The following is a 56664-nucleotide window of genomic DNA, read 5'->3' as shown; positions in this document are numbered from 1 at the left end:
CGCAGTTGCCCTTTCAGCACCAGCACGCCGTCATAGAAATCCTTGGCGTGGGCTTTGTCGACCTTGATCAATTCATTGAGGTCGCCGCCGGCAAAAAATGTCTTCTTGGCCGAGGTGATCACCACGCCCGCAAGGTCATCCTTTTCCGCTTCCAGACGCTGCACCGTGGCCGCCATGGCCTCGCGGTAAGCGCCGTTCATGGTGTTGGCGCTCTGGCCGGGCATGTCGAGGGTCAGCACCACGATGCCGTCCTGGCCTTTTTCGTAACGAATGGCTTGGGTCATGACTGATTCCTTGGGCTCAGAGGCGTTCGATAATGGTGGCGATGCCCATGCCACCGCCGACACACAGGGTGGCCAGGCCGTAGCGCTGCTGGCGCACTTCCAGTTCGTCGAGCAAGGTGCCGAGGATGGCGCAACCGGTGGCGCCCAGCGGATGGCCCATGGCGATGGAGCCGCCATTCACGTTGACTCGCGCCGCGTCGATGCCCATGTCCTTGATGAACTTGAGCACCACCGAGGCAAAGGCTTCGTTGACTTCGAACAGGTCGATGTCTTCAACGCGCAACCCGGCCTTGGCCAGGGCCTTGCGCGTCGCGGGCGCGGGGCCGGTGAGCATGATGGTCGGGTCAGTACTGGTGACCGCCGTGGCGACGATACGCGCACGGGGTTGCAGGCCCAGCTCGCGGCCCTTGGCCTCAGAGCCGATCAACATCAACGCCGCACCATCGACGATGCCGGAGCTGTTGCCCGGTGTGTGCACATGCTGAATGCGCTCCACATGGCTGTAGACCCGCAGCGCGGTGGCATCAAAACCCATCTGCCCCATCATTTCGAAGCTGGGCTTGAGCTTGCCCAAGCCTTCCAAGGTCGAGTCGCCGCGAATGAATTCGTCATGGTCCAGCAGCACGATGCCGTTCTGGTCCTGCACCGCGATCAGCGATTTATTGAAGGTACCGTCTGCCCGCGCCCTGGCCGCTTTCTGTTGGGAATGTAGGGCGAAAGTGTCGACGTCTTCACGGGTGAACCCTTCCAGAGTGGCGATCAGGTCCGCGCCGATGCCCTGGGGAGTGAAGTGGCTGTGCATATTGGTCTGCGGATCGAGCACCCACGCGCCACCGTCACTGCCCATGGGCACGCGGGACATGGACTCAACGCCACCGACTACCACCAGGTCTTCGAAGCCGGAACGCACTTTCATCGCACCCAAATTGACGGCTTCCAGGCCCGACGCGCAGAAGCGGTTGATCTGCACACCGGCGACGCTGATGTCCCAGTCCGCCACCAGGGCAGCGGTCTTGGCGATGTCGGCGCCCTGGTCGCCTATCGGCGTTACGCAACCGAGCACGATGTCGTCTACTTGGTGGGTGTCGAGGTCGCTGCGCCGGGCCAGCGCCGTGAGCAGGCCAGCCACCAGGTTCACCGACTTGACGCTGTGCAAGGCACCGTCGGCCTTGCCTTTGCCACGGGGCGTGCGTATCGCATCAAAGATCAAAGCTTGGGTCATGACGTCCTCGAACCGCTGTGCATGTGTGCCTCTACCTTAGGCCCGATTGACACGGTTTCAATGACGGATGCGCTCATTGCTTTTGACCCCCTCGCTCGGACGAACGGTAGTCTCCTAAGCTAAACGCCGGGTTAATCGTTTTAGCTGTCTAGCCAAGGCATTGGCGCCAAGATGGCGATATGCCTCATGCCTTTTTTGGCTGAAATGCTTATTAGCTGATATGAAATGAGTCTAAGCCACGAAGAACGAGGGCTCTAAGGTTGAATCAGTAGGAAGCCACTGCCGGGTTTTGCTGGAGCGGCTGTAAGAAAAGCGACACGTCATCTCGCCATACTGAAATAAAACCGGCACGCATTTGACGCTCAGGAATAACAACAAAAGGCAGTCAGCCATGTTCAAACATTCGAAAGTACGTCAGGCGGGACTCATTCTGTTCGCCACCACACTGATTCTGATCTTGCCCAACTTGACCAAGGTCATTGGGTGACCCCTCAACGCCCACATTCCGTGCCTTCACAGCACCGGGTTTGCAGCTTTTGGCAGCACCTGCCGGGACATTGCGCATAGCGGTCCTGCAGGGGCTGTCTTTTTGCGCGCCGATTTCCGGTATCGTGAGCGCCATCGCCACCTTACACCGGGCCTGCCTCTTGAAATCGATCTTCGCCCTCTTCGCCTTGCTGATCGCGCTTCCCGCTTCGGCAGCACAATTGACCATCGAACTCGACCATACCCACAAGACGTGGCAGACCGCTGATCTGCTCAAGCACCCGCAGGCGCAAACGGTGCAGATTGTCGATGACGTTTCCTACAAGCGCACCATGAGTTATCGCGCAGTGCCCTTGGCCGCGCTCCTACCGGGACTGAAACCTGAAAGCCACTTGCAGGCCGTTGCCCTGGATGGTTTCGCTGCCGAACTCACTGCTGCGCCGCTGCTGGAAACCCACGGATCACGCGCCTGGCTGGCGGTGGAAGATCCTGCCCAGCCATGGCCTGCGCTGGCGGAAGGCAAACCGAGTGCAGGGCCCTTCTACCTGGTGTGGACCGACCCGCAAGCCGGGCACATCAGCCCTGAGCAGTGGCCGTTCCAGATCTCCGGGATCAAACAGTTGAAGACGGTTGCCGAGCGCTTTCCCGCACTGTTGCCGGATCCAAAGCTGGCAGCCAATGACCCGATCAACCAAGGCTTTGCGCTGTTCCAGAAAAATTGCCTGGCTTGCCATCGGCTGAACGGGGCCGGCGATGCGCAGGTAGGGCCGGACTTGAACATTCCGTATAACCCCACCGAGTATTTCGGTGGTGATTTCCTCAAGCGCTATATCCGTGACCCGCAAAGCTTGCGGCATTGGCCGCAGGCGAAGATGCCGGCGTTTGCTGCCAGTGTGTTGCCGGACGGCGAGCTGGATTTGTTGGTGGGGTATTTGAAGCATATGGCGGGGCGTAAGCAGCAGCCTTAATCATCGGGTGAGGAACCCTTGTGGCTGGCGGGCTAGCCACATCAAGCCCGCTCGCCACAAGATCAGGTTATTGCTGCTGGACGGAGATCACCGGCGTCGGCGCCACGAACACCTTGGCATGCATCTGCTCATGCCCACCGCCCCGCCGCATCCCACGCACCGGGCAGGCATCCAGGTAATCCAACCCCACCGCCAGCTTCAAATGCCGCTCCGGCCGTGCGAGCTGGTTGGTCACATCAAAGCTGTACCAGGCGTCATCCAGCCATGCCTCGGCCCAGGCATGGCTGGCCAGGTGCGTGCTGTCCTCCGAGTACAAATACCCCGACACATACCGCGCCGGAATCCCCAGGCTGCGCGCGCACGCCAGGAACGCGTGGGTGTGGTCCTGGCACACGCCCGCACGACCGGCGAAAGCCTGGGCAGCGCAGGTGTCGACTTCGGTGGCGCCTGGCGTGTAGACCATCGCCTGGTTGAGCGCGTGCATCAGGTCGATCAACGCGGTGCGGTCACGGCGTTGGTGGCACTGCTGGTCGGCAAAGCCGCGCAGGGCTTCGTCGGGTTCGGTCAGACGGGTGCACCGCAGGAATGGGAACGCCGATTGGCTCTCATGTTCGGCCTCGCGTAACTCGTCGATGTCCACCTGGCCACGGGCGCCAATGATGATGGCGTCGTGGGGTTCATCCAGGGTCAGCACATGCAGGATGTTGCCGAACGGGTCCACTTGGGCGCGAACCGGACGCGGCAGGTCGAGTTGCCAACTGAGTACGTGCTGGCGTTCGCTGTCGTGGGGCGTCAGGCGCAGGTACTGGATGCTGGCACGTACCTGGTCTTCGTAGTGGTAGGTGGTTTCGTGGCTGATGGAGAGTCTCATGCCGCCTCCAGGTAGGAACTGTAGATGGCGTCGCCCAACTGGCGGACCAAGGGGATAAAGTCGGTCAGCCAGGCGTGCAGGCCTTCCTCGAGGATTTCATCGATGGCGGTGAAGCGCAGGCGCGCGTCCATCTCGGCGGCCAGGCGCTGGGCCGGTCGACCGTTGAGGCCCGGCAGGCTGGCGAGGATCTGGTCGATCTCTTCGCTGCAGGCACGCAGTGAGCGCGGTACATCAGCGCGCAACAGCAGCAACTCCGCCACTTGCCGCGCGCCGGGGGCATCGCGATAGATCTCGGTGTAGGCCTCGAACGACGACAGCGCACGCAACAAGGCGCTCCACTGATAGTAGGCGTGGGCGGTGCCATCGGTGACCGCTTCGGCGCGATCGCCGGCCATCTCATAGCGGGCGTCCAGCAGGCGCAGTGTGTTATCGGCACGCTCGATAAACGTGCCCAGGCGAATGAAGCGGAATGCATCGTTACGCATGATGGTGCCGTAGGTGGCGCCGCGAAACAGATGGGAACGCTCTTTGACCCACTCGCAGAACCGGCTCATGCCATAGCGGCTCAAGCCCTGTTGGGCGATATCGCGAATATCCAGCCAGGTCGCGTTGATGTTTTCCCACATGTCGGCGGTAATTCGCCCACGCACCGCATGGGCGCTGGCCCGCGCAGCGCCGAGACAACTGTAGATGCTGGCGGGGTTGGCAGCATCCAGCGCAAAGAAGTGCAACAAGCGTTCGGCGTGCAGTTCGCCGTGGCGTTCGTGGTAATCCTCCAGGGTGCCGGTGATCAACAGCGGCATGGCCAGTTCGTGTAGGCCATCGCCGCGCCCGTCCTGGGGCATCAGCGACAGCGAATAGCTGACATCGAGCATACGTGCGAGGTTTTCCGCACGTTCCAGGTAGCGCGACATCCAGTACAGGTCCGAGGCAGTTCGACTCAACATGGCATCAGTCCTCCACCACCCAGGTGTCTTTGGTGCCGCCGCCCTGGGACGAGTTGACCACCAGCGAGCCCTCACGCAACGCCACGCGGGTCAAGCCGCCGGGGACCACACGGGTTTCCTTGCCGGATAACACGAACGGGCGCAGGTCGATATGACGCGGCGCAATGCCGTTTTCGACAAAGGTCGGGCAGGTGGATAAACACAGGGTCGGCTGGGCGATATAGGCGTGGGGCTTGGCCTTGATCCGGGCGCGGAAGGCTTCGATTTCCGCCGCAGTGGACGCTGGGCCCACCAGCATGCCGTAGCCGCCGGAGCCTTGGGTTTCTTTCACCACCAGGTCCGGCAGGTTGGCCAGCACGTGGGACAATTCGTCGGGCTTACGGCACTGGAAGGTCGGAACATTCTTCAGGATCGGCTCTTCGTCCAGGTAAAAACGGATCATCTCGGTGACGAAGGGGTACACCGACTTGTCATCCGCCACGCCAGTGCCGATGGCATTGGCCAATACCACATTGCCAGAGCGATAAGCCGCGAGCAGGCCCGGCACACCGAGCATGGATTCGGGGTTGAAGGCCAACGGGTCAAGGAACGCGTCATCCAGACGACGGTAGATCACGTCCACCGCCTTGGGCCCGTCGGTGGTGCGCATGAAGACGCGGTCATCGCGCACGAACAGGTCGGCGCCCTCCACCAGTTCCACGCCCATTTCACGGGCCAGGAACGCATGCTCGAAGAACGCACTGTTGAAGCGACCTGGTGTCAGTACAACCACGCTCGGGTTATCCAGGGGGCTGGAGCTTTTCAAGGTGTCGAGCAGCAAGTTGGGATAGTGATCGATGGGCGCGATTCGCTGGGCGGCGAACAGTTCGGGGAACAAGCGCATCATCATCTTGCGGTCTTCGAGCATGTAGCTGACGCCGCTCGGCGTACGCAGGTTGTCTTCCAGCACGTAGTACGTGCCGTCACCATCGCGTACGAGGTCGACGCCGGAGATGTGGGAATAGAGGTCGCGGTGCAGGTCCAGCCCCTGCATCGCCAACTGGTATTGCTCGTTGGCCAGCACCTGTTCAGCGGGGATGATCCCGGCCTTGATGATGCGCTGTTCGTGATACAGGTCGGCGAGAAACATGTTCAGCGCCTTGACCCGCTGGATACAGCCGCGCTCGACAATCCGCCATTCGCTGGCAGGGATACTGCGCGGGATGGTATCGAAGGGAATCAACCGTTCCGTACCCTGCTCGTCTCCATAGAGCGTGAAGGTGATTCCGGCGCGGTGAAACAGCAAATCGGCTTCGCGCCGCCGCTGGGCCAACAGATCATCGGGGGTGTCGGCCAACCAACGGGCGAACTCACGGTAATGAGGCCGGACCTGGCCTGCCCCATCGTACATTTCATCGTAATAAGTGCGGATCATGCCGAACTCCTTGTCACCCGGGCGCTAGAACCATCGCAAGGCCCGTGCCAGCGGCATAAACACTTAAAAATCAGTGAGTTGAATTACAACCAGAATCCATCCGCACCGTCCTGGTGCGCAGAATGCCCGGTGCATGGCCCGACGCTTCATCGCAATGCGGGCTTTGACTATCAACAGCATAGTCAGAGTTGATTTCACTGCCCGGCCAAGCCTGCGGATAATCGGCCCCATCTGCTGAACAGGACGCGTCCTACAGTTTCAGCGAACCGCTCTTCCCTTTAAGCCACCCTCTTGGGTGGCCTTTTTTTTGGTGCGCAAAAATAGCGCGCAAGTTCCGAATATTTTCCCACGGCACAAACAAAATCGGCCGACCCAAAGGTCAGCCGATACGCTGTGTTTCTCATACTTCAAGCTGCTACATGGGTAACCCACGCACCTCCTGCTTCACGCCCCATCCCTCGATGATCCCGCCCAGCGGCTCGACCACCGCCCCAAAGTCTTGCTCGAAGTCTCCAATGCCGTCGTAGGTAGCGGACATGATCTTGCTCAGCTCCAGGTACCAGGCGCCATCGTCGCGCGCACTGACCTGGGCATTCAGGGATTCCCCACGAAACTCACCCGCAGCCCGGCGCGCACGTTCCTCATCCGGGAAAATGGCGTAGAACTCGATGGGGTGGAAACGCGAGAAGTCGAAACCGCCTTCTTTCATGCGGCGCAGAACGTTGGTGCTGATGTCTTCTTGATAGGCTGTGCTCATGAAAAGTGCTCCTCGAATTGATGGATAGACTTTCCGTGCTTCCCGAAGCCCACGCCTTACTGGCGTGGGAACTACGGCAACAACATCACCGCTGGAAAACAAGCATGTAGCTGACAAGACCAGAACTAGCGATTCATTCGCTGATCTCACTTGCAGAGTAGCGCGAAGCTATCACCTCCACCAGAGGTGCTTGAAGGGTGGACAGGGAATGTTCAGGCGGCGGGAGAGATGTCGAGGATCTGGATACTGTTCTGGTCTTTGAGGATCTTGACCGTAGGCTCGGGCTTGCGGCCCTCAAGGTCATTGAGGTCCAGTTCGGCGGCAACGGGCACCAGCTTGTTGCGGATCATGTGTGCCGCATCTTCGAGGCTGGGCTTCTGCTCGCAGGTGAACTGCTCGACGGACTTCACGCCGTGATCATCAACGAAGGTAATCTGCCACTTTTGCATCGGTGCCTCCTCGATAAAACCCGTGTGTGGGCTTACCTCTATCTGGACCTTGGGGGCTCGGCAAACGTTCCACCCAAGGTAGGAGACACCTGATCAGCTGCGTTTACTTCTCAGCGTGTTCTTTCAACGCTTTCAAGGTGTTGAACGGCGCGTCCACGACAAACTTGTTGGCCAGCCACGAGGGCACGCTGCCGCCTGGCTCGGTGTGAACCTGGTAGGTGACTTCGGTCTGGTTGTCGCCCTTAGGCACCAGTTTCCAGAAACCGTCCACTTGGGCGACACGTACGTAGCCTTTTTCTTCAGGCTTGTAGGTCGGCACGCCTTCCAGCTTACGGGTCAACGTGCCGTCGGCCGCCTTGGTAGTGGTGATGTGCAGGTAGGAATCACGATCAGTCACGGGGAACGGGGCTTTGAATTGGGTGTAGGTCCAGCTCTCGTCGCCTTTTTTGTCGACCAGCTTCTGGGATTTGCACTCGTGGATCCAGGCACAGGCACCGGCTACGTCTTCCTGGAGTGCGACGATTTTGGCTACTGGCGCCTTGATCACGGTCACACCGCGATACGCCTTGTATTTGGAGCCGGCAATTTCGCTCAGGGACACCTTGATACCGTCTTCGTCCTTGGCGACTTGCCAATCCTCAGCCTGGGCAGTGGCAGCAAACAACACCGTAAACCCGCACACCACAGCCATTCGTTTCAGCGAACCCATTGTTGTATTCCTTATTGTCGAAGTTCCGAAAAAAGTTCCGATAGTAAAGCCCATCAAGCCGCCGTCATCTGCTCCCACCAGCCGATCAAGCGGATCGCATCAGCCTGGTCGGTGCCGCAGACCTCGAGATCCGCCTTGAAATCACTGCACACCGCCGGTCGCTCCGGTTGGCCGAAAATCTGGCATAGCAGTTCGACCGACAGGTGCACACAGCGAACGCCCGCCGGTTTGCCCTGTGGCATTCCGGGTAATGGCGAACTGATGGAGGGGGCGATGCAGCATGCGCCACAGCCTTCACGGCAATTCATGACCAGCAGGTCCTCGACGACTCAATGTGGATGGCCGGGCTAGAGTACGCCCTAAAACAGCCGTTTTAAAATGGTCTAACAGGAGTTTTTCGCAGAAAACAAAAGTGACTGACCAGTCTCCGACACATGGTCGGCGGTCGACGTCACCTTTGTGGGAAAAGTTTACTGCTTGAATTCGAATTCCAACGCTGCACCTTCCACTTCGCGCCGTTCTTCATTGCGCAATTGCAGCTTCATTTCATTGCTGAGCAAGCGGCCATTGATCTGGAAGGCGCTGTTGTCGGTGGGCTTCTCGCCGAACATCGGTGGCAGCAGGGGCACACTTTTGGGTTTGGGCATGGTGCCGATAGGCTGCAAGTGCCTGACCATGTCCGACGGCAGCGACAGGTCCAACTGTGCCGGTGGCAATTGCGTCTGCGTCACTTCGCGGGACGCCTTGGACTTACTGGCCGCACGTTTTTTGGCGGCGGCGGTGGTTTTTTTCACCGCTGGCGCTTGTTTAACGGGGGCGGGTTTTTTCGCGGGGGTCTTCTGCTCGGTACTGGCGGCGGGCTTCGTTTCGCTCACAGGGGCTGCCGCCAGCGCTGTGCCGACGTTGCACAGGCTTAACAAGCCAATCACCAAAACCGCGCGAACAATCGAAGTCATATTGCCTACAGCATTAACGGCAGAGGGCCATATGCTCGCTTGTTGTGCGCGGCATGACAAGCACGGTGATTAGCGTGCTATAGGATTTGTCCCCTTTCTGAGCGTCACAGTCCGGCTGCCGTCTCCTGGCACAACTGACTCGCCAGCATCCCCAAGGTCATCAGCGCACGCTCTGCCTCGCGGTTCCACGGCGTACCGCAGTTGAGGCGAATACAGTGGTTGAACTGTTCGGTATTACTGAAAATCAGCCCCGGCGCGATGCTGATGCCCTGTTGCAGTGCGCGCACGTGCAGTTCCTGGGTATTGACCCGTCCGGGCAAACTGACCCACAGGATGAAGCCGCCGGTCGGACGCGTCATCTGTGTGCCTTCCGGAAAATATTGCTGCACCGCCAGCTGGAATGCGCTGAGGTTCTTGCGGTACTCCTGACGGATGTAACGCAGGTGCCGATCGTAGCCACCATTCTCCAGGTACGCGGCGACGCCCATCTGCGTGACGCTGCACGCGGAGTGGGTGCTGAACATCTGCAAGCGCTGGATTTCCTGCTGGTACTTGCCGGCGATCATCCAGCCGATGCGCACGCCGGGGGACAGCGTCTTGGAAAAACTGGAGCAATAGATCACCCGATCCAGGCGGTCATAGGCCTTCAGGGCCTTGGTGCGGCCCAGTTCGAACATCAGCTCGCCGTAGATATCGTCCTCGACAATCTGGATGTCGAAGTCCGACGCCAGACGCAGCAACTGTTTCTGCCGCTCTTCGGGCATGGTGCCGCCCAGCGGGTTACTCAGGCGCGTGGTCAACACCAACGCCTTGATCGACCATTGGTTGGCCGCCAGTTGCAGGGCTTCCAGGCTCATGCCGGTGGACGGGTCGCTGGGGATCTCGATGACTTTAAGGCCCAACAGGTCGGCCAGTTGCAGCAAGCCGTAATAGGTCGGTGACTCTGCGGCAATCAGGTCGCCCGGCCGCGTCAACACGCGCAGAGACATCTGCAAGGCATCGACGCAACCGTGGGTGATCACCACTTCGGAAGGGTCCACCACCACGCCCGCATCGCGCATGCGGATCGCCACCTGGCGGCGCAGCGGTTCGAAACCGGGGCTGAACATATAGCTGAATGCCCGTGGGCTCTGGAAGCGCGTGACCTTGGCCAGTTGCTGATGCAGCGCGCGTACCGGCAAGTAGTCCACGCTCGGCACGGCGGCGCCCAGCGGGAACACGCCTTCGCGGCGCGACTCGCCCAATACCTGCTGGATGATGCTGCTGCGGGTGACCAACCCCGGACGCTCAACCCGTGCAATATCCGGCGTCGGCGCGGTGAGCGCTGGCGTCTGGTGCACGTAATAGCCGGACTGCGGCCGCGCCCGGATCAGCCCCTGGTCTTCCAGGTTGGCGTAGGCCTGCAACACCGTGGCGTGGCTCACGTTCAACTGCGAGCTCATCTTGCGCACCGAAGGCACGCGCTCGCCCGGTTGATAGACACCGCGCCGGATATCCTCAGCCAGTTGCTGGGCGATACGTTGGTAAAGCAACAGATTGGTCATGACGCAGCACTCGATTTCACGGGTATTTTATTTTTGTGTGAAACATACCGGCACAGTTTAGAAGTGTACGGGGACAGTTGCCACAATAGTCGAGCGCGCGTTGGAGTGACAGTAAAAACTGTAAGGGTCTACACCAAACAAATGTGGGAGCGGGCTTGCTCGCGATCGCGGTGAGTCAGTTGACACTTTCGTGACTGACACTCCGTAATCGCAGGCAAGCCCGCTCCCACAGTTAGATCGGTGTCAGGCGTCTAGCGAGCGGCGCCCAATTGACCTTTCTCATCCGAGAACACAATTTCCACGCGACGGTTCTGCGCCCTGCCCCGCTCGGACGCATTGGCCTCCACCGGGTATTGGTCGCCATACCCTTCAACCTGGATGCGTTTTTCGTCGATCCCCAGGTCGACCAGCACATCCGCCACCGATTGCGCGCGGTCACGGGACAGTTTGAGGTTTTCGCGCTCGCCGCCGGTGTTATCGGCATAACCCTCGATGCGCACCACGCGCTTGGGGTTGAGTTGCAGGAACTGTACGATTTTCAGCACCGTGCGGTTGGCCGAGTTTTTCAGCTCTGCTTCACCGGTATCGAACAGCACATCGCCCAGGGTCATCACCAAGCCGCGATCGGTCTGGGTAGTGGCCAGGCTGGCGATCTGCTCTTCCAGCCACTTGCCCTGCTGCTGCACGCTGATCAGCTTGTTTTCCCGCAGGGCCAATTGCAGGCGCTGGCGTTCCAGTTCGAGCTTGGCACCCCGCTCCTGGTTGAGCGCCTGTTCGGTGTGTTCACGGGCGATGGCGCTGTAGCGCTGGCTCAGGTAGGCGTAATGCACCACGTCGGCACCGCTGCCCCAGTAGCTGGACAAGCGGTCGGCACGGGCCAGGGATTCACCGGCGCGGATCACGTCCTTGGGCGCAAAGCGCAGCACGTTGGCGTCTTCCTTGACCTGCTGGAAGTCGTTGCCCGCCTGTTGCAAGGCCTGCTCGCTGTCGGGATGGCTGGCGCAACCGCCCAACACGGCGGTGCCCAACAGCACCGCACAGCTCAAACTACGGATCATCGGGCTCATTGGGCTTCCCCCAACTGCAATTGCTTGCGCAGGCGGGTAATACGGGTGTTGAGCACGTTCAGTTGTTCCTGGCTCTTGCGCGTCAGCACCTTGGCTTCGGCCAGGCGTGCGTCCAGCTCGGATTGCTCGAAACGCATACGGGCGTTTTTGTAGGATTGGTCGGCCATGCTCGACTTGGCCCGAGCGAACTTGGCTTCGGCCAGTTTCAATTCAGGCGATTCATCCGCGTTGGCCCCCACGGCACTGGCTTGCTCCAGGGCTTGCTGGGTGAGGCGCATTTGTTCATTCGGCGCAGGATCGGCTGCACATCCCGCCAGAGCGACAACGGCGAGGGCCGCGAAAAGAGGTCGAAGAGTCACTGAAAATCCCTACTTTGTTGGGGTGCCGACGGGTTGCTGCAATTGCGCTTTCCAGCGCTCCAGATTGCTCTGCAACGCAGCTTGCGCCACACCGGACGCGGGCAATTCTGTCATCTTTTTGGCCAGCTGTCCGCGTAGCCACGGATCATTGCAGGCCGAGTTGTGGGAAATCGCCAGGTACAGGCCCGGCTGGTCGATGGGGATATCGCGGGCCATCAGGTCGTTGCTCATGCCCAGGGTCTGCGCCATGGCCATGCCGGAATAACGCCCGGCCAGCACGTAGTCGACTTCACCCAGCAGCAGTTTCTGGAACGCTGGCGTCAGCGACGGCAGGCGTTGCAGGCTCAGTTGCTCACCGGCGAAGGTTTCGAAGGCCGCGCTCAAACGCGCACGTTCCGACACCGCGCCTTTGTGCCCGTGCAGGTCGGCGGCTGTGGCATAGGCCAGCGCCGAGTCCTTGCGCGTCCACACCAGGTAGTCGAGTTGCACTAAGGCTGGGTGGATGTAATCGAGGGTTTCCAGCTCACCCAGGTTCAGCGGTGCGTCAGCGAGGATGTCCATGCGCCCGCTGCGCACTTCCTCCAGGGCCAGGGAGCGCTTGCCACCGTAGAGCAGGTCGATTTTCAAGCCGAGGTCCTTGCCCACTTGTTGCAACACATCGGCGGTGGCGCCGATCAGGTGCGTGGGGTCTTGCGGGTCGCGCCAGAGCAATGGCGGCGCATCCGGGCTGCCAGTGATCACCAGGCGATCGCATTTGCCGGCGGCCAGCGACAGCGTCGGCAGCAATGTGAGGCCCAGCAGTACCGCCCAAGGGCGCAATTCCATGGCGTGTGTCTCCAAGTCAAAAAAAAGCCCGGTCACAAGGACCGGGCTCTTTATAAGTGAAGCCGCTGGTTTAGACCAGCTTCTCCAGCTCAGGTACAGCTTCGAACAAGTCCGCCACCAGGCCGTAATCAGCCACCTGGAAGATCGGTGCTTCTTCGTCCTTGTTGATCGCAACGATCACTTTGGAGTCTTTCATACCGGCCAAGTGCTGGATCGCGCCGGAGATACCGACGGCGATGTACAGCTGTGGCGCAACGATCTTGCCGGTCTGGCCGACCTGCATGTCGTTGGGTACGAAACCTGCGTCGACAGCCGCGCGGGAAGCGCCGACCGCAGCGCCCAGCTTGTCGGCCAGGGCGTACAGGTGCTTGAAGTTGTCACCGTTCTGCATGCCACGCCCGCCGGACACGACGATCTTGGCAGCGGTCAGCTCAGGACGATCCGACTTGGCCAGCTCTTCGCCTACGAAGCTGGAAGTGCCAGCGTCGTGGGCAGCCGCGACGGCTTCAACGGCAGCCGAACCACCTTCGGCGGCAACCGGGTCGAAACCGGTGGCACGCACGGTGATGACTTTGACCGAAGCGTTGGACTGTACGGTAGCGATGGCGTTACCGGCGTAGATCGGGCGCTTGAACGTGTCGGCGCTTTCAACCGAGATGATCTCGGAGATCTGGTCAACGTCCAGCTGCGCGGCAACGCGTGGCAGGATGTTTTTGCCGTTGGAGGTAGCAGCAGCCAGGATATGGCTGTAGCCAGCGCCAAGCTCAGCAACGAGCGGAGCCACGTTTTCCGGCAACTGATGAGCGTACGCGGCGTTATCGGCCAGCAGCACTTTGCTCACACCTGCGATTTTCGCAGCGGCCTCAGCCACGGCGCCAGCGCCCTGACCTGCAACCAGCACGTGGATATCACCACCGATTTTCGCAGCGGCAGCCACGGTGTTCAGGGTGGCCGGGGCCACTACCTTGTTGTCGTGTTCAGCGATTACCAAGATAGTCATGATCAGATTACCTTCGCTTCGTTTTTCAGTTTCTCGACCAGTTCGGCCACCGACTTGACCTTGATGCCCGCGCTGCGTGCAGCCGGTGCTTCAACCTTGACGGTCTTGTTGGTGGAGGCGGTGGAAACGCCCAAAGCTTCAGGAGTGACCGACTCAAGCGGCTTCTTCTTGGCTTTCATGATGTTTGGCAGGGACGCATAACGCGGCTCGTTCAAACGCAGGTCGGTGGTGACGATGGCCGGCAGTTTCAGGGAAACGGTCTGCGCGCCGCCGTCGATTTCACGGGTTACCGCCACGCTGTCGCCGCTCACTTCGACTTTGGAAGCGAAGGTGCCCTGGCCGTAACCGGTCAGTGCAGCCAGCATCTGGCCAGTCTGGTTGTTGTCGCTGTCGATGGCCTGTTTGCCGAGGATCACCAGTTGAGGCTGTTCCTTGTCGACAACGGCTTTGAGCAGCTTGGCCACGGCCAGGGAGGTCAGGTCTTCAGCGGACTCGACCAGGATAGCGCGGTCGGCACCCAGTGCCAGGGCGGTACGCAGCTGCTCTTGAGCAGTGGTAGGGCCGATGGAAACCACGACGATTTCAGTTGCCACGCCTTTCTCTTTCAGGCGGACGGCTTCTTCCACAGCGATTTCGCAGAAAGGGTTCATCGACATCTTGACGTTAGCAAGGTCGACGCCGGAATTGTCCGCCTTGACGCGAACTTTCACGTTGTAATCGACAACGCGTTTGACAGCTACAAGAACCTTCATGGATTCCTCGTTACTCTCCGGTGAAAAGAAAGTCGCCTAGGCGAACCTGGCGGTTGATGCTCATCGGCACACAAGGGCACCTCCAAAAACGCAGGCGGTGACCTTGCTCACGGGAAATGATGACCGTTCGTCAGTGGTGACTGAGAGGTCATTCTTTATCGCAGCGTGTAAACTGCGCGCCAGTGTCTGGACGCGCGCCACCTGTCTTGCTTTTGGACGTGCTCTTGAAACCTGCAGTCTGCCTACGGTTAGCGCAAAACCGACCGTATATTGACCGGAACACCTATTCTGGTCAATACGGCAAAATAGCCAGTCATAAGCCGCACCACTTTGATTTACCTAGCCTGCGGGCAATTCAAACAAACGTTTGTATTGGACGCTGGCAGTGGTGTAGATATAATGCGCCACCTAGAGAGAAAGGTGGGTCTTGCCGTTGCCGCAAGACGACACCGAACCTCCACCCATTAGAAAAAAAAGCCTGTTGAGCCTTGAGTAGGAGATAGCCTGTGGAACGCGAATACATGGAATTCGACGTGGTCATCGTCGGCGCTGGCCCGGCGGGACTGTCTGCCGCCTGCCGACTGAAGCAGAAGGCCGCCGAAGCCGGTAAGGAAATCAGCGTCTGCGTGGTCGAGAAAGGCTCCGAAGTCGGCGCACATATCCTCTCCGGTGCCGTGTTCGAACCACGCGCCCTGAACGAACTGTTCCCGGACTGGAAAGAACTCGGCGCCCCGCTCAACACCCCGGTGGTGCGCGACGACATCTATGTACTGCGCAGCCCCGAAGCCTCCACCAAGGTGCCTGACTTCTTTGTGCCCAAGACCATGCACAACGAAGGCAACTACATCATCTCCCTGGGCAACCTGTGCCGCTGGCTGGCCCAGCAGGCCGAGAACCTGGGCGTGGAAGTCTACCCAGGCTTCGCCGCCCAGGAAGCGCTGTTCGACGAAAACGGCGTGGTGCGCGGGATCATCACCGGCGACCTCGGCGTCGACCGTGAAGGCAATCCGAAAGAAGGCGTCTACACCCCCGGCATCGAACTGCGCGGCAAGTACACGCTGTTCGCCGAAGGTTGCCGTGGCCACATCGGCAAGCAACTGATCCAGCGCTTCAACCTGGACAGCGACGCCGACGCCCAGCACTACGGCATCGGCCTGAAGGAAATCTGGGAAATCGACCCGGCCAAGCACCAACCTGGCCTGGTGGTGCATACCGCCGGTTGGCCGCTGGACATCATGAGCGCCGAAAACACCGGCGGCTCGTTCCTCTATCATCTGGAAAACAACCAGGTGGTCGTCGGCCTGATCGTCGACCTGTCCTACAGCAACACCTTCCTGTCGCCGTTCGATGAGTTCCAGCGCCTCAAGCACCACCCGGTGCTGGCCCAGTACCTGGAAGGCGGTAAGCGCATCAGCTATGGCGCCCGCGCCATCTGCAAAGGCGGCCTGAACTCGCTGCCGAAGATGGTCTTCAAAGGTGGCGCATTGATCGGTTGCGACCTCGGCACCCTGAACTTCGCCAAGATCAAAGGCAGCCACACCGCGATGAAGTCCGGCATGCTCGCCGCCGACGCCGTGGCCGACCGCCTGTTCGCCGACTCCGAAGGCGGTGATGAACTGAGCGCTTACGTCGACAGCTTCAAATCCAGCTGGCTCTATGAAGAACTGTTCGCCAGCCGTAACTTCGGCCCGGCGATGCACAAGTTCGGCCCGATCATCGGCGCCGGCTTCAACTGGTTCGACCAGAACATCCTGGGCGGCAAAATGCCGTTCACCCTGCACGACACCAAGCCGGACTACGCCTGCCTCAAGCTGGCCAAGGACAGCAAGAAAATCGACTACCCGAAACCCGACGGCAAGCTGAGCTTCGACAAGCTGAGCTCGGTGTTCCTCTCCAGCACCAACCATGAAGAAGAGCAACCGTGCCACCTGAAGCTGAAAGACCCGAGCATCCCGATCGGCACCAACCTGCCGCTCTACGATGAACCGGCGCAGCGCTACTGCCCGGCCGGCGTGTATGAAGTGATCACCAAGGAAGACGGTGAGAAGCGCTTCCAGATCAACGCCCAGAACTGCGTGCACTGCAAGACCTGTGACATCAAGGACCCTTCGCAGAACATCACCTGGGTCACGCCGGAAGGCGCGGGTGGGCCGACTTACCCGAATATGTAAGCCCGCTGCTTGAACAGAAAGGCTCCCGAATGGGGGCCTTTTTTATGCCGCGCGCTCTTCGCCGGGATTGCGCAGGAAGTAGCGTTTATATTCCCGGCTGAACTGCGACGTACTCTGATACCCCACGCTATGCGCCGCCTGCGCCACACCCATGCCGTCCACCAGCAGCAATTGCTGGGCCTTGAGCAACCGCAAACGCTTCAGGTACTGCACCGGCGACAACAACGTACAGCGCTTGAAATGCTCATGAAACGTCGACGCACTCATGTGCGCGTACCCCGCCAGTGTCTCGATATTCAGCGGCTCGGCGTAATGGGCATGCAGGTGATTCAGCGACGTGGCGATCCGCGAAAACTGCCCCTGCTGTTCCACCAGCGCCCGCAACACATCCGCCTGCGGCCCGCGCAATGCGGTGAACAACACTTCCCTGACCCTCGCCGGGCCCATGATCCGGCTTTCCAGCGGATCGTGCAGGCATTGCAGCAAACGTTCGACGGCGCCGCGCATCGCGTCATCGAGCATTACCGAACTCATCGACTCCAGCGTCTGCGCCGTCGGTGGCGGCCCGGCCTGAATGCCCATGGCCATGACCAGTTCCCCCAGCACCACGCGGTCAATGCCCACCGTGACGCCGTACAACGGCGCGTCGGACGCCATGGCAAATGTCTCGCATTCGAACGGCACCGGCATCGCCTGGATCAGGTAATGCCCGGCGCCATACTCCAGCGTACGCGGGCCCAGGTAGGCGACTTTGCTGCCCTGGGCCACGAACATCAGGCTGGGTTCGTAGATCTGCGGCCCACGCGCCACGTCGCAACTGGCGCGCAGCACTTGCACGCCAGGCAGGTTGGTCGGGGAAAAACCGTCGCAGGGCGTAAGCCCCTCAATCAAGGCCACCAGTGTGGCGTTGGCGTCGAGATGGCGGGTGAGCAGCATGGCAAAAAACTTCGCGAAAAGGGGATGAGAACATCATCGCAGGTCTGGCGTCACAAGGATCCAAACACGGGGCACTCCCGGACGAATAGGCATGAGACTCGGAGCAATCGCCATGGCCGCATCAGGACCCGGCGCGGAGAATGCGCCGCCTCACCTGTCATTGCTTTTGCGAGGTTTCCCCATGTACACCGCCATCGGTTATGCCGCCCAGTCGGCCACCACTCCCCTCGCCCCCATGTCGTTCCAACGCCGCAGCCCGCGCGCCGATGACGTGGCCATCGAGATCCTGTACTGCGGCGTCTGCCACTCCGACATCCACCAGGCGCGCAACGAATGGGGCATTGCCGTGTACCCGCTGATGCCCGGCCACGAGATCGTCGGCAAGGTCACCGCCATTGGCGCCAACGTCACCGCGCACAAAGTCGGTGATCTGGTGGGCGTGGGCTGCATGGTCGATTCGTGCCGTCACTGCGACGCGTGCCATTCGGACCTGGAGCAATACTGCCTCGAAGGCCCGACCATGACCTACGCCACCCCGGACCGCGTCGATGGCAGCAACACCATGGGCGGCTACTCCGACAGCATCGTGGTCAGCGAACATTTCGTGGTGAAGATCCCGGCCAAGCTTGACCTGGCCAGCGCCGCGCCGATCCTGTGTGCTGGCATCACCACCTACTCGCCGCTCAAGCACTACGGCGTGAAGGCCGGCGATAAAGTCGGCGTGCTGGGCATGGGCGGCCTGGGCCATATGGGCATCAAGTTTGCCAAGGCCATGGGCGCGGAAGTGACCTTGTTCACCCGCTCGGCAAGCAAGGCCGAAGAAGGCCGTCGCCAGGGCGCCGATCACGTGATCGTGTCTACCGATGAAGCCCAGATGAAAGCCGCCGCCGGCAGCTTCGACTTCCTGCTGGACACTATCCCGGTGCAGCACGACCTGAACCCCTACCTCGACGTGCTGCGCTTTGACGGCGTACACATCCTGGTCGGCCTGATCGAGCCGGTAGACCCGCCCGTCAACGCCGCCAAGCTGGTGCTGGGCCGCAAGGTGCTGGCCGGTTCCCTGATCGGTGGCATTGCCGAAACCCAGGAAGTCCTGGATTTCTGCGCCGAGCACGGCATCACCTGCGACATCGAAATGCTCGACATCCGCCACATCAACGATGCCTACAGCCGCATGATCGCCGGCGATGTGAAGTATCGCTTTGTCATCGACATGGCGACGTTGAAGGCCTGATCAGGCCTTCGCGCCCAACTCCGCTGACAGCCGGGCTGCGACCTGTTTGACCACAGGAATCAGCTCGGCCATTTTCTCCAGCGGCATGTAGGGCACCGTACTGGCGATGCTGATGCCGGCGACAATGCGCCGGCTGGCATCGCGCACCGGAGCGGCCACGCAACGGATCGACGGTTCGTTGTCTTCCAGGTCGAACGCATAACCGCCCACCACGTATTCATGCATGCGCTGCTCGAACTGTGCCCAGGATTGCTCCGGGTGCTGCGGCCATTGCAGGCTTTTCCCACCCGCCGGCAGGCTGACTTCGTACAGCCGCTGCCACTCTGCAACCGTGTCATCCAGCAGCAAGGCCTTGCCGATCCCGGTGCGTGCCAGCGGCATGCGATGGCCGACCCGTGAGCGCATTTCCGGACCATTACGGCCGGGGTTCTTGTGCAAGTACAGTACGTCGTCGTATTCGCGGATGGCCAGGTGGATGGTGTCGCCGGTCAGCGCCGACAACTCATCCAAATAGGGGATCGCCAGAGTCACCAGCGGCAGCTCTTCCCGTGCCTGGAAACCCAGCTCGATCAACTTCGGCCCCAGCAGGTAACCGACCTGTGGCACCACCCGCAGGTAACGCTCTTCCACCAGGCAACTGGCCAGGCGGTGGGTGGTGCTGCGGGTGGTGCCGATGCGCTTGGCGATCTCTTTCAGATCCCGCGCACCGGCCGCCACCGCTTGCACCACGCCCAGGCCACGCAGCAGGGTCTGGGTGCCGGTGGGGGCGGCGTCTTTGACGGGGATGTGGGCGTTTTCCTGCATATCGGGCCTATGTGGTGGTACGAAAACGGCGAGCATTATGACCCAATCAGCGCTGCTTCATGCGGTCGATGATGACGGCCAGCAACAGGATCGAACCCCGGATCACATACTGGTAAAAGGTGTCGATGTTCTTCAGGTTCATCGCATTCTCGATGATCGCCAAAATCAGCACCCCGGCAATCACATGACGGATCATGCCGATGCCGCCGCTCAGCGACACGCCGCCCAAGACGCACGCCGAGATCACGGTCAGCTCAAAGCCCTGGCCAATCATCGGCTGGCCCGAGGTCATGCGCGAGGCGAGGATCACCCCAGCCAACGCACCGATCAAGCCGTGCACGGCAAAGATGATGATCTTGGTGCGATCAACATTTACGCCCGCCAGCAACGCCGCTTCCTGGTTACCGCCGATGGCCATGGTGTTGCGTCCGTAGGTGGTGTAGTTGAGCAGCCAGCCAAAGAACATAAAGCACAGCACAGTGATGATGATCGGCACCGGCACGCCCATCAGTTGGCCGTTGCCGAACACGAAGAAGCCTTCGTCCATCACGCCGACGGCCTTGCCGTTGGAGAAGATGTACGCCAGGCCGCGTACGATCTGCATGGTCGCCAAGGTCGCAATCAACGCGTTGATGCGCAGCTTGGCGATGACGATGCCGTTGATCAGCCCCACCACCAGGCCCATGGCCAATGCAGCGGACACGCCGAGCACCACGCTGTCGGTGTCGCGGATCACAATGCCCGCGACCACGCCGGCACAGGCAATCACCGAGCCCACCGACAAGTCGAAGTGCCCCGACGCCAGGCAGAACAGCATGGTGCACGCCGCAATACCCACGGTGGAAATCGCCAGGCCCAGCCCGCGCATGTTCAATGGCGAAAGGAAGTTATCGATAAACAACGCACTGAGCACAAAGATGCCCAACGCGGCGAGCAGCATCACCCAGTCATCGAGGAACTTGCGCTGGTTGAAACCCGGCCAGAAGCCCTTTGCAGTTTTTACCTCAGACATCATTCACCTCGAATTCTTCAAGCCCGCGAACGCGGGAGAGCCAGTTGCAACAGCCGAGCCTCGTCCGCCTGGTCGCGAGTCAGTTCGCCGGTCAGGGCGCCTTCGCTCATCACCAGGATGCGGTCGCTGATACCCATCACTTCCATCAAGTCGCTGGACACCACGATCACCGCAATACCGCTGGCGGCGAGGTTGTGGATGATCTGGTAGATCTCCGACTTGGCGCCGATGTCGATGCCACGGGTCGGTTCGTCCAACAGCAGCACCTTCATCGGCATCGACAGCCAGCGACCGAGAATGGCCTTCTGCTGGTTGCCGCCGGAGAGGTACATGATTTTCTGTTCGGCGTTGGGCGTCTTGACCTTCATCACCTTGATCTGCCGGTCGGCGTTGGTGGTTTCCCAGCCGTCGCGCAGCAGCCAGCCGAAGGTGGAATGGGCACCACGCGCGCTGATGTTGATGTTCTCGGCCACGCTGGACAGCGGAATGATGCCCTCCTTCTTGCGGTCTTCCGGGCACAGCAGCACGCCGGCGGCGATGGCGTCACGGGGTGACTGCAAGCGCAGCGTTTGCCCGCAGAGTGCCAGGCTGCCAGCGGTGCTGCGGGTCAACCCGCTGAGCAACCGAAACAGCTCCGTGCGCCCTGCCCCAACCAGTCCGAACAGACCAAGAATCTCGCCCTTGTGCACCTGCAGATTGACCGGCTCACGCAGGCCTGGGCCGAGCAAACCCTCGACCTTCAGCGCCACTTCGCCCTGTTCCCGTGGCCGGTAATCGTAGATGTCCTGGATATCGCGACCGACCATGCAAGTCACCAGTTGGTCGTGAGTCAGCGCGTTCATGTCGTCGAAAGTGCGCACATAACGGCCATCCTTGAACACCGTCACCGCGTTGCAGATGCGGAACACTTCCTCCATACGATGCGACACGTAGAGCACGACTTTGCCCTCATCCCGCAGGCGCGTGATGATCGCCATCAAGCGGTCGATCTCCCGCGCCGACAAGCTGCTGGTGGGTTCGTCGAAGGCAATCACATGGGCGCCACGGGACAACGCCTTGGCGATTTCCACCAGCTGGCGCTGACCGAGGGACAGGCGTCCGAGCTTTTCGTCCGGGTCGATTTCATCCGCCAGGCCTTTGAGGCAGGCCAACGCTTGCTTGCGTAACTGGCTGCGGTTGACGACCCCGAAACGCGTCGGCAAATGCCCAAGGAACAGGTTCTCGGCGACGGTCATTTCCGGCACCAGGTGCAGCTCCTGGTGGATCACCGCCACACCGCTGGCAATGCTGTCGGCGGCCGACTTGAAGTCCATGGTCTGCTCGCCGATCTGCAGCGAACCACTGCTCGGCAAGTAAGCACCACCAAGGATCTTCAGCAGCGTCGACTTGCCCGCGCCGTTCTCGCCCATCAGTGCATGTACCTCGCGCGGCCGCGCTTCAAAGCTGATCTGCGCCAGGGCTTTCACACCGGGAAATTCCTTGCCGATGCCGTTGAAGCGCAAGGCCGCGCCGGTCATTTCCACAGCCCGATTTTGCTCAACTCTTCCTTGAAGTTGGCGCGGGTGATCAGGGTCACGTTGTCCAACGCGGTGAACTTGGCAGGCTCGGTGCCCTTGGTGACCCACTCGAACATGGCGCTGGCGGTTTTGTAGCCGGAGGCGTCAGGGCTCAGCAGCATTGAGCCGTAGAAGCCGGTGTCGGTTTTCTTCAGCTCTTCAATCGCATCGGTGCCGTTGATGCCCACGCCGATCACGTTCGCCGCCTTGAAACCGGCGCTTTCGGTAGCGCGCACGCCGCCCAGTACGGTGCTGTCGTTCATGCCACCAATGATCAGGTTTTTCGCGCCGCTGGGCAGTTTCACCAGGGCCGAGTTGGTGGCGTCCATGCTGCCGGGCACGTCGAGGGTTTTCTGCGCGCTGAACAGAATGTGGTCGGCGGGCAAGCCGGCAGCCTTGAGGCCTTCGACCGAACCGTCGGTGCGTTTCTTGCCGGTTTCCAGCTCATCGAAGGTGTTGATGACGGCGTAGGTTTCCTTCCAATCCCAGTTGCGATGCTTGGCTTCGGCGGCCATGGCTTCGCCTTGTTTCTGGCCGATCTTGTAGGCATCCAGGCCGACGTAAGGCACGTCTTCCATGGGCTTGCCTTTGGCGTCGACGAAACGGTCGTCCACCGCCAACACCTTGAGGTTATTGAGCTTGGCCTTGGCCATGATCGCCGGGCCGAGGGACACGTCCGGCGGGCAGATCACGAAACCCTTGGCGCCATTGGCGGCCAGGGTATCGATGGCCGACAAGGTTTTTTCACCGTCCGGCACGGCGATCTTGATCACCGTGAAGCCTTGATCCTTGCCGGCTTTTTCGGCGAAGGCCCATTCGGTCTGGAACCAGGGTTCCTCCGCTTGCTTGACCAGGAAGCCGATCTTCACTTCTTCGGCGAGCGCCACGCTGCTGAACGCCATTGCCAGCGCCAGGGTGCCTAGAGTCTTCTTGAACATGGACCACCTCCTTCTTGTTATTGGAAAACGCTTTAGTCGTGGTACATCACAGAACGCCCGCCATCGATCATCAGGCAGGTTGCATTGATAAAAGGGGCCTCGTCAGTCGCCAGGAACAGTGCCGACATCGCCACCTCCACCGGCTGGCCGATGCGCTTGGGCGGGTGCAGGTCGAAGGCGCGCTGGCGCTCGGCGTGGGGGTCGGGAAAACCGTTCCAGTAGTCGACGTTGAGCTGGGTTTCGATGTAGCCCGGCGCAATGGCGTTCACGCGGATGCCTTTGGGTGCGTATTCGATACCAAGGGCGCGGGTCAGGCCGAGCAGGCCGTGCTTGGCCACGGGATAGGGAAAGCAGCCGGGGATGATGTGGCTGGAATGGGTGGACGCAATGTTGATGATGTTGCCGATGCCCTGCTCGATCATGTGCGGCAACACCGCGCGGCAGCCGAACCAGGCACCGTCGAGGTCGATGGCGAAGCAGCGGCGCCAGTCTTCGTCGGTCATTTCCAGCGGGTCGCGGAACACATTGACCCCGGCGCAGTTGACCAGCACATCCACCCGACCGAAGCGCTCGATGGCCCGGTTGACCAGCGCCTGCCATTGATCTTTTGAGGTGATGTCGACGGCCTGCGCGTAAATGTCGGCGCCGCGCTCACGCCAGTAGGCGGCGACCTTCTCGACCTTTTCGCCCTGGATATCCGCAATGATCAACCGCGCCTGCTGCGCCTGAAAACACGCGACGATCGCCTCGCCAATGCCTTGGGCGGCGCCGGTGATGATCACCACTTTGCCTTTGAGCCGCTCGCCGTAGGTAGGCTCGGGCACGGCGGGGAGTGACAAGGGTTGTGCCTGCATCGCTTCACCTGTTTTATTTTTGGTAGTGAGTGCTGATGCAGCCGACTATAAACCCATCATTTGAAATATCTCAATATATAAATTTGCATCCCACATAGTGAGCATAAAAACAAAAAAACCGGCGAATCGTCGCCGGTTATTTGTAGGGCCTTCTCCGTCAGCCGAGGGCAAAGTCGCGCAGTGCGTCGCCTTCCATGCGGTAGCGCACCCACTCTTCCTGGGGCTGGGCGCCGATGGACTTGTAGAAGGCAATCGCCGGTTCGTTCCAGTCCAGCACGCTCCACTCGAAGCGCCCGCAACCGTTATCGAAGGCGATCTTCGCCAAGTGGCGCAGCAGCTTCTTGCCCGCCCCGCCACCGCGCTGTTCCGGGTTGATGTAAAGGTCTTCCAGGTACAGGCAGTTGCTGCCCAACCAGGTGGAATAGCTGAAGAAGAACACCGCAAAACCAATCGGCAAGCCGTCGCGCAAGCAGATCAGGCCATGGGCGGTGGCGCCCTCGCTGAACAGGCTGCGCTCGATGTCCACCACGCTGGCGATCACTTCGTGCCGGGCTTTTTCGTACTCGGCAAGCTCGGTAATAAACGTCAGGATCTGCGCAGCATCGCTGGGCACGGCGGGGCGAATCTCGATGGTCATGGGCGAGCCTTGGCAATTTCAAAGCACACATACTAAGGCGCTTTCGTGACGGATTGCAGTGCAATTTCACGACGTGCCCTTACTCCGCCCACAGGTAACGCTGGCACCAGCAACCCCACAACAATCGGCCAAGAGGTGCATGGTAAAACGTCCGGCATAACTCCAATGACTTCCAGGCCATCCCATGCATTCCAAATCTGCAGTGAGCACGCCGTTGTTCGCCCTGTTTTGCCTCGCCAGTTTTCTGTTGTCGCTGTCTTACGGCTCGACCTTTCTGTTGTCGTTGCTGATTCATACGCGCGGCGGCAACGAGCACGATGCAGGCAGTGTGATCTCCATGGCAATGCTCAGCACCTTTGTGGCGGTGGTGGTCTCCGGGCATTTAGCTGATGCGCTGGGCGCGGCGCGGGCGATTGCGGGAATGGGCCTGCTGTTGGTGGTGGCGTGCCTGGGTTTTGCCCTGATGCCTGGATTCGGCCAGGGCTTGATGGGGTTTGGCCTGGCGCTTGGGCTCGGTTGGGGAGTGTTCTATACCTTGGGGCCGATCATCGTGGCCCTGCTGGTAGAACCGCAACAGCGGGCCAAGTACTTTGCGTTATTGTCCGGCAGCATGATGAGCGGGATCGGGGCCGGCCCCTTGCTTGGGCGCGCGGCGAGCGCGTTGGGGCTGCCGCTGACCAGCGCGTTCTACATCGCTGCCTGCGCCAGCCTTGTCGGTGTGGTGATGTTCTGGCGACTGGGTGCCCATCTCAAGCAAGACGTAGCAGTGGCAAAAATCTCCTGGCGTGCCACGCGCCAGGTGCTGTCATCAAAAGCTGTGTTCGCGATCATCATGGTCGGCCTGGGCGGTTGTGTGTTCGGCGGGTTGTCCTCGTTCCAGACCAGCTACGCAGCGGCGCATTCGTTGGACTATTCGCTGTTCTTTCTGGGTTTCCTGAGCGCGGCGATTAGCAGCCGTTTGTTGATTGCAGGGCTTGTCGTCAAGCGTGATGCCTATCGCTCGGCGTGCGTACTCTCGGGGCTGATGCTGGTGTCGGTGTTGATGTTCGGCTTCACGGTGTCGGGGACCTTCAGCTACCTGCTCGCCGCCATCACCTTGGGCGTGGGTTATGGACTGACGTACTCGGTGATCAACGGGCTGGTGGCCAATGAAGCCCCCGCTGGCACCACGTCCCAAGCGTTGCTGCTGTTCAGCCTCGGGTACTTCGTCGGGGTGTTCGGGTTCCCGATGCTGGCGGGGCGGATCATCGTCGAGTATGGCCTGCAATCGTTGCTGCTGAGTGTGACGGCCGTGGCGTTGCTCAATTGGTTGATCAGCCTCGCGAGACTGATCTGGCGGCGGGCCTCGTCACACAAAATCTTACAGGTGAGCTAAGACCGTTCGTCGCCACCCAGGCACGAACACCAAGGCCGGGCTGACCAATAGAGGGTAAGGACATTAATCATATGGAGACACCCTCATGAAAAATTCCAAGTTTGCTGCCCTCGCCCTCACAGGCCTGTTGTCTGCTGCGTCGCTGAGCGCCTTTGCCGCCAGCTCGACCACCGGGCCAACCGATCCAACGCCGAATGCCACCACTGAGTCGCAGAAATCCATGGGTACCGGCATGGACACCAACGGTGGCGCGGTCATCCAGCCCGGCGCCGACCCGCGCACCCAGGGCAATGACACCCAACGCCAAGCGCCTGCTGCCGTCGGCAACGGCAAAATGGGCCCGGCGATCAACCAGCCCAATATCAACAAGGGCGATGATTCCAACGTCCCGGGGGCGCCGAAACAACCCGCGCCTTGATCCATCGAACGCAACACGAACACCCGATCATTTCCCAGTGAAGAGGTACGCATGAACGTCGATAGAAACCTTGAGAAAGAAGTCCTCACCCGCCTGCTGCACGCTCATCCGCAAGGACTGGGCAAGGAGGTGCTGGATAATTACCGCGGCGAAAAAGAGGTGGCCAGTGTCTTGGCGTTCCTGCAGGACCGTGGGTTGATCAAGGATGGGCATGTGACCACTGACGCGGCCGGTGAGTACGCGTTGAATCTGCCGATCAAGCTGACGGCGTCCGGGGTGGATGAGGCGCGTAAGTTGGAATCTGAGACTCACTAGCAGCCTAAATGCAAAACCCAATAATGTGGGAGCGGGCTTGCTCGCTCCCACAGTTTTGTCCGCGTTCAGCCAGCTAATAAAGCATCCACTTCGGCGGTGCCTGGGGAGGTCGCCGGGCCCCAGCGCGTTACGGCGAGCGCAGCTGCTGCATTTGCACGACGTGCCGCTTGAGACGGCGTCAGGCCGTCCGCCAACCCCGCAATAAACACCCCCGCATGCGCATCCCCCGCGCCATTGCTGTCCACCGCCTTTACCTTGAACCCCGGCACATGCTGCGCCTGGCCATTGCGGCTGACCCAGCAACCATTCGGTCCATCCCGCACCACCAGCAAGGCATCCACGGGCAGGTGACGATTGAGATCGGCCAGCGCATCCGCCACCGTACCCGCTCCGGTGAATGCCAGGGCTTCGGGCCCATTGCTGGTCCAGATATCGATACGCGGTAGCAACGCCACCATCAGCGCGGAATCCGGCGCCTTGACCAACGGGCCCGGATCGAACACCACGGTGATCGCTCGCGGCAGCGCCAGCAGCCAGTCGAGCAATGCCTGCGCCTTGCCTTCCAGCAACAGGCTATAGCCGCTGACATACACGTAATCGTCCGGTTGCGGGACCACGCGCGCCAGGTCCTCGGCACTCAAGTCACCTTCAGCGCCGAGATGGGAAATAAAGGTGCGCTCGGTGGTGGCTTCGGTCAGCGAGACACACAAACCCGTGTCTTTATCGGTGCTGGCCGCCTGGGCCATTTCCACCCCTTCGGCCTGCATCGCCGCACGGGCCAGGTCACCAAAGCGCCCATTGCCATGACGGCCGAGGTAAACCACCGGCAACCCATTGCGCCGCGCGGCCGCCATCACATTGAAGCCCCCTCCGGCCTCAAAGCTGGCCGATTGCGCCAGCACGTCGCCGCCGGTGGCGGGCAAGGTATCGAGGGCCATGACCAGGTCGACGATGACCTGGCCTGTGTGCAGCAATCTAGACATTAGGACGCTCTACCAAAGCCGGGCGACGGTCAGCTGCGCCACCCAGTACTGCATAAATCCCGCCGGCCACCACGAAGGTGACAATCCAGCCCAGACCATTGTGGCCCAGCCAGGAGTCGGACAAAGGCCCGGCGAACCAGATGTTTTCGGCCGTGGTACCGATGGTGGTGAAGCTGAAGCCCAGCACGATCGCCACCGCCCAGGCGCCGAACGCACGCCATTCCACACCGCCGCGATACCAGTAGGCGCTGCTTGGGCTCACGTCCAGCAGGTCCTTGGGGCTGTAGTAGTGACGGTGGATCAGGTCGACCACGAAGATGCCGACCCACGCCGTAATCGGCACGGCCAGCAACGAGATGAAGGTGATGAACGGGCCGTAGAAGCTGTCGGCGATCAACATGAAGTAGATCGAGCCGGCGAAGATCGCCACGATGTCGACGATCACTGCATGCACGCGCTTGACCTTCAGCCCCAGCGTCAGCGTGGTCAGGCCCGCCGAGTACACCGACAGGTTGTTGGACAACAGCAGGCCACCAAACGCGGTGATCAGGTACGGCACCGCCATCCAGGTCGGCAGCATGTCGCGGATCGCGACGATCGGGTCGGTGGCTGAGGCCAGGTCGTTGTTGCCCACCGACAGCAGGCCGCCGAGGGTGATCAGCAACACCAGTGGAATGCCCGCGCCAAACGCGGCCGAGGCCACCAGGCGCACAGCCGTGACGCTGCGATGTTGGTAGCGCGACATGTCGGCACCGGCATTCGCCCAACCGATCCCCGTACCGGCAGCCATGGTACCGACGCCGATGATCATCGCGCTCAACGGTGCCGGGGTCGCGTTGAACACCGCGCTCCAATCGATGGTGGCGCAGAGGAAGCCGCCCACCAGGATATTCAAGGCGCCGAAGACGTAGGTGGCCCACTTCTGAATCACCAGCAAAGTGGCGTGGCCCAAGCCGGAAACCGACAGGGTCAGCAGCACGAAGATCGCGATAAAGATCAGGGTCAGCACCGGCGCGCTTTTCGCCTCCACCGGCGAACCGAACAGGATCGAGCACAACGACAGCAGCACAAAGGCGGCCGTTGTGGTGTTGACCGTTTCCCAGCCCAGGCGCGACATCAGCGACACCAGCGTCGGCCCGATATTGCCACGCACACCGAAGATGGCGCGGGACAGCGTCAGGCTCGGCGCACGTCCACGACGACCGGCGATGGAGATGATGCCCACCACCGCGAACGAACCGGCAGCGCCGAGGATCGCGACGATAATCGCCTGCCAGATCGCCAGGCCGCGAAACGCCACCAACGTGGCGCCGAGCGGTAAGCCGAGGATGCTGATGTTGGCGGCGAACCACACCCAGAACAGTTGCAGCGGGTGCCCGTTGCACTCGCCTTCAGGGACCGGTTCGATGCCGCGTGTTTCCAATTGCCCGGCACTTTGGCCGGAAGAGGTGCTGCTCATGAGGGGGTGCTCCTGGTGCCTGTATTGTTGTGGTTGTGGCAGGGGTACAAAGCGAATCGTGTTCCGGTCGTCCTGACTCAGCGCATTTTCAACAGCTCTTGAACCAGCGGCTGCAACTCCAGGCCATTGACCTGCTTGACCTGTTCGATCATCGCCTCAGGCCAGCACTGCAGGCCTAGGCACGCGCCCAGCATGGCGCCGAGAATGGCGGCAATGGTGTCAGTGTCGCCGCCAAGGCTGGCGGCCAGGCACAGCGCTTCGAGGGCGTTCAACTCGCCCACGGCCACTTGCTGGGCCAGGGCGAACGAGACCACCACCGACTCCTGGGACGCGACGGAGGTGCCGATCAATTCGTACAGCAAGTCGGCGAACAGAGCTTTGTCGCCGCTGCCGACGCTCAGGGTGCGCGCCCAACTGATGCGCGTGGAAATACGCCCGCCGGCAATCCAGTGACCGTGGCCTTCCGCTTGCTGGGCAATCTGGGTGCCGATGTTCAGGGCTTCGCCCAGGTCCACACCGTTGATGCCGGCCGAGACCACCGCCGCCACCGCCGCCGCGCTGGAAATCCCCAGGGTGGTGTTATGGGTGACCTGGCAGGCCTGGATCACCGCCTGGATAAACCGCGCCGGGTCGCTGACATCGGCGGCGATCCCCACCGGGGTGATGCGCATCGCAGCGCCGTTGGTGGTGCCATAACGACCGGACTCTTCCGGTGTGTGACCGGCGAGAATCATGTCGATCGCACGCTTGGTGGACGGGCCGAGCAGATCCTGCGAGCCCTTGGCGCGCATCACCGCTTCCCAGTCGATCAAGCGCTGGGCGAGCACCGTCGGCTCGATCACGCCCTGCCCTTGCACCAGCAACTCGCCCACCAGAATCGCCTGCTCGGTGTCATCGGTGATGGAACCGGCGGGCATGTTCGGCGCAATCGGCTGGTCGGCGTCGGCGTCTTCCAGGCCAGTGATGGCACCGAAACGCGCGCGGACCTGCTCGCGGCTCAAGGACTGGGTCGGCATGCCCAGGGCATCGCCCAACGCCAAGCCGTAGAAAGCGCCCAGGGCGCGAGTGTGCGGGGTCATTTCGAGTTTCCAAACTGGAGGTGCAGGCGAAAGTGCAGAGGGTCGAGCAAGCTTTCGACATGCTCCATGAAACGCTCACGGCGGTCGTAGGTGGTCCGTGAGGCCTTGAGAAACACCGTGCCCGCAGGGCGGCCGAGCAGTTCGGCGTCTTCGTCGCTGAGGGGTTCGGCGCCGATCCATTGGTCACCTTCGGCGCCGACGTAACCGTAGGCAGCCAGGGTGATGGTCAGGGAATTATCGATCAGGCCGACTTTAGGCAGGCTTTCCAGGCCGCCGGACGCGGGCATCAACGAGCGTTCCAGCGAGACCGCCGTGCCGTCGGTGGTGCGGCGACGGCGATCAAGGGCAATGAATTGGTCACTGCCGAAACGGCTGAACAGGTCGGGACGGGTCACCGCTTCCAGGCGCAGGATGTCGGTGTTCACTCGCGCCCCTGTGTCAGCCAGGGCCTGGGCCCAACCGCTGCGTTGGTCGAGCACCATGCCGTCAAAGGTGACGATGGAGCCGACGCCGCTCTGGGTCGCGATGTAGTTACGTCGCTTGAGCTCGGCGAGGGCTTCGCGCAGGGTGCCACGGCTGACGGCAAACTCTTCAGCCAATTGATGCTCGCCCGGCAGCAGGAAACCGTCGGCCATCACCCCACCCTCGATACGGCGGATGAGCTCGTCGACGACGCGTTTTTTCTTATCAAATCGAACATGTCTAATCATGTACAAATTGATAACCGAAAGCGGTCGTTTGCAGCAAGCGAATTATTTCAGGGAGATGAAAAAACCGGCCTCAGGGCTCCAGGCCGATACGGAAAAACTCGCCGCCGCTCCAGACGCCCAGCCAGTTCTGACCGTTGATCGGACGGCTCACCGCCAGCTCCACCAATTGGTAGAACGCGTTGCGGTGCACCAGGGCTTCGAGGTTGGTGCGCACCCGCAGATAGGGCGCAGGTTCCTGGGTGATTGGGTCGATCACCACTCGCAAGGGGTGTTCAAGGCCCGCTTCGATCTGATCGTCCACGTTGGTGGTAAAGCGCAGCACCTGGCTTTCGCCCTGCCCTTCGACCTCCAGCGTTACCGCCACGAACGGCGCATCATCGACGCTGATGCCGACCTTTTCCACGGGAGTGACCAGGAAGTAATCATCGCCATCGCGGCGGATGATATTGGAGAACAGTTTGACCATCGGCTTACGCCCGATCGGCGTGCCCTGGTAAAACCAGGTGCCGTCGCGGGCGATGCGCATGTCGATGTTGCCGCAGAAGTCCGGGTTCCACAGATGTACCGGCGCCGGCCCCTTGCCTTTGGGCAGTTGGGCCAACAGATCGTTGGCCTTGGCGGAATCGGTCATGGGGTTCTCCTGGTGCTTATTGATCGCTCATGCCCAGCAGACTGCGAGCGTACTGGCGCAGCGGGCGGGCAATCAGATCTTCTGGCTTGTTGTCGTGGAACGTCAGTAAACCGCCACGACTGCGAATACGTGCAGTATCAATCAAATACTGGGTGCTGGTCTCGATCAACATGATCTGGATGACGCCGCTGTCCAACCCGACGCGGTCGAGGGCTTCCTGATCCGCCCATTCATCGGCGTTGCCGATACGGTCATCCGCCTTGGCGAAACGGCAGTACAGCAGGTAGTGAGCGCCGGCTGCGCGGGCTTCGGACATTGCCTGCTCCAGGCCTTCCGGCTGACGGGCGCGACGCACCATGGGGAAATACTCGATGAAACCATTGAAGGCTTCCTCGGCCACCACGTTTGGACGCGGATAAGCGCTGCCCGGCGGCACAAAGGCGCCTTGGGCGATAAACACGAAAGAATCCGGCTGTATGCGAACCGAGGCGGTGCGACGGGTATCGCTGTGATCCAGCAAACCGGCATCGCTCATCTGATAGCGGGTGCCTTCGGCCATATCGCTGACGGTCATGCAACCACTCAGCGTCAACGACGCCAGCAACAAAACCAGACTACGCATCCTAATCCTCCAGAAGCCGGTGACGGAAAACCGGCGAATGGGCGTGAGATGCAGGTTCTGCGCCAGCTTGGAACACTAGCCGCCGATGATCTTCATGATGGTCGCGCCACCGGAGAAGGCGACTTCCTGTTTGTCGCCCAACGCCTTCATCAACAGGCCCTGCAGCGCCGGCAATGCTTGGTGGCGAGGCTTGTCGAGCAGGTCGCCGACATAGTGGCGGTTACTCGACGACAGGCAACCATGTAACCAACCCGTGGACGACAACCGCAACCGCGAGCAGGTCCGGCAGAACGGCACGCTTTCGTTGGCGATGACGCCGAAATAGCCCTTGCCGGGTATTTCATAACGTACCGCCGTCGCGTCAATGGGCGCACTGGCTTGCAGGTATTCATGCTGTTCGCCGATCAGGCCGAGCAGTTGTTGCAGGCTGACAAATTGCTGCAGGAATGCGTTGGAATCCTTGGCCAGGTGGCCCATGCGCATCAGCTCGATAAAGCGCAGTTCATAACCCCGCTCCAGGCAGTACTCGAGCAACGGCATCACTTGGTCGAGGTTCTGGCCGCGCAATGGCACCATGTTGACCTTGATCTTGATTCCGGCAGCGCGGGCCTGGTCCATGCCGTCGAGCACGGTGGCCAGGTCGCCGCCACGGGCGATGCTGCGGAAGGCGTCCGCATCCAGAGTATCGAGGGAGACGTTGATGCGTTTGATCCCGGCGTCAACCAACAGCGGCAGTTTGCGCGCGAGCAGTTGACCATTGGTGGTCAGGCTGATGTCACTCAAGCCCATTTGCCCGACGGCACCCATGAAGGCTTCCAGCTTGGGGCTGACCAACGGTTCACCGCCGGTGATGCGCAGGCGGTCGATGCCGGCCGCCTCGATCAGGTAAGCCACGCCACGGGCCATGGCCTCGGCGGAGAGTTCGTCCTGGGCAGCCACCAGCCGCTTGCCGTTGGGCACGCAGTAGGTACACGCGTAATTGCAGGCTGAGGTCAGGCTGATCCGCAAATTGCGAAAACGCCTGCCTTGACGATCAACGATCATGGATCACTCCGGCAGAGGATGATTCGGGCGCGCTAAAAGCTGACTGATAAATCAGCTTTTAGCAAGAGTCCTTGCCTGAGTATATTCCTGGGGTACTACGCGTGGCAGCAAATCATTACGTGGAAGGCGATTCCAGCGGCGGCTGCTCAGTACTGTGCTTGCGCTTGTTGCCCATGCGCACGCCGATGTCCATCAGGAACTGGAAGAACCCTTCCTGATCTTCCAGCACATTGCTCCAGAACGGTGAGTGATACAACGCCACGGCGCCATGCACCAAGGCCCAGGCGGCGCAGTAGTGGAAATACGGCGGCACGTCTTCCAGCTTGCCTTCGCTGATGCGGCCCTTGATCAACAGGGTCAGGCGTTCGAAGTTCGACGCACGGATCTTGTGCAGTTCCTCGACCATCTCCGGCACCTGATGGCCCTTGACCACCTTCTCTTCCAGGCGGTCGAACAGGCGATAGCGCTGCGGGTCGCGCATGCGGAACTCGAAGTAGGCGCGGGACAAGGCTTCCTTGTCCTTGTCCACATCGGCCGAATGCAGCAGTTCGTTCAGGTCACGCTCGTAGTCGAGCATCAGGCGCAGATAGATCTCGGCCTTGGACTTGAAGTGCTTGTAGATCGTGCCTTTGCCGATACCCACGGCATCCGCGATCATCTCGACGGTGACGCTGTCTTCACCCTGTTCGAGGAACAGTTTGAGCGCGGTGTCGAGAATTTCCTGCTCACGGCGGCGAAACTCACGGACCTTACGGGGTTCTTTGTGCATGAGGAAGAGGTCTGCAAAGGTCAAAATAGGGAGGGTGACGCAGGGCCACGGATACGCGGCGATACGATTTACCCGGTGCGAGGGATTATCCCGACTGAACGGTCGCTGGGCAATGCCTATGTGAACCGCAAACGCACTTTACTTTCAGTGCGCCAACGTTTTCATGGATCTCAGTCAGAAATAATACGCAACAACTGCCGCCGTGCGCCTACCCAATGAGAACTCAAGCGAAGCGCGCGTATTCCAAATCTGTTTAAAAAACGACCAGTCGCGACTGGACTGAATCGGATACTGATCAATACTTGAACTGTCGGCGTGACATCTCCCCCAAGTGACGCGCCGACCTGGGTACCAACGGACCGCGTACCCTTGTTTTACTCCTAATGGTCTTAGCCCGGATTCACCCCCCAGAACCCGGGTTTTTTTTGCCTGGGATTTGGCGGCGCTAACCTGCTACGTGAGCCAACGGAAACAGGCGCTTGAAGTTCTCGGTAGTCTGTTCGGCAAACCGCTCGTAGGACTCGCCGCGCAACATCGCCAGGTAATCCGCCACATCGCGCACATACTCGGGCAGGTTCGGCTTGCCGCGATGGGGGATGGGCGCCAGGTACGGCGAGTCGGTTTCCACCAGCAGGCGGTCGGCCGGCACCTGGCGTGCAACGTCGCGCAGGGCGTCGGCGTTGCGGAAGGTGACGATGCCCGACAGGGAGATGTAGAACCCCAGGTCCAGGGCCGCCTTGGCCATGTCCCAGTCTTCGGTGAAGCAATGCAACACGCCGGCCTGGGGAAGCGCGGCTTCGCGCAGCAGGGTCAGGGTGTCGGCACGCGCGCCACGGGTGTGGACGATCACCGGTTTGCCGGTCTGCTGGGCGGCTTGCAGGTGCAGGCGGAACGACGCCTGCTGCAACTGCGCCGCTTCGGGCTCGTAGTGGTAATCCAGGCCGGTTTCGCCGATGGCCACCACGCGTGGGTGATTGAGTTCAGTCAGCAGCCAATCAAGCGCTGGGGCTTCACCGGGCTTGAGGTCCAGCGGGTGAATGCCCACCGAGCAATCCACATCGGCGTAGCGATCAGCCAGGGCTTTGACGTCGGCTGCGTTTTCGGCGCTGACGCCGATGCACAGGAAGTGCCCTACCCCGCGCTGGCGCGCGGCTTCGAGGGCGGCATCCAGGGAACCGCCGTGCTGGGCCAGGTCGAGGCGGTCGAGGTGGCAATGGGAATCTACGAGCATAGGGATCTACAACTTCAGTCACGAAAAGTGTCTGGCCGACGATACACCCGTCGGCCACGGAATTTAACGGCGGCCAAGCAAGCCAACCCATTGCACCAGCAGCGCCTCAAGCAACAGCACGCGGTTAAGGTTGGCCTTGCCGAGCACCTTCTGGCGCTGGGCGAGGATCCAGTCCTGGATCGTCAGCACTTTGTCCTGGGCACTTTTCTGCGCCAGGTACTGCACCACTTTGCGCATGTCCGGCAGGCCCAGGCCGTTTTCATCCTGGGTCAGCTGGTAGCGCAGGATCAGGCTTGACCAGTCGCAGAACCAATCGAACAGCAACAACAGGGGAATGTCCTTCCAGGCAGTTTCGGCCAGCTGGGTGGCGGAGACTTCCTGCTTGATGAGTTTCTTCACGCCCTCCACCACCAGCGCGCGTTGCTCACGCACGCCCTGGGCGTGCAGCTTCACCGCCGCCAAGGGTGAGCCGGCCGCCAGGGTCAGCAGCTCGACCCGTTCATCCGCGCTGCACTCGGGCAACGCCTGCGCGAGCCATTCCAGGCTCATGGCCTCGCTCGGCAGCGGGCACGCCTGCTGCACGCAACGGCTGCGGATGGTCGGCAACAAACGGCTGGACTGATGACTGACCAGCAGCAACACGGTATCGCCGGACGGCTCTTCAAGGCTCTTGAGCAAGGCGTTGGCGGCGTTGATGTTCATCGCCTCCACCGGCTCGATCAACACAACCTTGCGCCCGCCCATCTGCGCGGTCTGCACCACGAAGCTGACGAGGTCGCGCACTTGGTCGACCTTGATCGCCTTGTCGGCTTCCTCGGGCTCCAACAGGTAGTTATCCGGATGACTGCCGGCCTTGAGCAGCAGGCAGGACTTGCACTCGCCGCAGGCTTCCAGGTTGACCGGGCGCTGGCACAGCAATCTGGCCATGAGGCGTTCGGCAAGGTCACGCTTGCCGATCCCAACCGGCCCATGCAATAGGTAGGCGTGGGCGTGCTGGGCTCGGCCAGCCAGTTGTTGCCACAGGCTGTCCTGCCACGGGTAGGCCTCAGCCACGGGCGCGCTCCAGCAGTGTCGGCAACAGCGCGTCGATGGCGTGTTGCACCTGGGCCAGCGGTTGGGCGGCGTCCAGCAGGTAGTAGCGCGCAGGCTCGGCGGCGGCGCGCTTGAGGAACGCGGTGCGTACGGCGTCGAAGAAGGCCTGGCCTTCCAGCTCGAAACGATCCAGGCGACCACGGGCGCTGGCGCGGGCCAGGCCCACTTCCACCGGCAGGTCAAAGACCAGGGTCAGGTCAGGACGCAGGTCGCCTTGAACGAAGGTTTCGAGCGTGGCGATGCGCTCCAGGGACAGGCCCCGACCACCGCCCTGGTAGGCATAGGTGGAATCGGTGAATCGGTCGCAGATCACCACGGCACCGCGCGCGAGGGCTGGGCGAATCACCTCGGCCAGGTGCTGGGCACGGGCGGCGAACACCAGCAGCAGCTCGGTGTCCGGGTTCATCTGCTCTTCACCCGGCGCCAGCAGCACCTCGCGGATACGCTCGGCAAGCGGCGTGCCACCGGGCTCGCGGGTCAGCACCACTTCGATCCCTTCGCTGCGCAAGCGCTCAGCCAGGTAATCGCGGTTGGTGCTTTTGCCGGCGCCTTCAGGGCCTTCCAGGGTAATAAACAAGCCAGTCACAGGCAGTCCTTAGTCAGAATTATTGCGGGTTTTGCGGCGCTTCAACATCTGGCGCAGACTCGGCCGGCTTTTCAACGGGCACATCGGCCGGCGGCGTTGCATCTTCCGCAGGCTTCACCACTGGCGCCGGGCTGGAGCGGTAATCAGCGCGGCGCTTGAGCTGGAACTCCCGCACGGCAGCATTATGCGCATCCAGGTCATCAGAGAAAATATGGCTGCCATCACCCCGTGCGACGAAATACAGGCTGCTGCCCGGCACCGGATTCAGCGCGGCATGGATCGCCTCGCGACCGACCATGGCGATGGGCGTCGGCGGCAAGCCGGCGACCATATAGGTGTTGTAAGGGTTGGCTTCCTTGAGGTGGGCGCGGGTCAACTTGCCGTTGTAGCGCTCGCCCAGGCCGTAGATCACCGTCGGGTCGGTCTGCAACAGCATGCCGATCTTCAGGCGACGCACAAAGACGCCGGCGATCTGCCCACGCTCTTCAGGCACGCCCGTCTCTTTCTCCACCAGGGAGGCCATGATCAACGCTTGATAAGGGTCGGTGTACGGCGCATCGGCCGCACGCTTGCTCCACTCCTGGGCGAGGACATCGTCCAGACGGTTGTAGGCTTTTTTCAGGAATTCGACGTCGGTCATCCCACGCACGAAGCGGTAGGTATCCGGGAAGAACCGCCCTTCGGGAAACACGCCGGGGTGACCGAGCTTGTCCATGACTTCGCTGTCACTAAGGCCTGCGAGGGTCTGCACGATCTTTTCATGCTTGGCCAGCGCCGAACGCACCTGGCGGAAGTTCCAACCTTCCACCAGCGTCAGGCTGTATTGCACCACTTCGCCACGTTGCCACAGGCCGATCAGGCCTTGCGCCGTCATGCCAGGGGTCATGCGGTATTCGCCGCTGTGCAGCGGCTGGCCGTCGAGGTTGAAACGCCAGTACAGGCGCAACCAGAAGGCGCCATCCAGCACGCCGTCGGCTTCCAGGCGATTGAACGTGCCGGTCGGGGTCGCCCCAGCCGGTACGTCGAGCAATTGCTCCTGGGTCAGGTTCAAGGGCTGCTTCAGGGCCGCGTCGTATTTCCACGCGCCATAGCCCAACAGCAACGCCGCCGAGAACAGACCGATCAGCAGCAGTACAACCAGTTTTCGTATCAACTCAAATTTCCAATAGCGCGCGAACAATGCCCTGCAGTTTACGGGTGAGCGGCCCAACCGGCCAGCTCATCCCAGCGCAACCGCGCACCGGCCAAATGCCATAAACGCTGTTGCACACGAAGACTTCGTCGGCCTGCTGCAACTGCTCAAGATCGATGTCGGCCACGGCCACCGGGATCCCCAGAGTATGTGCCTGGGCCAGAATCTCGGCGCGCATCACGCCGGCAACGCCGCATCGGGTCAGATCAGCGGTTAGTAACAAGCCGTTGCGCACCAGGAACAGGTTGCTGAATACGCCCTCGATGACACGCCCGGATACATCCAGCATCAAGCCTTCAGCGTGCTCGGCGTCTTGCCATTCTGCGCGGGCGATCACCTGCTCCAGGCGATTGAGGTGCTTGAGACCGGCCAGCAACGGCTGCTCGGCCAGGCGGGTCGCACACGCAAACAGACGGATACCGTCGACTGCATGGGCGTGGGGATAGGTAGCGGGCGGGTTGCCCTGCAAAATACGGCGCGCCGGCGCGCCAGGGTTGATGCCATAACCGCGCAGGCTGTCGCCACGGGTGAGGATCAACTTGAGGACACCGTCGCCGAGGGCGGCGGCATAGGCCAACACTTCGCTGCGGATCACCAATGGGTCCGCAACCAAGGCGAGACGCCCGCAACCCTCAGCGAGGCGTTGCAGGTGACGGTCGAGCAGCACCGGCTGCCCGGCCTTGACGGCGATGGTCTCGAACAGCCCATCACCGTACGCCAGGCCGCGATCTTTCAGGGGCACGCTGTCCGCTGGCTGACCGTCGACCCAGCTGTGCATCACTCGGCGAACCGGCGGAACACCAGGGAACCGTTGGTGCCACCAAAACCGAACGAGTTGGAGATCACCACGTCGATCGGCATTGGTTGCGCTTCGTGGGGCACGAAGTTCAGGTCGCAGCCTTCATCCGGCTCATCCAGGTTGATGGTCGGCGGAGCGACCTGATCCTTGATGGCCATGACGCTGAAGATCGCTTCGACCGCGCCCGCCGCACCCAACAAGTGGCCGGTCATGGACTTGGTGGAGCTGACCGCCAGGTTGTAGGCGTGTGCGCCGAACACCGACTTGATGGCTTCGGCTTCCGCCAAGTCGCCAGTCGGGGTCGACGTGCCGTGGGCGTTGATGTACTGCACCTGGTCCGCATTGACCTTCGCATCGCGCAGGGCATTGGTGATGCAGCGCGCAGCACCGGCACCGTCGGACGGTGGCGACGTCATGTGGTAAGCATCGCCGCTCATTCCAAAGCCGATCAGCTCGGCGTAGATCGTGGCGCCACGCGCCTTGGCGTGTTCCAACTCTTCCAGCACCAGGGCACCGGCACCGTCGGACAGTACGAAACCGTCACGGCCTTTGTCCCATGGACGGCTGGCGCGGGTGGGTTCGTCGTTGCGGGTCGACAGCGCACGGGACGCGCCGAAGCCGCCCATGCCGAGGCCGCAGGCCGCCATTTCGGCGCCGCCGGCGATCATCACGTCGGCTTCGTCATAGGCGATGTTGCGCGCCGCCATGCCGATGCAGTGCGTGCCGGTGGTGCACGCCGTGGCGATGGCGTAGTTAGGCCCCTGTGCGCCCAAGTGGATCGACAGGAAACCGGAAATCATGTTGATGATCGAGCCCGGAACGAAGAACGGTGAAATTCGACGGGGGCCGGAATCGTGCAACGTGCGGCTGGTTTCTTCGATATTGGTCAAACCGCCAATACCCGAACCCATGGCCACGCCGATGCGGTCACGGTTGGCGTCGGTGACTTCCAGGCCGGCGTTACGCACTGCCTGAAAACCGGCTGCCAGGCCGTATTGAATGAACAGGTCGAGTTTGCGGGATTCTTTGACCGAGAGATATTCCTCGACATTGAAACCCTTTACCGAGCCGCCAAAACGGGTGGAATAGGCAGAAAGGTCCGTGTGTTCGATCAGACCAATACCACTGTGGCCAGCCAGAATGCCCTGCCAACTGCTCGGCACATCCGTGCCCAGTGGCGACAACATACCCATACCGGTGACTACGACGCGTCTACGCGACACAGCACTCTCCTTTTTCTAATGACGACACTTTTGCTTCAGCGCTTGTTTTTCATCAGGGCTAAAGAAAAAACCGCACGCCGTTACAGCAGTGCGGTTTTTCCCTGACAGCAAGCGACGACTACAAACTATTACGCCTGGTGGCTAGTAACGTAGTCGATAGCAGCTTGAACAGTAGTGATTTTTTCAGCTTCTTCGTCCGGGATTTCGGTCTCGAATTCCTCTTCCAGAGCCATCACCAGCTCAACGGTGTCAAGGGAATCGGCACCCAGGTCTTCTACGAAGGAAGCAGTGTTGACCACTTCTTCTTCTTTAACGCCCAGTTGCTCGGCGACGATTTTCTTGACGCGCTCTTCGATGGTGCTCATACCTTGTTTAACTCCTAATGGACAAATTCAGGCAGCTGGCCAGTGGGTAAGTGTATAGAAAGCCTTTTCAGCTTTTCAACTGAAAGCTTCACCCTGTACCCGGTCGGCCACCTGCCTATAAATTAAGTTGCAGCTTTATAACGGATTTTAGACAGCTCGTATGACATTTTTTTGAAGCGATCCGTCACAATTTAACTCATGTACATCCCGCCGTTCACCGGGATTGTAGCCCCAGTCACGTATGCCGCACCGTCGGATGCCAGGAAAGTGACCACATTCGCGATCTCTTGGGCCTGGCCCAGACGGCCCAGCGGAATCTGCGTCAGCAAGGCTTCACGCTGTGCTTCCGGCAGCTCACGGGTCATATCGGTGTCGATGAACCCTGGGGCCACCGAGTTGACCGTAATCGACCGCGAGCCGACTTCACGTGCCAATGCACGGCTGAAACCTTCCAGACCGGCTTTGGCGGAGGCGTAGTTTACTTGGCCTGCGTTGCCCATGGCACCCACTACGGAGCCAATATTGATAATTCGGCCCCAGCGCGCCTTGGTCATGCCGCGCAAAACGCCCTTGGACAGGCGAAACAGACTGTTCAAGTTGGTGTCGACCACGTCGTACCACTCGTCGTCTTTCATGCGAATCATCAGGTTGTCGCGGGTGATACCGGCGTTGTTCACCAGAATCGCCGGCGCACCGAACTGTGCGGTGATCTCGGCCAGTACGGCAGCCACGGACTCATCACTGGTCACGTTCAGCTCAAGGCCAGTCCCTTGCACGCCGTTTTCCTTCAGGGTCGCGGCGATACGCTCGGCGCCCGAAGCGGAAGTGGCGGTGCCGATCACAACGGCGCCCTGACGGCCCAGTTCCAGGGCGATCGCCTGGCCAATGCCACGGCTTGCGCCGGTAACCAGTGCAACTTTACCTTGCAGACTCATGCAGGCTTCTCCTTAGTTCGGGGATTAGGCCAGTGCCGCGCGAGCGGCAGCGAAGGCATCCGGGGTATTGAGGTTGGCAGTCGACACGCCATCGGCGCAGCGCTTGTTCAGGCCGGCCAGGACTTTGCCCGGACCGCACTCGACCAGCTCGGTGGCGCCATTGGCCGCCAGGGTCTGAACCGATTCAACCCAGCGTACGGGCTTGTAGAGTTGTTCCAGCAGGTCGCGCTTGAGGGTGTCGAGGTCGGCAGCCACGGCTGCGCTGACGTTCTGTACCAGCGGAATCTGCGGCGCCTGCCAGTTGATGGCAGCGATGGACTCGGCAAAACGCTCGGCCGCCGGACGCATCAGCTCGCAGTGCGACGGCACGCTCACCGGCAATGGCAGCGCACGCTTGGCGCCACGGGCTTTGCAGCCTTCGATGGCACGCTCCACCGCAGCCTTGGCACCGGCGATCACCACCTGGCCAGGCGAGTTGAAGTTCACGGCGCTGACCACTTCGCCCTGGGCCGCTTCGGCGCAGGCTTCGATCACCACGGCGTCATCCAGGCCCAGGATAGCGGCCATGCCGCCCTGCCCGGCCGGAACGGCTTCTTGCATCAGTTGGCCACGGCGCTCGACCAGCTTGACCGCCTCACCGAGGGTCAGGCTGCCCGCGGCAACCAGTGCGCTGTATTCGCCCAGGCTGTGACCGGCGACGAATGCCGGACGCGCGCCGCCTTCCGCCAGCCACAAGCGCCACAGGGCGATCGAAGCGGTCAGAATGGCCGGCTGGGTTTTATCGGTTTGATTGAGCTGCTCTTCCGGCCCTTGCTGGGTCAGTGCCCACAGGTCGTAACCGAGGGCGTCGGAAGCCTCTTTAAAGGTGTCCAGGACCAGCGGGTATTGCGCGCCCAGCTCGGCCAACATGCCGAGGGACTGCGAACCCTGCCCTGGAAAGACGAATGCGAGGGATGTAGACATGTAACAAGCCCCTAATGATCTGGTCGTCAAAAATGCGCACTCCTACGGTGGGAGCACACGAAACTGACAGATTGGATGGTCAATTGAACTGGCCGGTCACATTTAAGCACTCTCGGGCCGATTCGCCTAAGGCAACAGGTCCTCAAGACGGCCGTGCAAGCGTTGCGGCAGGTTTTCCTGGATCTCGATCAGGGCCCGCGCAATCGCACTTTGAAAGCCTTCCACACCCGCCGAGCCATGGCTTTTCACCACAATGCCCTGCAACCCCAGGAAACTCGCACCGTTATGCCGTGCCGGGGCGAGGTCGGCCTGCAGGCGACGCATCAACGGCAGCGCCAGGGCGCCAACCAGGCGCGACGCCAGGTTCTGCTTGAACAACGCCTCGATACGCGTAGCGATCATGGTCGCCAAGCCTTCGCTGGATTTAAGCAGGATATTTCCGACAAACCCGTCGCACACCACTACATCGGCTTCGCCACGGTACAAACCGTCACCCTCGACAAAACCGATGTAGTTCAAGCCACGCGCGCCTTGCAGCAAAGTGGCGGCCAGCTTGACCTGCTGGTTACCCTTGATGTCTTCGGTGCCGATATTCAGCAAGGCCACCCGTGGCCGGGCAACACCCAGCGCTTCGGCGGCCACCGAGCCCATCACGGCAAACTGGAACAGGTGCTCGGCACTGCAATCGACGTTCGCGCCCAGGTCCAACAGTTGGCAGTAGCCTTTCTGCGTCGGAATCGCCGCGACCATCGCCGGCCGATCAATACCGGGCAAGGTCTTGAGCACAAACCGCGACAACGCCATCAGGGCCCCGGTATTGCCGGCGCTGACACAGGCTTGCACCTTGCCATCACGCAGCAGCTCCAGCGCCACCCGCATCGAAGAGTCGGGCTTGCCACGCAAAGCCGCCGCTGGCTTTTCATCCATGGTGATGGTTTCGCTCGCTGGCGTAATCGTCAGGCGCGCGCGATCCACCGCCGGATGGCTGGCAATCAGTTCTTCAAGTAGGGAGGGTTGACCGACAAGGGTCAGGTGCAGCGAGGGTGTAGCAGACAGGCTGGCAATGCAGGCCTGAACAATGCTGCGGGGACCGAAGTCCCCGCCCATTGCGTCTATCGCGATGACTAGAGCAGACAAGTGATTACTCGTCAGCGCCCTTGTCGATCACTTTACGACCACGGTATACGCCTTCTGGCGATACGTGGTGACGCAGGTGAATTTCACCGGTGGTTTTTTCTACAGACAGAGTGCTCGCCGTCAGGGCATCGTGCGAACGACGCATGTCACGGGCAGAGCGGGATTTTTTGTTCTGCTGAACAGCCATAATTGATTAACTCCTAAACGTTTGGGTCACGCTTTAACTGCGCCAATACACTGAACGGGTTGGACCGCGTTACCTCGTCCTCGCTCGGTTCGGGCTCGTCATCGAGCCCCTCCGGCTGCTGGCATTCTTCCGGATGATGAGCAGGCACAATGGGCAAGGCGAGCAGAAGCTCCTCCTCGATCAGTGCATGCAGATCCAATGGATCTTCGCCCAGTTCCAGCACGTCATAACCTTTCGGCAACGACTGGGTATTCGCACCCTCCTTCACCACAGCATAACTGCACTCGCTGTGAATCGGCAGGGTGACCAGCTCAAGACAACGCTGGCAAACCATTTTGACTTCGGTGTCGATAAAGCTGTGGATTACCACAGACTTACGTTCATCTCGTTCAAAAACGAATTTGGCCTGCACCGTACCGACAGTGTCGGAAAGCGGGTCGCAGAGTCTCTCCAAATCGGCCAGCAGCAATTCACCTTGAAGGGAAGTGCCACGATCAGCCAATTTGCGCGGGTCAACGTGAGGTGGAATCGGGTCATTCAACATAGGCGCAGCATTATAGGGATGCACCCAGCCATGTCAAAGGAAATTCAGCCCTGTGCGTCAGCCGGTCGCCCCGCTAGAATCCCCGGCTGCCCTGAGGAGACGCCCATGCTGCCTTTATTACTCGCATCCAGCTCGGTTTATCGCCGGGAATTGCTGAGCCGCCTGCACCTGCCGTTCATCTGCAGCTCACCGGATATCGACGAAAGCCACCGTGAAAATGAGTCCGCCGTGGAACTGGTCAAGCGCCTGGCCGAACAGAAAGCCTGCGCCCTCGCCACCAGCCATCCAGGGCACCTGATTATAGGCTCCGACCAGGTCGCGGCGCTCGATGGCCGGATCATCGGCAAACCCCACACCTTCGAAAACGCTCGCGAACAATTGCTGGCCGCGAGTGGCAAGCGTGTGAGCTTCCTGACTGGCCTGGCGCTGCTCAACAGCAAAACCGGTCAATGCCAGGTCGACTGCGTACCTTTTACCGTGCACATGCGTGAACTGGACGCGGAACGCATCGAGCGTTACCTGCAGATTGAGCAGCCGTATGACTGTGCAGGCAGTTTCAAGGCTGAAGGGTTGGGCGTGAGCCTGTTCCAGAGCACAGAAGGGCCGGATGCGACGAGCCTGGTAGGCCTGCCACTGATCCGACTGGTGGATATGCTGCTGGCCGAAGGCGTACAGATCCCCTGACGTACGAAAAACCGGCCGCAAGGGCCGGTTCTTTTTGACCTTGGACTGTCAGCGCAGCGTCGGGCCCTGGAAGCCCATATACAACACCAGCTTCTCTGCCACGCTGGCACCCAGCCGCTTGGAGAACCGGTCAAATGGCGACTCTTCGACGGTGAAGTCCACCAACTCTTTCTCGCCAATCACATCCCGCGCCACCGAACTGGCACTGCCCAGGCCGTCGATCAGGCCCAGCGGCAACGCTTGTTCACCCGACCACACCAGGCCGGAAAACAACTCCGGATGGTCTTTGTCCTTCAGACGATCGCCGCGCCCCTGCTTCACGCTGGCGATGAACTGACGATGCGTGGTGTCGAGCACGCCCTGCCAGAACTGGGTTTCGTCAGCCTTCTGCGGCTGGAACGGATCCAGGAAAGACTTGTGCTCGCCCGACGTGTAGGTGCGACGCTCTACACCGAGCTTCTCCATGGTGCCGACAAAGCCGTAGCCGGCTGCCGTCACACCGATGGAACCCACCAGACTGGCCTTGTCGGCGTAGATCTGGTCGGCAGCACTGGCGATGTAATAGGCACCCGACGCCCCCAGGTCGGAAATCACCGCATACAGCTTGGTATCCGGGTGCAGGCCACGCAGGCGGCGAATCTCGTCGTACACATAGCCGGACTGCACCGGGCTGCCGCCTGGGCTGTTGATGCGCAGGATCACGCCCTTGACCTTGGGGTCTTCAAACGCGGCACGCAGGCTGCTGACGATGTTGTCGGCGCTGGCGGACTCCTTGTCGGCAATCACCCCGCGCACTTCGATCAGGGCGGTGTAGTTGGCACCACGGGTTGCGCTTTTTTCCATGTCCATCAGCGGGCTGAACAATGCAAGCATGGCGATAAGCCAGACGAACGTTAGCAGCTTGAAGAAAATCCCCCAGCGCCGTGCTCGGCGCTGTTCCTGGACGCTGGCCAGGAGGGTTTTCTCCAGCAGTTTCCAGCTTTTGTCGTCGCTGTTTTCAGCCTTTTCGGGCGCTTTCCACTCGTCACTCATGCCATCAACCCCAGCAAAGACTTATTGGGCCCGGCTGAGCCAGGCCTGCAATTCGGAAAAATGATCGATCGTCAGACGCGGCTCGTATTGCTGCAAGGCCTCGGCAGCCTGGGCGCCATAGCTGACCGCCACACTGTCCATGCCCGCATTGCGCGCCATCATCAGGTCGAAGGAAGCATCACCCACCATCAAGGCCTGGCGTGGCGACACGCCGCAATGGGACAGGATCTGCTCCAGCATCAGAGGGTGAGGCTTGCTGGCAGTTTCATCGGCGGCGCGGGTGATATCAAAATAATCTTCCCAACCGTGGGCCTTGAGCACACGGTCCAGCCCGCGACGCGCCTTGCCGGTGGCGACCGCCAGGTGATAACCCTCGGCGCGGAACGCCTCCAGAGACTGCACCACACCGTCGAACAACGGCGAAGGCGTGGCCTCCAGGGCGATGTAGTGATCGGCGTAGTGATCACGAAAGGTGACCAGCTCAGCGTCGCTGATCTCGGGGTACAAGGTACGAATCGCCTCAGGCAGGCCCAGGCCGATGATGCCCTTGACCGCATGATCGGTGCACAGCGCATAGCCCGAGCGGGTCGACGCCGCGTGCATAGACTCGACAATCCGGCCAATGGAGTTGGCCAGGGTGCCGTCCCAATCGAAAATCAGCAGCTTGTAATCAAGGTGCGACACTCAAACGCTCCACGGTCTTGGCCCACATCTCATCGACCGGCGCCTGCAGTTTCAACTCGCCACCATCAGGCAGTGGCACTGTGAGCATATAGGCGTGCAGGAACAGGCGCTTGCCACCCAGGTCGCGGATTTCCTTGGAGAAATCCTCGTCGCCGTACTTGGTATCGCCGGCAATGCAATGGCCGGCGTGCAAGGTGTGCACGCGAATCTGATGGGTACGCCCGGTCACAGGCTTGGCCTCGACCAGGGTGGCGAAGTCACCGAAGCGGCGCAGCACCTTGAACAGGGTCAGGGCTTCTTTGCCCTCCTCGTCCACTTCCACCATGCGCTCGCCGGAACGCAGGTTGCTCTTCTGCAACGGCGCGCGGACGCTCTTGATGGAACTGGCCCAGTTGCCGCGCACCAGCGCCATGTAGCGCTTGTCCACACCGTCGCCACGCAGGGCGGTGTGCAGGTGGCGCAACATGCTGCGTTTCTTGGCGATCATCAGCAGGCCAGAAGTGTCGCGGTCGAGGCGATGGACCAGCTCCAACTCCTTGGCATCCGGGCGCAACTGACGAAAGGCTTCGATCACACCGAAATTCAGCCCACTGCCGCCATGAACCGCAATACCGCAAGGCTTGTTGATCACGATCAGCTTGTTGTCTTCGAAGACAATCGAGGCTTCCAGGCGTTGCAACAAACCCTGGGCCAAGGGCACAGGTTCGTCACGCTCGGGCACGCGAACCGGCGGCACGCGGACGATATCGCCCGCCTGCAACTTGTACTCGGGCTTGATCCGACCCTTGTTCACCCGCACTTCACCTTTACGCAAGATGCGGTAAATCAAGGTCTTGGGCACGCCTTTGAGCCTGGCCAGGAGAAAATTGTCGATGCGTTGGCCGGCATATTCCGGCGAGACCTCGAGCAGCTGGACGCTGGGGGTCTGGGGGGCGGTAGTCGTCATGGCGGCGATGATAACAATTTTTTATGGAATTGAAGCACTTAATCATTGCTGCTATAGTCGCGAACGCCGCCAAAAGCGGCCTGGACAGAGGACTTGCGGCAAACTGCCGGCCCTGACCATCGCAATTCATCAGGACGCGAGGCCGTCCTACGGGGCTTTCGCCACCCTGGAAGGCTCAAGATTGTAACAAGCGCAGGTGACATGAGGCCTGAAGCGAGTGCAGAAAGCAGAGTGAATACTCGCGTTCTGCGCCGATATTTACGGCCAGTTCACAAAGTGCAGTCAGTCTTGGACCAGACCACGGCGAATGCTTCGGAAACAACGCCTGTTAAGAGCTGAGTGAGAGCGCAACCGCCCACACCTAGTCTTGTTTAGCCATGAGCGTGGACTCCCCATTGGAGAACACGGTAAATGCCAACCCGCTGCGGATTCTGCGCGCGGCAGCACCCGAATTATCAGGGATACGTGTAGGGTGGAGATGCACAACCGTCGGACCGTGTAGCACTAGGCTTATATTTAGACGCTTCATCTCGTCCACAGTCGCCGGTTGATTCCTCCTCCTGACCTTAGCTTTTGTTGAAGTGGTGCCTTTGTCACCACCGCTAACAAGCAGGACGCGTCCGTCGCGATACCGGCCCAATTGGCTGGTTTTTGCTGGACACTGGAGTGGCCAACCACTCTTGACGCACCTGACACCGACCGTGAGAAGTCGTGTGTGCCGAACGCCGTTTCCGGCAGCCCGGAAACCGACGGTACAACATGAAAAGAATGCTGATTAACGCAACTCAACCCGAAGAGTTGCGTGTTGCACTGGTAGATGGCCAACGCCTCTACGACCTGGACATTGAATCCGGTGCACGCGAGCAAAAGAAGGCCAACATCTATAAAGGCCGTATTACTCGCATCGAACCAAGCCTTGAGGCTGCCTTTGTCGATTTCGGCTCCGAGCGCCACGGCTTCCTGCCCCTCAAGGAAATCTCCCGCGAATACTTCAAGAAAGCCCCTGAAGGCCGCGTGAACATCAAGGACGTCCTGAGCGAAGGCCAGGAAGTCATCGTCCAGGTCGAAAAAGAAGAACGTGGCAACAAGGGCGCAGCCCTGACCACCTTCATCAGCCTGGCTGGCCGTTACCTGGTCCTGATGCCGAACAACCCACGTGCCGGCGGCATTTCCCGTCGCATCGAAGGCGAAGAGCGCAACGAACTGCGCGAAGCGCTGAACGGCCTGATCGCACCGGCCGACATGGGCCTGATCGTTCGCACTGCAGGCCTGGGCCGCAGCAGCGAAGAAATGCAGTGGGACCTCGACTACCTGCTGCAGCTGTGGACCGCTATCAAAGAAGCGTCCCTGGATCGTTCCGCGCCGTTCCTGATCTACCAGGAAAGCAACGTGATCATCCGCGCCATCCGCGATTACCTGCGCCAGGACATCGGCGAAGTGCTGATCGACAGCGTTGAAGCCCAGGACGAAGCCCTGACCTTCATTCGCCAGGTGATGCCGCAGTACGCCAGCAAGATCAAGCTGTACGAAGACAGCGTTCCGCTGTTCAACCGTTTCCAGATCGAAAGCCAGATCGAGACCGCCTTCCAGCGCGTGGTCGAACTGCCTTCCGGTGGCTCCATCGTGATCGACCCGACCGAAGCCCTGGTGTCCATCGACATCAACTCGGCGCGCGCGACCAAAGGCAGCGACATCGAAGAAACCGCCCTGCAGACCAACCTGGAAGCGGCTGAAGAAATCGCCCGCCAGCTGCGCCTGCGTGACATCGGCGGCCTGATCGTGATCGACTTCATCGACATGACCCCCGCCAAGAACCAGCGCGCCGTGGAAGAAAAAGTCCGCGAATGCCTGGAAGCTGACCGTGCCCGCGTACAGGTCGGTCGCATCTCGCGCTTCGGCCTGCTGGAAATGTCCCGTCAGCGCCTGCGTCCATCCCTGGGCGAGAGCAGCGGCATCGTCTGCCCGCGTTGCAACGGCACCGGCATCATCCGTGACGTTGAATCGCTGTCCCTGGCGATCCTGCGCCTGATCGAAGAAGAAGCCCTGAAAGACCGCACCGCCGAAGTCCGCGCGCAAGTGCCGATCCCGGTTGCAGCCTTCCTGCTCAACGAAAAACGCAACTCGATCACCAAGATCGAACTGCGCACCCGTGCCCGTATCGTCATCCTGCCGAACGATCACCTCGAAACCCCGCACTTCGAAGTGCAACGCCTGCGTGACGACAGCCCGGAAGCCCACAGCGGCCAGTCCAGCTACGAAATCGCCGCTGCCGCTGCCGAAGTGGAAGAAGTCCAGCCAGCCGCCGCGACCCGCACCCTGGTTCGCCAGGAAGCTGCAGTCAAGACCGCTCCAGCTCGCGCCAATGCACCGGTTCCAGCTGAAGTTGCAGCACCAGTTGCCGCGCCGGCCGCCCTGCCTGAGCCAAGCCTGTTCAAAGGCCTGGTGAAGTCGCTGGTCAGCCTGTTCGCCACCAAGGAAGAGCCAGTGGCTCCGGTCGTGGTTGAGAAACCGGCCTCCGAGCGCCCTGCGCGCAACGAAGAGCGTCGCAACGGTCGCCAACAGAGCCGTAATCGCAACGGTCGCCGTGACGAAGAGCGCAAGCCGCGCGAAGAACGTGCACCGCGTGAAGAACGCGCTCCACGTGAAGAGCGTGCCCCTCGCGAAGCCCGTGAAGAAACCCCGACCGTAGAACGTGCACCACGCGAAGAGCGCGCCCCACGTACTCCGCGTGCCCCACGTGAAGACCGCAAGCCACGTGGCGAGCGTGAAGAACGTGTGCGTGAACTGCGTGAGCCGCTGGACGCAGCCCCTGCTGCCGTAGCCGGTGCCGCCGCAGCTACCGAAGAGCGCCCAGCTCGCCAGCCGCGTGAAGAGCGTGCGCCACGTGAAGAGCGCCAACCTCGCGCCCCGCGTGAAGAGCGTCAACCGCGTGCCGAACAAGCCGCTGCCGCCAGCGAAGAAGAAGTGCTGACCGGTGAAGAGCAACTGCAGGAAGACGGCCAGGAAGGCGCCGAAGGCGATCGTCCACGCCGCCGCTCCCGTGGCCAGCGTCGTCGCAGCAACCGTCGTGAGCGTCAACGTGATGCCAACGGCAACGTGATCGAAGGCTCGGAAGAGACCGGCGAAAACGCAGAAGCCGCGACCGGCGAACCGGCTGGCGCCGAACTGGCTGCCGGCCTGGCCGTCACCGCGGCTGTTGCCAGCTCGGTCATCAGCGCTCCTGCTGAAGCCCAGGCTCACGAGCAGGCTGAACGCGCTACTGCTGCTGTCGAAGAAACCGTAGTGGTTGAAGCACCTGCTGCCCAGACCCCAGTGGTTGAAGCGCCGGTTGTTGAAGCACCAGCAGTTGAAGCGCCAGTTGTAGAGGCACCGGTTGTCGAAGCCACTACCCCAATCGAAGCGCCGGCTGTTCCGGAAGTGGAAGTTGCCCAGGCACCTGAAGCCCAGCCAGAAGTTGAAGTGGCGGTCGTTGAGCCTGCCCCTGTGGTTGAGCCCGAGCCAGTGGTTGAAACGATCGTTGAAGCACCGGTTGTCGACGCCGCTCCAGAAGTTCGTGAAGTTCGTGAAGTTCGTGAAGAACAGACCGCCTTCCAATGGACTGCCGAGCCAGCCGCTCCGGTTGAAGCGCCAGAACCTGCCCCAGTGGTAGAAGAAGCGCCGGCACCGGTTGCCGAAGTCGTGGTTGCCGAGCCAGCTCCGGTCGTTGAACCTGCGCCCGTGGTTGAAGCACCGATCGTTGCCGAAGCGGCAGCACCAGTGGTTGAAGCCGCACCGGTCAGCGCCCTGACTGAAAACGGCCGTGCACCGAACGACCCACGTGAAGTGCGTCGTCGTCGCAAGGAAGCTGAAGCCGCAGCAGCTGCTGCCGCGGCACAGGAAGCAGAACACGAGAGCAAACCTCTCGCCTGATTCCAGCAGCCACTAAAAAGCCCCGCCTGAGTGATCAGGCGGGGCTTTTTTATGTGTGCTCGGTCAGGGGTAGCGCAACAACGCAGGCACATCCACATCCCATAACACACCGGGGTCATCTACTGGCACCTCCCACACCGTCGCCTGAGCAAACAACGGCTTGGCGCCACGATCACCCGTCAAGGCCATCAGCCCAGGTCCCAATGCCTGGCCAAACGCCACGGGATGCCCGTAGCGTCCATCCTGCACCGGCACGCTGATACCTCCCGCCTCCAGCCCATCGATTACGCGCTCAATACTCGACGACCGGATAAACGGCATGTCCCCCAGCAGCACCAGCCAGCCATCTGCCGGGCCACTGGCCGCCACCGCCGCTGCAATACTGTCGCCCATGCCAGCCGAACGCAGCAGCAGGACGTCACAACCATAGGCTTCGGCCAACCGAATGACATCCGCACGACCGGGTGACGTCACCACCCAACGCCTCACGACGCGCTCAGGCAAGTTCACCAGCACCTGCTCGATCACCGGCCGCACCACGCCGTCCAGGCCAACGCAATCCGCCAACAACTTATCCTGGTCCGCCCCGGCTTCAGCGCGAAAACGACTGCCCTGCCCTGCCGCCAGCACAATCGCCGTGACTGTCACTCTGCGACTACCGGCAACGGCTTCTTCTGCATCGGCGCTACGCCGTTCTTGATCGCGACAATTTCCGCCATCAACGACAACGCGATTTCAGCCGGTGTATGGCTGCCGATATGCAAGCCGATCGGCCCGTGCAGGCGCGCAATCGCCTCGGTCGATAAGCCAAGCGCCGCCAGGTTTTCCCGGCGTTTCTGGGTGTTGACTCGCGAACCCAGGGCGCCAATGTAGAACGCCGAGGAATTCAGCGCCGTGAGCAACGCCATATCATCCAGGCGCGGGTCATGGGTAAGGCAGACGATGGCTGTGCGCTCATCGGTCTGGATGTTCAGCACCGCTTCATCGGGCATGCCCGGCACAAAGCGACCGTGCTGTTCTTCCCAGCCGTAGACGAACTCGTCGCGGGGGTCGCAGATCAACACTTCGAAATCCAGCAAACGCGCCATTTCCGCCACATAACGTGACAGTTGGCCGGCGCCGATCAGCAGCAGGCGCCAGCGCGGACCGTAGATGGCGCGCAAGCGTTCGCCGTCGAAGGTCACGACATCAGTCTTGCTCGCGTCGCTCAGGGTGACTTTGCCACTGGTCAGTTCCAGCTCACGCGCGACGATCTGATGATCTTCACATCGCGCCAGCAAGTCGGCTACCCACGCCCAATCGTCCACCCGCTCCTCGGTCAGGCGCAGGGTGCCACCACATGGCAGGCCAAAACGCGCGGCTTCATCGCGGGTAACCCCATAGGTCACCAACTGCACCGGCGGCCCGTCCTCAGGCAACCGCCCATCCTGCAGGCGCGCAATCAAATCATCCTCGATGCAACCGCCCGACACCGAACCGATCACCACACCATCGCCGCGCAACGCCAGCATGGCTCCCGGCGGCCGTGGTGCGCTACCCCAGGTCTGGACCACGCTGTACAACACCACTCGCTGCCCGGCGCGGCGCCATTCGAGCACGCTGCGCAGGACATTCAAATCAACACTGTCCACATAACCTCCTGCAAGCGTCACAACCGATTCACTTACTGTAAAACAAAAGCCGCCAAAGTAATGCGCCAGAAACGCAAACGCCCCGAACCAGTCGGGGCGTTTGTGGGTTGCTGTGGCGTCAGGTTACGCCAGCAGCGGCTTACTTGACGACAGGTGCAGGGCCTTCGGCCACGCCCAGGTCGTCCAGCTCGCGGGTTTCCGAGATACCGGTACCGCCGGACGCCAGCTCGCTTTGCAGCTTGTCGGTGTCCAGTTCCTTGACCCACTTGGCCACAACGATGGTGGCAACGGCGTTACCTACCAGGTTGGTCAGCGCGCGGGCTTCGGACATGAAGCGGTCGATACCCAGGATCAGCGCCAGGCCGGCAACCGGCAGGTGGCCTACGGCCGACAAGGTCGCAGCCAGTACGATGAAGCCCGAACCGGTCACGCCTGCAGCGCCTTTGGAGGACAGCAGCAGCACCAGCAGCAGGGTGATCTGGTGGGTGATGTCCATGTGGGTGTCAGTCGCCTGGGCGATGAACACGGCAGCCATGGTCAGGTAGATCGAAGTACCGTCGAGGTTGAACGAGTAGCCAGTTGGAATCACCAGGCCTACTACGGATTTCTTCGCGCCCAGGCGTTCCATCTTGATCAGCATGCGTGGCAGTGCGGATTCCGAGGAGGAAGTACCCAGTACGATCAACAGCTCTTCACGGATGTAGCGGATCAGTTTGATCACGCTGAAACCGTGAGCGCGGCAGATACCGCCCAACACTATCAGTACGAACAGGATGCACGTGATGTAGAAGCAGATCATCAGCTGGCCCAGCTGCACCAGCGAACCTACGCCGTAGGCACCGATGGTGAACGCCATGGCGCCCAGGGCACCGATTGGCGCGAGCTTCATGATCATGTTGATGATGTTGAACATCACGTGGGCGAAGCGATCGATGAAGTCCAGGACCGGCTTGCCGTAGGCACCCAAGCGATGCAGGGCGAAACCGAAGATCACCGAGAACATCAGCACTTGCAGGATGTCGCCGTTGGCGAAGGCGCCGACGATGGTGTTAGGGATCACATTGAGGATAAAGCCAACGATGCTCTGGTCTTTACCGGCAGTGACGTAGGCCGCCACTTTGGAGGCGTCCAGGGTCGCTACGTCGATGTGCATGCCGGCGCCCGGTTGCACAACGTTGACCACGATCAGGCCGATCAATAGTGCGATAGTCGAAACGATTTCGAAGTACAGCAGCGCGTAGCCGCCGGTTTTGCCGACCGATTTCATGCTTTGCATGCCAGCGATGCCGCTGACAACGGTGCAGAAGATGATCGGGGCGATGACCATTTTGATCAGTTTGATGAACCCGTCACCCAGCGGCTTGAGGGCCACACCGGTCTGCGGGTAGAAGTGACCGAGCAAAATACCGATTACGATTGCAACGATCACCTGGAAGTACAGGGATTTGTAGATTGGCTGACGAGTCGTCATTGCAAAGTTCCTCAATCGTCCCGTGTGGCAAATATCCGCCGTTGCCCACGACACTTGAATTGCGAACCCTCCTGCACTGGAGGGATTTGTTGTTTGCGAGATCTGTAGGACCAGGCCTGCGCTGTAATCCTTATCGCAAACGCCGTGCCACTTTGCTGAAAAACCTTAGAGGCCTTTAGACATCAGGGCTGGAGGTTTTCAGGCACCCTCCCAAGCGCCAAAGCAGGTGGCGGATTTCCGCCCACCCAACCAATCCCGTCCTACAATTTGGCGGATATCCGCCTTGTGACCCCCTCCGGGGATGGCTACCATCGCCACTCCAAGGACGAGGCCTTCGCATGCGTGAACGTACCATCGCCAGTCATTACGCCAGGGCCGCCCTCGGCGGGGCGCGTCGGGCCGGCTATGACTGCTCGGGCCTGCTGCAACAGGTAGGCATCACCCCGGAGCTGCTGACCGAACCCCGCGCCCGCATCGCCCCGGAGCAGTTCACCCGCCTGCTGCAAATGCTCTGGCTGGCACTGGACGACGAATACCTGGGATTCGCCGACGGCCCGAGTAAACGCGGCACCTTTGCCATGATGTGCCACGCGCTGATCCACTGCCGCACCCTGGAGAAGGCTCTGGAACGCGGCTTATTATTTTATAGCCTATTCCCGCAAGGCCCGCGCTGGCAGCTGACACGCGAAGGCGAAATGGCCCGTTTGAGCCTGGACGACTCGCAGTTGTGGGACCCGGATCATTTCTTGAGCGAGTGCCTGCTGGTGATCTGGCATCGCTTGGGCAGTTGGCTGATCGGCCAACGTATCCGGCTGCATCAAGCCACTTTCAGTTACCCCATGCCTGCACACGCCAGCGAATATGACCTGCTGTTTCCCTGCGCCCAGGTGTTCGGTGCACCGAACAGCAGCCTGGTGTTTCCCGCGCGCTACCTGAGCCTGCCGTTGTTGCAGGACGAACGCACGCTCAAGCACTTCCTGGAACGCTCCCCCGCCGACTTGCTCTCTCGGCCGGACGAAGGCGACAGCTTGAGCAGCCAACTACGTCGCTTGCTCAGCCGCGACCGCACGCCGTGGCCGGACCTGGAAGCCGTGGCCCAGCACCTGCACATCAGCCCGCAGACCCTGCGCAGGCATTTGCGCGAAGAAGGCACCAGCTTTCAGGCACTCAAGGATGAGCTGCGGCGGGACATCGCCATCTATCATCTGGGCCGGGCGGATTTGTCATTGCAGGAGATTGCCGAGCAGCTCGGGTTTTCCGAACCGTCGGCATTTCATCGGGCGTTCAAGAAGTGGACGGGGCTGACGCCGGGGGCGTATCGCGCGCAGGAGAGTTAGAAGTGTGCTGTCTGGGCTGGCCTCTTCGCGGGCAAGCCCACTCCCACACTCTGATCGGGTTCACACATTTTGATTTGTGAACCCAATCCACTGTGGGAGATTCTATGTTGCAGGGGAACCCTGCAACCTTAAATTCGGCTGGTATTCGCTCTGATTTTTCATAAGCGCGAATGCCACCCGGCATAGTTTTCGGGCGAGGATCTCCAGCGCTTCGGTCTTTGCCAAGCCTCTCGCCAGATAGGACTCGTAAAACGGTTTCCAGGTTGGAGATCGGCTAGCGGCCATTGCTGCGTTGTGAGCCAGGCGTCGCAATTCTGAATCGCCTTTTTTACTGAGGCGACGAGTGCCGTTCTTTTTTCCGGAGTCTTTTGCTCTCAAGTCCATTCCCAAGAAGGCAATGAATGCGTCACCACTGGCGAAGTGGCCGCGCATGAAGGCTGTCGCCAGGCCAGTAGCCGTAAGATCACCAACCCCTTCAATCTCTTTGCAGCGCTTGATGTTTTCGGTGATGCCCGCCTCTTTGCTGGCTTTATGCAGCAGCTTCTGAATAGCCTGTTCA

General features: G+C 60.9%; 59 protein-coding genes (1 of these 59 only partly in view). 9 read left to right on the top strand and 50 right to left on the bottom strand.

Annotated features, from left to right (window positions below; genetic code table 11):
- Together ACP7BX_RS10245 and ACP7BX_RS10240 are read right to left on the bottom strand one after the other, a co-directional pair.
- Positions 1-284 carry the start of a 3-hydroxyacyl-CoA dehydrogenase NAD-binding domain-containing protein gene (locus tag ACP7BX_RS10245; RefSeq protein ID WP_426126294.1) on the bottom strand. Its footprint begins 1864 nt before the window's first position, so only the first 284 of its 2148 coding nucleotides appear in the window; the start codon lies at positions 282-284; its stop codon lies beyond the left edge, outside the window.
- A gap of 16 nt (positions 285-300) precedes the next feature.
- The gene (locus ACP7BX_RS10240) at positions 301-1506 is read right to left on the bottom strand and encodes an acetyl-CoA C-acetyltransferase (protein ID WP_426126292.1); all 1206 of its coding nucleotides are present in this window, start codon (positions 1504-1506) and stop codon (positions 301-303) included.
- 647 nt (positions 1507-2153) lie between these two features.
- Between ACP7BX_RS10240 and ACP7BX_RS10235 the strand changes: the two genes are divergently transcribed.
- Positions 2154-2960: a c-type cytochrome gene (locus ACP7BX_RS10235; RefSeq protein ID WP_426126290.1), complete on the top strand. Its 807-nt coding sequence runs from the start codon at positions 2154-2156 to the stop codon at positions 2958-2960.
- A 67-nt stretch (positions 2961-3027) separates the two neighbouring features.
- Here ACP7BX_RS10235 and ACP7BX_RS10230 read toward each other — a convergent pair whose 3' ends face one another.
- From ACP7BX_RS10230 to ACP7BX_RS10165, 14 genes are all read right to left on the bottom strand, one after another.
- On the bottom strand, positions 3028-3831 hold the full coding sequence (locus tag ACP7BX_RS10230; protein WP_177112198.1) for a transglutaminase family protein: 804 nt from the start codon (positions 3829-3831) through the stop codon (positions 3028-3030).
- A complete protein-coding gene (locus ACP7BX_RS10225) occupies positions 3828-4778 on the bottom strand; it encodes an alpha-E domain-containing protein (RefSeq protein ID WP_016979378.1) in 951 nt (316 codons plus the stop codon). The genes ACP7BX_RS10230 and ACP7BX_RS10225 overlap by 4 nt, the downstream gene beginning before the upstream one ends.
- A gap of 4 nt (positions 4779-4782) precedes the next feature.
- Positions 4783-6192 carry a circularly permuted type 2 ATP-grasp protein gene (locus ACP7BX_RS10220; protein ID WP_177112197.1) on the bottom strand — a complete coding sequence of 470 codons (1410 nt, stop codon included), beginning with the start codon at positions 6190-6192 and terminating at the stop codon, positions 4783-4785.
- Between the two features lie 415 nt (positions 6193-6607).
- Positions 6608-6949 carry a ribonuclease E inhibitor RraB gene (locus tag ACP7BX_RS10215; RefSeq protein ID WP_010208429.1) on the bottom strand — a complete coding sequence of 114 codons (342 nt, stop codon included), beginning with the start codon at positions 6947-6949 and terminating at the stop codon, positions 6608-6610.
- Between the two features lie 212 nt (positions 6950-7161).
- Positions 7162-7398: a hypothetical protein gene (locus ACP7BX_RS10210; protein ID WP_025999984.1), complete on the bottom strand. Its 237-nt coding sequence runs from the start codon at positions 7396-7398 to the stop codon at positions 7162-7164.
- Between the two features lie 103 nt (positions 7399-7501).
- Positions 7502-8107: an START domain-containing protein gene (locus ACP7BX_RS10205; RefSeq protein ID WP_033901241.1), complete on the bottom strand. Its 606-nt coding sequence runs from the start codon at positions 8105-8107 to the stop codon at positions 7502-7504.
- 53 nt (positions 8108-8160) lie between these two features.
- Positions 8161-8415, bottom strand: a complete 255-nt coding sequence (locus tag ACP7BX_RS10200) for a YkgJ family cysteine cluster protein (protein WP_016979374.1) — start codon at positions 8413-8415, stop codon at positions 8161-8163.
- Between the two features lie 162 nt (positions 8416-8577).
- Entirely contained in the window at positions 8578-9063 is a 486-nt protein-coding gene (locus ACP7BX_RS10195) for a translation initiation factor 2 (protein WP_426126287.1), read from the bottom strand.
- A gap of 104 nt (positions 9064-9167) precedes the next feature.
- A complete protein-coding gene (locus ACP7BX_RS10190; RefSeq protein ID WP_015885400.1) occupies positions 9168-10607 on the bottom strand; it encodes a PLP-dependent aminotransferase family protein in 1440 nt (479 codons plus the stop codon).
- Between the two features lie 251 nt (positions 10608-10858).
- Positions 10859-11674, bottom strand: coding sequence for an OmpA family protein (locus ACP7BX_RS10185; RefSeq protein WP_314532716.1), 816 nt, complete (start codon positions 11672-11674; stop codon positions 10859-10861).
- The gene (locus tag ACP7BX_RS10180) at positions 11671-12033 is read right to left on the bottom strand and encodes a DUF4398 domain-containing protein (RefSeq protein ID WP_095017278.1); all 363 of its coding nucleotides are present in this window, start codon (positions 12031-12033) and stop codon (positions 11671-11673) included. Before ACP7BX_RS10180 ends, ACP7BX_RS10185 begins: the two co-directional genes overlap by 4 nt.
- Before the next feature lie 9 nt (positions 12034-12042).
- A complete protein-coding gene (locus ACP7BX_RS10175) occupies positions 12043-12858 on the bottom strand; it encodes a substrate-binding periplasmic protein (protein WP_033901245.1) in 816 nt (271 codons plus the stop codon).
- A gap of 70 nt (positions 12859-12928) precedes the next feature.
- Positions 12929-13858, bottom strand: coding sequence for an electron transfer flavoprotein subunit alpha/FixB family protein (locus ACP7BX_RS10170; protein WP_016980004.1), 930 nt, complete (start codon positions 13856-13858; stop codon positions 12929-12931).
- A gap of 2 nt (positions 13859-13860) precedes the next feature.
- Positions 13861-14610 carry an electron transfer flavoprotein subunit beta/FixA family protein gene (locus tag ACP7BX_RS10165; protein ID WP_017138339.1) on the bottom strand — a complete coding sequence of 250 codons (750 nt, stop codon included), beginning with the start codon at positions 14608-14610 and terminating at the stop codon, positions 13861-13863.
- A 506-nt stretch (positions 14611-15116) separates the two neighbouring features.
- Here ACP7BX_RS10165 and ACP7BX_RS10160 point away from each other — a divergent pair.
- Positions 15117-16781, top strand: a complete 1665-nt coding sequence (locus tag ACP7BX_RS10160) for an electron transfer flavoprotein-ubiquinone oxidoreductase (RefSeq protein WP_426126283.1) — start codon at positions 15117-15119, stop codon at positions 16779-16781.
- A gap of 42 nt (positions 16782-16823) precedes the next feature.
- On the opposite strand, the gene ACP7BX_RS10155 is transcribed toward ACP7BX_RS10160, so the two are convergent.
- On the bottom strand, positions 16824-17717 hold the full coding sequence (locus ACP7BX_RS10155) for an AraC family transcriptional regulator (protein WP_177112191.1): 894 nt from the start codon (positions 17715-17717) through the stop codon (positions 16824-16826).
- A gap of 181 nt (positions 17718-17898) precedes the next feature.
- Between ACP7BX_RS10155 and ACP7BX_RS10150 the strand changes: the two genes are divergently transcribed.
- Positions 17899-18951 (top strand): NAD(P)-dependent alcohol dehydrogenase, encoded by a 1053-nt coding sequence (locus ACP7BX_RS10150; protein ID WP_426126280.1) that lies wholly within the window; start codon positions 17899-17901, stop codon positions 18949-18951.
- Here ACP7BX_RS10150 and ACP7BX_RS10145 read toward each other — a convergent pair whose 3' ends face one another.
- From ACP7BX_RS10145 to ACP7BX_RS10120, 6 genes are all read right to left on the bottom strand, one after another.
- A complete protein-coding gene (locus ACP7BX_RS10145) occupies positions 18952-19755 on the bottom strand; it encodes an IclR family transcriptional regulator (protein WP_426126278.1) in 804 nt (267 codons plus the stop codon).
- A 46-nt stretch (positions 19756-19801) separates the two neighbouring features.
- Positions 19802-20767: an L-arabinose ABC transporter permease AraH gene (gene araH, locus ACP7BX_RS10140; protein ID WP_426126276.1), complete on the bottom strand. Its 966-nt coding sequence runs from the start codon at positions 20765-20767 to the stop codon at positions 19802-19804.
- Positions 20768-20784: 17 nt separating this feature from the next.
- Entirely contained in the window at positions 20785-22284 is a 1500-nt protein-coding gene (araG, locus tag ACP7BX_RS10135) for an L-arabinose ABC transporter ATP-binding protein AraG (RefSeq protein ID WP_426126274.1), read from the bottom strand.
- Entirely contained in the window at positions 22281-23261 is a 981-nt protein-coding gene (locus ACP7BX_RS10130; RefSeq protein WP_033901250.1) for a substrate-binding domain-containing protein, read from the bottom strand. Before ACP7BX_RS10130 ends, araG begins: the two co-directional genes overlap by 4 nt.
- Before the next feature lie 32 nt (positions 23262-23293).
- Positions 23294-24115: an SDR family oxidoreductase gene (locus ACP7BX_RS10125; RefSeq protein ID WP_426126271.1), complete on the bottom strand. Its 822-nt coding sequence runs from the start codon at positions 24113-24115 to the stop codon at positions 23294-23296.
- Positions 24116-24272: 157 nt separating this feature from the next.
- Entirely contained in the window at positions 24273-24752 is a 480-nt protein-coding gene (locus ACP7BX_RS10120) for a GNAT family N-acetyltransferase (protein WP_010208407.1), read from the bottom strand.
- Between the two features lie 184 nt (positions 24753-24936).
- On the opposite strand from ACP7BX_RS10120, the gene ACP7BX_RS10115 reads away from it, so the two are divergent.
- From ACP7BX_RS10115 to ACP7BX_RS10105, 3 genes are all read left to right on the top strand, one after another.
- Positions 24937-26127: an MFS transporter gene (locus tag ACP7BX_RS10115; protein ID WP_426126269.1), complete on the top strand. Its 1191-nt coding sequence runs from the start codon at positions 24937-24939 to the stop codon at positions 26125-26127.
- Between the two features lie 85 nt (positions 26128-26212).
- The gene (locus ACP7BX_RS10110) at positions 26213-26545 is read left to right on the top strand and encodes a hypothetical protein (protein ID WP_061449285.1); all 333 of its coding nucleotides are present in this window, start codon (positions 26213-26215) and stop codon (positions 26543-26545) included.
- A gap of 51 nt (positions 26546-26596) precedes the next feature.
- Positions 26597-26860, top strand: coding sequence for a hypothetical protein (locus ACP7BX_RS10105; RefSeq protein ID WP_314532676.1), 264 nt, complete (start codon positions 26597-26599; stop codon positions 26858-26860).
- A 65-nt stretch (positions 26861-26925) separates the two neighbouring features.
- Here the strand turns inward: ACP7BX_RS10105 and ACP7BX_RS10100 are convergent, their stop codons facing one another.
- The 20 genes from ACP7BX_RS10100 to ACP7BX_RS10005 all read right to left on the bottom strand — a co-directional run bounded on the left by ACP7BX_RS10100 (position 26926) and on the right by ACP7BX_RS10005 (position 44411).
- The gene (locus tag ACP7BX_RS10100; protein ID WP_314532673.1) at positions 26926-27843 is read right to left on the bottom strand and encodes a PfkB family carbohydrate kinase; all 918 of its coding nucleotides are present in this window, start codon (positions 27841-27843) and stop codon (positions 26926-26928) included.
- Entirely contained in the window at positions 27836-29302 is a 1467-nt protein-coding gene (locus tag ACP7BX_RS10095; RefSeq protein WP_033901256.1) for a purine-cytosine permease family protein, read from the bottom strand. The genes ACP7BX_RS10100 and ACP7BX_RS10095 overlap by 8 nt, the downstream gene beginning before the upstream one ends.
- A gap of 77 nt (positions 29303-29379) precedes the next feature.
- Positions 29380-30381: an ADP-ribosylglycohydrolase family protein gene (locus ACP7BX_RS10090; RefSeq protein ID WP_177112184.1), complete on the bottom strand. Its 1002-nt coding sequence runs from the start codon at positions 30379-30381 to the stop codon at positions 29380-29382.
- On the bottom strand, positions 30378-31091 hold the full coding sequence (locus ACP7BX_RS10085) for a GntR family transcriptional regulator (protein ID WP_177004632.1): 714 nt from the start codon (positions 31089-31091) through the stop codon (positions 30378-30380). Before ACP7BX_RS10085 ends, ACP7BX_RS10090 begins: the two co-directional genes overlap by 4 nt.
- A 70-nt stretch (positions 31092-31161) precedes the next feature.
- Positions 31162-31722, bottom strand: coding sequence for a DUF1285 domain-containing protein (locus ACP7BX_RS10080; protein WP_426126265.1), 561 nt, complete (start codon positions 31720-31722; stop codon positions 31162-31164).
- A gap of 16 nt (positions 31723-31738) precedes the next feature.
- Positions 31739-32344, bottom strand: coding sequence for a DUF4823 domain-containing protein (locus ACP7BX_RS10075; protein ID WP_033901260.1), 606 nt, complete (start codon positions 32342-32344; stop codon positions 31739-31741).
- Positions 32345-32419: 75 nt separating this feature from the next.
- Complete coding sequence (locus ACP7BX_RS10070) at positions 32420-33388, bottom strand: GTP 3',8-cyclase MoaA (protein WP_033901261.1); 969 nt, start codon at positions 33386-33388, stop codon at positions 32420-32422.
- Positions 33389-33503: 115 nt separating this feature from the next.
- A complete protein-coding gene (locus ACP7BX_RS10065) occupies positions 33504-34157 on the bottom strand; it encodes a TetR/AcrR family transcriptional regulator (protein WP_016979740.1) in 654 nt (217 codons plus the stop codon).
- Between the two features lie 445 nt (positions 34158-34602).
- Positions 34603-35388: a TatD family hydrolase gene (locus tag ACP7BX_RS10060; RefSeq protein ID WP_038847783.1), complete on the bottom strand. Its 786-nt coding sequence runs from the start codon at positions 35386-35388 to the stop codon at positions 34603-34605.
- A 63-nt stretch (positions 35389-35451) separates the two neighbouring features.
- Positions 35452-36441, bottom strand: a complete 990-nt coding sequence (locus ACP7BX_RS10055) for a DNA polymerase III subunit delta' (RefSeq protein WP_426126261.1) — start codon at positions 36439-36441, stop codon at positions 35452-35454.
- Positions 36434-37066: a dTMP kinase gene (gene tmk, locus ACP7BX_RS10050; protein ID WP_033901265.1), complete on the bottom strand. Its 633-nt coding sequence runs from the start codon at positions 37064-37066 to the stop codon at positions 36434-36436. Before tmk ends, ACP7BX_RS10055 begins: the two co-directional genes overlap by 8 nt.
- A 19-nt stretch (positions 37067-37085) precedes the next feature.
- A complete protein-coding gene (mltG, locus tag ACP7BX_RS10045) occupies positions 37086-38219 on the bottom strand; it encodes an endolytic transglycosylase MltG (protein ID WP_314532650.1) in 1134 nt (377 codons plus the stop codon).
- Position 38220: 1 nt separating this feature from the next.
- Positions 38221-39036: an aminodeoxychorismate lyase gene (gene pabC / locus ACP7BX_RS10040; protein ID WP_426126258.1), complete on the bottom strand. Its 816-nt coding sequence runs from the start codon at positions 39034-39036 to the stop codon at positions 38221-38223.
- The gene (gene fabF / locus ACP7BX_RS10035; RefSeq protein WP_016979749.1) at positions 39036-40280 is read right to left on the bottom strand and encodes a beta-ketoacyl-ACP synthase II; all 1245 of its coding nucleotides are present in this window, start codon (positions 40278-40280) and stop codon (positions 39036-39038) included. Before fabF ends, pabC begins: the two co-directional genes overlap by 1 nt.
- 128 nt (positions 40281-40408) lie before the next feature.
- A complete protein-coding gene (acpP, locus tag ACP7BX_RS10030; protein WP_003175607.1) occupies positions 40409-40645 on the bottom strand; it encodes an acyl carrier protein in 237 nt (78 codons plus the stop codon).
- 191 nt (positions 40646-40836) lie between these two features.
- Positions 40837-41580 carry a 3-oxoacyl-ACP reductase FabG gene (gene fabG, locus ACP7BX_RS10025; RefSeq protein ID WP_426126256.1) on the bottom strand — a complete coding sequence of 248 codons (744 nt, stop codon included), beginning with the start codon at positions 41578-41580 and terminating at the stop codon, positions 40837-40839.
- Between the two features lie 24 nt (positions 41581-41604).
- On the bottom strand, positions 41605-42543 hold the full coding sequence (gene fabD, locus ACP7BX_RS10020; RefSeq protein ID WP_177074055.1) for an ACP S-malonyltransferase: 939 nt from the start codon (positions 42541-42543) through the stop codon (positions 41605-41607).
- Between the two features lie 126 nt (positions 42544-42669).
- Positions 42670-43680 carry a phosphate acyltransferase PlsX gene (gene plsX, locus ACP7BX_RS10015; RefSeq protein ID WP_177110762.1) on the bottom strand — a complete coding sequence of 337 codons (1011 nt, stop codon included), beginning with the start codon at positions 43678-43680 and terminating at the stop codon, positions 42670-42672.
- Between the two features lie 4 nt (positions 43681-43684).
- The gene (gene rpmF, locus ACP7BX_RS10010; RefSeq protein ID WP_008152339.1) at positions 43685-43867 is read right to left on the bottom strand and encodes a 50S ribosomal protein L32; all 183 of its coding nucleotides are present in this window, start codon (positions 43865-43867) and stop codon (positions 43685-43687) included.
- Between the two features lie 13 nt (positions 43868-43880).
- Positions 43881-44411 carry a YceD family protein gene (locus tag ACP7BX_RS10005; protein ID WP_017737760.1) on the bottom strand — a complete coding sequence of 177 codons (531 nt, stop codon included), beginning with the start codon at positions 44409-44411 and terminating at the stop codon, positions 43881-43883.
- 105 nt (positions 44412-44516) lie between these two features.
- On the opposite strand from ACP7BX_RS10005, the gene ACP7BX_RS10000 reads away from it, so the two are divergent.
- Positions 44517-45095, top strand: coding sequence for a Maf family protein (locus ACP7BX_RS10000; protein ID WP_426126252.1), 579 nt, complete (start codon positions 44517-44519; stop codon positions 45093-45095).
- Between the two features lie 48 nt (positions 45096-45143).
- Here the strand turns inward: ACP7BX_RS10000 and ACP7BX_RS09995 are convergent, their stop codons facing one another.
- From ACP7BX_RS09995 to rluC, 3 genes are read right to left on the bottom strand one after another with little or no spacing between them, the layout of a single operon-like run.
- On the bottom strand, positions 45144-46127 hold the full coding sequence (locus ACP7BX_RS09995; protein WP_426126250.1) for a S49 family peptidase: 984 nt from the start codon (positions 46125-46127) through the stop codon (positions 45144-45146).
- A gap of 21 nt (positions 46128-46148) precedes the next feature.
- The gene (locus ACP7BX_RS09990; RefSeq protein ID WP_426126248.1) at positions 46149-46811 is read right to left on the bottom strand and encodes an HAD-IA family hydrolase; all 663 of its coding nucleotides are present in this window, start codon (positions 46809-46811) and stop codon (positions 46149-46151) included.
- Complete coding sequence (rluC, locus tag ACP7BX_RS09985; protein ID WP_028617584.1) at positions 46798-47757, bottom strand: 23S rRNA pseudouridine(955/2504/2580) synthase RluC; 960 nt, start codon at positions 47755-47757, stop codon at positions 46798-46800. The genes ACP7BX_RS09990 and rluC overlap by 14 nt, the downstream gene beginning before the upstream one ends.
- Before the next feature lie 759 nt (positions 47758-48516).
- Between rluC and rne the strand changes: the two genes are divergently transcribed.
- Complete coding sequence (gene rne / locus ACP7BX_RS09980) at positions 48517-51666, top strand: ribonuclease E (protein ID WP_426126246.1); 3150 nt, start codon at positions 48517-48519, stop codon at positions 51664-51666.
- A 63-nt stretch (positions 51667-51729) separates the two neighbouring features.
- Here rne and ACP7BX_RS09975 read toward each other — a convergent pair whose 3' ends face one another.
- The 3 genes from ACP7BX_RS09975 to ACP7BX_RS09965 form a co-directional block, all read right to left on the bottom strand.
- Positions 51730-52314, bottom strand: coding sequence for a nucleotidyltransferase family protein (locus tag ACP7BX_RS09975; protein ID WP_426126244.1), 585 nt, complete (start codon positions 52312-52314; stop codon positions 51730-51732).
- Positions 52311-53297, bottom strand: a complete 987-nt coding sequence (locus tag ACP7BX_RS09970; RefSeq protein ID WP_426126242.1) for an XdhC family protein — start codon at positions 53295-53297, stop codon at positions 52311-52313. Before ACP7BX_RS09970 ends, ACP7BX_RS09975 begins: the two co-directional genes overlap by 4 nt.
- A 139-nt stretch (positions 53298-53436) precedes the next feature.
- Positions 53437-54768, bottom strand: coding sequence for a dicarboxylate/amino acid:cation symporter (locus ACP7BX_RS09965; protein WP_061449296.1), 1332 nt, complete (start codon positions 54766-54768; stop codon positions 53437-53439).
- 338 nt (positions 54769-55106) lie between these two features.
- Between ACP7BX_RS09965 and ACP7BX_RS09960 the strand changes: the two genes are divergently transcribed.
- Entirely contained in the window at positions 55107-56105 is a 999-nt protein-coding gene (locus ACP7BX_RS09960) for an AraC family transcriptional regulator (RefSeq protein WP_314532601.1), read from the top strand.
- A 102-nt stretch (positions 56106-56207) separates the two neighbouring features.
- Here ACP7BX_RS09960 and ACP7BX_RS09955 read toward each other — a convergent pair.
- On the bottom strand, positions 56208-56664 hold a 457-nt coding region (locus ACP7BX_RS09955; RefSeq protein ID WP_426197804.1), incomplete at its 5' end, for a transposase.

Origin of the sequence: Pseudomonas sp. DWP3-1-3b3, from assembly GCF_049896305.1 — a bacterium.
Taxonomy (GTDB): domain Bacteria; phylum Pseudomonadota; class Gammaproteobacteria; order Pseudomonadales; family Pseudomonadaceae; genus Aquipseudomonas; species Aquipseudomonas azotoformans_A.
This window is presented reverse-complemented; position numbering and strand designations above follow the sequence as displayed.

Bases quoted from the DNA above. Each gene is read 5' to 3' on its own strand.
- ACP7BX_RS10240 (WP_426126292.1), bottom strand. From the start codon at position 1,506: ATGACCCAAGCTTTGATCTTTGATGCGATACGCACGCCCCGTGGCAAA.
- ACP7BX_RS10230 (WP_177112198.1), bottom strand. From the start codon at position 3,831: ATGAGACTCTCCATCAGCCACGAAACCACCTACCACTACGAAGACCAG.
- ACP7BX_RS10225 (WP_016979378.1), bottom strand. From the start codon at position 4,778: ATGTTGAGTCGAACTGCCTCGGACCTGTACTGGATGTCGCGCTACCTG.
- ACP7BX_RS10220 (WP_177112197.1), bottom strand. From the start codon at position 6,192: ATGATCCGCACTTATTACGATGAAATGTACGATGGGGCAGGCCAGGTC.
- ACP7BX_RS10215 (WP_010208429.1), bottom strand. From the start codon at position 6,949: ATGAGCACAGCCTATCAAGAAGACATCAGCACCAACGTTCTGCGCCGC.
- ACP7BX_RS10210 (WP_025999984.1), bottom strand. From the start codon at position 7,398: ATGCAAAAGTGGCAGATTACCTTCGTTGATGATCACGGCGTGAAGTCC.
- ACP7BX_RS10205 (WP_033901241.1), bottom strand. From the start codon at position 8,107: ATGGGTTCGCTGAAACGAATGGCTGTGGTGTGCGGGTTTACGGTGTTG.
- ACP7BX_RS10200 (WP_016979374.1), bottom strand. From the start codon at position 8,415: ATGAATTGCCGTGAAGGCTGTGGCGCATGCTGCATCGCCCCCTCCATC.
- ACP7BX_RS10195 (WP_426126287.1), bottom strand. From the start codon at position 9,063: ATGACTTCGATTGTTCGCGCGGTTTTGGTGATTGGCTTGTTAAGCCTG.
- ACP7BX_RS10190 (WP_015885400.1), bottom strand. From the start codon at position 10,607: ATGACCAATCTGTTGCTTTACCAACGTATCGCCCAGCAACTGGCTGAG.
- ACP7BX_RS10185 (WP_314532716.1), bottom strand. From the start codon at position 11,674: ATGAGCCCGATGATCCGTAGTTTGAGCTGTGCGGTGCTGTTGGGCACC.
- ACP7BX_RS10175 (WP_033901245.1), bottom strand. From the start codon at position 12,858: ATGGAATTGCGCCCTTGGGCGGTACTGCTGGGCCTCACATTGCTGCCG.
- ACP7BX_RS10170 (WP_016980004.1), bottom strand. From the start codon at position 13,858: ATGACTATCTTGGTAATCGCTGAACACGACAACAAGGTAGTGGCCCCG.
- ACP7BX_RS10165 (WP_017138339.1), bottom strand. From the start codon at position 14,610: ATGAAGGTTCTTGTAGCTGTCAAACGCGTTGTCGATTACAACGTGAAA.
- ACP7BX_RS10155 (WP_177112191.1), bottom strand. From the start codon at position 17,717: ATGCTGCTCACCCGCCATCTCGACGCCAACGCCACACTGGTGGCCTTG.
- ACP7BX_RS10150 (WP_426126280.1), top strand. From the start codon at position 17,899: ATGTACACCGCCATCGGTTATGCCGCCCAGTCGGCCACCACTCCCCTC.
- ACP7BX_RS10145 (WP_426126278.1), bottom strand. From the start codon at position 19,755: ATGCAGGAAAACGCCCACATCCCCGTCAAAGACGCCGCCCCCACCGGC.
- araH (WP_426126276.1), bottom strand. From the start codon at position 20,767: ATGTCTGAGGTAAAAACTGCAAAGGGCTTCTGGCCGGGTTTCAACCAG.
- araG (WP_426126274.1), bottom strand. From the start codon at position 22,284: ATGACCGGCGCGGCCTTGCGCTTCAACGGCATCGGCAAGGAATTTCCC.
- ACP7BX_RS10130 (WP_033901250.1), bottom strand. From the start codon at position 23,261: ATGTTCAAGAAGACTCTAGGCACCCTGGCGCTGGCAATGGCGTTCAGC.
- ACP7BX_RS10125 (WP_426126271.1), bottom strand. From the start codon at position 24,115: ATGCAGGCACAACCCTTGTCACTCCCCGCCGTGCCCGAGCCTACCTAC.
- ACP7BX_RS10120 (WP_010208407.1), bottom strand. From the start codon at position 24,752: ATGACCATCGAGATTCGCCCCGCCGTGCCCAGCGATGCTGCGCAGATC.
- ACP7BX_RS10115 (WP_426126269.1), top strand. From the start codon at position 24,937: ATGCATTCCAAATCTGCAGTGAGCACGCCGTTGTTCGCCCTGTTTTGC.
- ACP7BX_RS10110 (WP_061449285.1), top strand. From the start codon at position 26,213: ATGAAAAATTCCAAGTTTGCTGCCCTCGCCCTCACAGGCCTGTTGTCT.
- ACP7BX_RS10105 (WP_314532676.1), top strand. From the start codon at position 26,597: ATGAACGTCGATAGAAACCTTGAGAAAGAAGTCCTCACCCGCCTGCTG.
- ACP7BX_RS10100 (WP_314532673.1), bottom strand. From the start codon at position 27,843: ATGTCTAGATTGCTGCACACAGGCCAGGTCATCGTCGACCTGGTCATG.
- ACP7BX_RS10095 (WP_033901256.1), bottom strand. From the start codon at position 29,302: ATGAGCAGCACCTCTTCCGGCCAAAGTGCCGGGCAATTGGAAACACGC.
- ACP7BX_RS10090 (WP_177112184.1), bottom strand. From the start codon at position 30,381: ATGACCCCGCACACTCGCGCCCTGGGCGCTTTCTACGGCTTGGCGTTG.
- ACP7BX_RS10085 (WP_177004632.1), bottom strand. From the start codon at position 31,091: ATGATTAGACATGTTCGATTTGATAAGAAAAAACGCGTCGTCGACGAG.
- ACP7BX_RS10080 (WP_426126265.1), bottom strand. From the start codon at position 31,722: ATGACCGATTCCGCCAAGGCCAACGATCTGTTGGCCCAACTGCCCAAA.
- ACP7BX_RS10075 (WP_033901260.1), bottom strand. From the start codon at position 32,344: ATGCGTAGTCTGGTTTTGTTGCTGGCGTCGTTGACGCTGAGTGGTTGC.
- ACP7BX_RS10070 (WP_033901261.1), bottom strand. From the start codon at position 33,388: ATGATCGTTGATCGTCAAGGCAGGCGTTTTCGCAATTTGCGGATCAGC.
- ACP7BX_RS10065 (WP_016979740.1), bottom strand. From the start codon at position 34,157: ATGCACAAAGAACCCCGTAAGGTCCGTGAGTTTCGCCGCCGTGAGCAG.
- ACP7BX_RS10060 (WP_038847783.1), bottom strand. From the start codon at position 35,388: ATGCTCGTAGATTCCCATTGCCACCTCGACCGCCTCGACCTGGCCCAG.
- pabC (WP_426126258.1), bottom strand. From the start codon at position 39,036: ATGCACAGCTGGGTCGACGGTCAGCCAGCGGACAGCGTGCCCCTGAAA.
- acpP (WP_003175607.1), bottom strand. From the start codon at position 40,645: ATGAGCACCATCGAAGAGCGCGTCAAGAAAATCGTCGCCGAGCAACTG.
- fabG (WP_426126256.1), bottom strand. From the start codon at position 41,580: ATGAGTCTGCAAGGTAAAGTTGCACTGGTTACCGGCGCAAGCCGTGGC.
- fabD (WP_177074055.1), bottom strand. From the start codon at position 42,543: ATGTCTACATCCCTCGCATTCGTCTTTCCAGGGCAGGGTTCGCAGTCC.
- rpmF (WP_008152339.1), bottom strand. From the start codon at position 43,867: ATGGCTGTTCAGCAGAACAAAAAATCCCGCTCTGCCCGTGACATGCGT.
- ACP7BX_RS10005 (WP_017737760.1), bottom strand. From the start codon at position 44,411: ATGTTGAATGACCCGATTCCACCTCACGTTGACCCGCGCAAATTGGCT.
- ACP7BX_RS10000 (WP_426126252.1), top strand. From the start codon at position 44,517: ATGCTGCCTTTATTACTCGCATCCAGCTCGGTTTATCGCCGGGAATTG.
- ACP7BX_RS09995 (WP_426126250.1), bottom strand. From the start codon at position 46,127: ATGAGTGACGAGTGGAAAGCGCCCGAAAAGGCTGAAAACAGCGACGAC.
- rluC (WP_028617584.1), bottom strand. From the start codon at position 47,757: ATGACGACTACCGCCCCCCAGACCCCCAGCGTCCAGCTGCTCGAGGTC.
- rne (WP_426126246.1), top strand. From the start codon at position 48,517: ATGAAAAGAATGCTGATTAACGCAACTCAACCCGAAGAGTTGCGTGTT.
- ACP7BX_RS09965 (WP_061449296.1), bottom strand. From the start codon at position 54,768: ATGACGACTCGTCAGCCAATCTACAAATCCCTGTACTTCCAGGTGATC.
- ACP7BX_RS09960 (WP_314532601.1), top strand. From the start codon at position 55,107: ATGCGTGAACGTACCATCGCCAGTCATTACGCCAGGGCCGCCCTCGGC.